Below are 57,671 nucleotides of genomic sequence, written 5' to 3'. Positions count from 1 at the left end.
GCCGCGCCTCGATTGATTAAAAAAAGCCAGCCCGAAGGCTGGCAAAAGCGGTCTTGGTGTGCTTTAGAAACCTCAACCTAACTTAAGGTCAAGCGCGATCATGCACAAAAAAAACCCAATCGACTTCAGTCGCCAAATGACCGTGGGCGAGGTGGCCCACCGGGCGGGCGTTCCCGTCTCCACAGTTCATTTTTACGAGTCCAAGGGGTTGATCGCGAGCGACCGTAGCCCGGGTAACCAACGCCGGTTCGACTCTGTGGTGCTCCGCTACATTGCCGTCATCAAAGTCGCGCAACGCGCAGGAATTTCGCTGGAGGAAATCCACGAAGTGCTGGGCCGCTTCCCGCCGGGCAGCAAACTCACCGCCGCACAATGGCGCGGACTGTCCTCTCATTGGCGCGCGAGTCTCGACGAACGCATCACCCGCTTGACCCGCCTGCGCGACGAGCTCGACCACTGCATCGGCTGCGGCTGCCTGTCTCTGGACGCATGTCCCCTGCACAACCCGCAGGACAAGCTGGGCGAAGAAGGCCCCGGCCCGCGCATCCTCGAACGACCGTAGCTGCCCCACGCAGGGCCAGACTGGGTCAAGATTGCAGCGGGCTTTGTACAACTTGAATGTCGCCCTTACTGAATATGAAAACAAACGCCGCGATGCAGCCCGCAATCTCACCTTGGCAAACCGGAAACGTGAGCGCGAAGAATGGGCAGCCGCCGCTGTAGAAACCAATATGAAACGCGCAGCTATAAATAGTATAACGAGTGACTACGATCGCAGCACGGCAATTTCCCGCGAAGCATCATAGATTTTATTCAAAGTCACAGCATGGGAAACGATCTATGCCTGGAGATCTTTCGCTCCTTTCGTTAATGCCCCGGCTTCGATGGCGTGGTTTGGGACCTCACCTTTCTCCGAAAAAATTAATAAATAATCCGGAATGCAAAAGTTTTAAGTAATGCATGGAGTCCCATCGACTTTCATGGGTGATGCCATTTCTACGAGTCTCACTTATGATGCAACACGATCTCTCCTGTTGGCCGTTGGTACTGTCTGTCTCTGCTGGCAAACCCAGTCTAACAGACTTGCACGACTATTCTGCAGCTTGGACAGCGTGGCTCGACCGTGGCGAACCCTTTGTCATGCTGCGCATCCTGCAAGACAGCGCGGCGAACAGCCATCCTCCTGGTGGTTCGCGCGAAGGCCAAAATTGGTTCAAAGCTGAGACTGAACGATTCTCATCCTTGACGCTAGCGCTGGCTGCCGCAGCGCCACCAGAAGTAGTGCTCAAAAAAAACAGGATAAAGGGCGGTATGCAGCGCGGAGTGCCAACCCGGGCATTTGAGCAGGTGGAAGACGCTTTGGACTGGCTGCTCCCCCATCTCCAAAAAAAGTATGAAAAGCTGGATATCGCCGCCCTCAAGATACGAGCACTGGACTGGTGTGCAGCCTACCCGATTTCACCAGATTAAGAGCGAGGTCCAACGAGGATTCTTCCCCTGCCGCGTTGAAGGCTCCCTCAGGGGTTGAACTACCGGCCTCTCCTCACCAAGTCGTGTTAACACCTGAGTAGAAGTGGACAGTTGTGGTTGTGGATTATGCTGGGCGGGGAGCAACTTTCCCGAATTGGGCGCCTGTTGTCGGATCAGCGTGGCAATGTCCGGATCTCCAACCTGCAATTGCTCAATGCGATTTTGTTTGTGGTGAGCAATGGCTGTAAGTGGCGCTCGCCACCAGTGAAGCGGTCTGTAACCGCAAGCCGCCAACGAGCCGCCAGTTGGCAGCTCGTCAGTTCACGCACAGTAGAGAAGAACACTTCGCCCGCATGCGAGGCGCAGGGCCGCTCGGGCACGGCGCAGAAATTTGCCCGTGAGAATTTGGCTGCTTTGCGCGGCCAGGTCACCCAGCCTCCCCGGCCTTCCCCACTCACCGCACATGAATATCCACGAGTATCAGGCCAAAGCCCTCTTCGCCCAATTTGGCGTCCCAGTCCCTGCGGGCGTACCCGCAACGTCCGAAGCGGAGTTCCCCGCCGCGCTGGCGCAGCTCCCCGAAGGCCCTGTCATGGTGAAATCGCAAATCCACGCGGGCGGGCGCGGCAAAGGCACTTTTACCGACGGCTTCCAGGGCGGCGTCAAATTTTGCAAGACCAGGACCGAGGCCGCCGAGCTCGCCGCCCGGATGCTCGGCAATACCCTCGTCACGCTCCAGACCGGCCCCGCTGGCCGCAAGGTGCAGACGATCTACTTCACCGCCGCCAGCGACATTAAAAAAGAGTACTACCTCGCCGTCCTGCTCGATCGCGCCAGCTCGCGCCCCGTCATCGTCGCCTCGACCGAGGGAGGCGTGGAGATCGAAAAAATCGCCCACGAGACACCGGAAAAAATCACCAAAGTCTTCGTCGACCCCGCCTACGGCCTCGCCGATTTCCAGGTCCGCGAACTCATCGCCGCGCTCGGCCTCAGCGGCAGCGAAGCCAAGAACGCCGCCAAGCTCCTTAAAAACCTCTACACCTGCTTCTGGGAAACCGACGCCTCGATGGTCGAGATCAACCCCTTGATCACCACGCCCACCGGCGAAGTCCTCGCCCTCGATGCCAAGGTCTCCTTCGACGACAACGCCCTGTACCGCCACCCCGAACTCGTCGCCCTGCGCGACCTCAACGAAGAAGACCCCAAGGAGATCGAAGCCTCCAGGTACGACCTCGCCTACATCGCGCTCGACGGAAACATCGCCTGCCTCGTCAACGGCGCCGGCCTCGCCATGAGCACAATGGACATCATCAAACACTACGGCGGCAACCCCGCCAACTTCCTCGATGTCGGCGGCGGCGCCTCGAAGGACAAAGTCGTCGCCGCCTTCAAAATCATCCTCGGTGACGCCAATGTGCGCGGCATCCTGGTCAACATCTTCGGCGGCATCATGGACTGCAACGTCATCGCCGAAGGGATCGTCGAAGCCGTCCGCGAAGTCGGGCTCACGCTCCCGCTCGTCGTCCGGCTGGAGGGCAACAACGCCGCCCAAGGCAAAGCCACCCTCGCCGCCTCCGGCCTCTCCCTCACCCCCGGCGACAGCATGGCCGACGCCGCACAGAAAATCGTCAAGCTCGTCGCCTAGCGCGCCACCGCGCCGCGCAAAATCGGGCCCGCGCGCGAGCTGACGCGACATCAACACACACCACGCACGCCGACCTCCCGCCCCTCTCCGCACACCGCGCCAGCCTCGCCCAAACCCGTCGCCGCCTCCGCCGCCTCGCCGCGGCTACCGCCCACAAACCAACCCGCCCTCCCTCGTCACTCACTCTCCATTTTTCCTCATGGCCATTCTCGTCACTCCCGAAACCAAAATCCTCGTCCAGGGCATCACCGGCGCCTTCGGTGCCAAGCACGCCCAACTCTCGCTCGACTACGGCTCCCAGGTCGTCGCCGGAGTCACCCCCGGCAAAGGCGGCCAGGTCTTCGAGCACGCCGGCCACCGCGTCCCCATCTTCAACTCTGTCGCCGAAGCCGCCGCCGCGACCGGCGCGACCGTTTCAGCGATCTTTGTCCCACCGCCCTTTGCGGCCGACGCCATCCTCGAATGCACCGCCGCCGAGCTCGACCTCGCCGTCGCCATCACCGAGGGCATTCCCGTTAAAGACATGGTCCGCGTGAAACGCGCCATGCAAGGCCGCAAGACCCGCCTCATCGGCCCAAACTGCCCCGGACTCGTCACGCCCGGCACAGGAGACGGCTCGCGCGGCGGCTGCCGGATCGGGATCGCCCCCGGCTACATCCACCGCAAAGGCCACGTCGGCATCGTCTCGCGCTCCGGCACCCTCACCTACGAAGCCGTCTACCAATTCACCACTCGCGGCATCGGCCAGTCGACCTGCGTCGGCATCGGCGGCGACCCCGTCAACGGCACCTCGCACCTCGACGTCATCAAACTGTTTAACGACGATCCGGACACCCACGCCATCATCATGATCGGCGAAATCGGCGGCAGCGCCGAAGTCGAAGCCGCCCGCTGGATCAAAGCCCACTGCCGGAAACCCGTCGCCGGCCTCATCGCCGGAGCCACCGCGCCCGCCGGACGCCGGATGGGCCACGCAGGCGCCATCGTTGGCGGAGCCGAAGACACCGCCGCGGCTAAAATCGCCGTCTTCAAGGAATGCGGGATCGAAGTCGCCGAAACCCCCAGCGACATGGCCGACGCCCTCATCCGCGCCGCCACCGCCCGGGGAATCACCCTGAGCTGAGGGGGGCTTCCCGCGGATCACGCGCTGCTCATTGGCACGGTCTCCGACCGATTCTTATTTGGCGAGGGCCTCCCCTGAGCGTCCGTAGCCTTTGCAGGTGCTGCGCAGGGTGCTCAGGAAGTTTTGCAGGATTTGGGATTCGATGCCTCGGCGCCACACGGCAAATACGTGTGCGGTCAGGTCTTCGCCCTCTTCTTTGATCGGGCGGTAGACGACGTTGTCGGTGCCGCGCGCGAGTGGCAGCAGGATCGAGACGCCGAGGCCGCTCTCGATCATCGCCATGAGCGACTCAAAGCTGCCTACCCGCCGCAAGGGTCGATGACGGATGCCGCGCGACGCGAAGATTTCGTGAAGGTATTGCTGGTGCCTCGCCTGCCTCCCGGGCTCGCCGACAGTCAAGAGCGACTCCATCGCCAGGTCGTCCAGCGAAATGGAGGGGTGGCTCGCGAGTGCATGCTCGCCATGCATCACAACACCGGGTCGCGTGCTCAACACCTCCACTGCCTCCAGAGCAGGGGGGAGTGCGAGGCGCCTCTCCGCCATGAAGCCCAGGTGGACCTTTCCGGACTGCAGGTTCTCGAGCTGGTCGTACACTCCTGTCTCGATCAGATTAACCTCGACCTGTGGATAGCGCTTCCGAAAGAGCGACAGGGCCTGCGGCAGGAAGCACGCGGTGATCGCGCCGAGGTTGCCGACGTTGAGCCGCCCTGCGCTGCCGCTCGCTGCGTCCTGCACCGCGGCCTCGGCCATTTCCACGCGCTCCAGAATATCGCGCGCCTCGTCGAGCATCACCGCGCCCGCGTCGGTGAGCCGCACACCGCCCGTATTGCGGTGCAGCAGCTTCACCCCGAGGCGGTCTTCCATTTGCTGGATCTGCTTGCTCAATGCGGGCTGAGCCACGTGGAGCCGCTCCGCCGCCCGCCTGAAGTTCAGTGCCTCTGCCACCGCCACGAAGTAACGCAAGTGCCGCAGTTCCATAAATGGGCCCTGATAACTTTTAGAGATCAGTCTGCAAGCAACAAAGTCATACAACGAGATCAATTTTCAGCTACTATCGGCGCCTTTTCCGCTCCATGCCTTCTACTGCGACTCACCAGCCTGCCCGTGAACTACTCTTCGAGGCAGCCCGCGCCGACACCACTGGCCAATCCGAGCGGCGTTGCAAGACGCTGTTCTCACTCGTGGACAGCGCGCAAGCGCTGGAGCGACGACTGAAGCGCGAGCTCGCGCTGTGCGAAGTCACCGAGCTGGGCTTCGTCCTCCTCGCCCAGGTTATTCGCCAAGAGCCTGATGCGCTGACACCTAGCGAAGCCGCGCACAAGCTCCACCTGCCCCGCCCCGCGATCTCGACGATTCTCGGGCGGCTCGAGGTCTCGGGCCTGATCCGGCGCGAACGCTCCTCGGACGACCGTCGCTCGCTCTCCATACGTATGACGGAGAAAGGCCGCCGCGTATTCGAGGGCGCCATCGCCCAGTGCCTGCAGATGGTCAACACCCTCATGTCGCACGTCGATTCGCGGGAGCTCTCCCAGCTCGACGATACCTGTTCACGTCTCAGACAACATTTTTTGGAAAACAAAAACTAACCTGATCACACACGCACACGAATCAAGTGACCCACAGTCCCTCCCTTAATATGTCGTCTCCTCAACATCCCCGCCCGAAGCGCTTCGCTCCTCGCAACCTCGCCCTGCTCGGGCTCGCCGCCCTCGCCTTGAGCGGTTGCGGCAAAAACCAGCAAGGCGGCGGCCCGGGAGGCCCGGGCGGTGGCTTCCCCATGCTGGAGTCTCACGTCCTGACGGTCGCCACGCAGCCGGTCACGCTCTCGCGCGAGCTCCCCGGGCGCACCAGTGCGTACCGCGTGGCCGAGGTGCGCGCCCGCATCACGGGCATCGTCCTCAAGCGCCACTTCACCGAAGGGGCGGATGTGCGTGCCGGCCAGCTCCTCTTTGAGATCGATCCGGAGCCTTACCAGGCGACGCTCGACAGCGCACGCGCCAACCTCGCGCGTGCCGAGGCCAGCCTCTTCTCGGCGCAGGCCCAGGCCCGCCGCTACAAGGACCTCGTGGGGACGGACGCCATCTCGCGCCAGACTTACGACAATGCCGAGGCCGACGCCAAGGCGCGCGCCGCGGATGTCGCGGCGGCACGCGCGGCTGTGCGCAGCGCCGAGATCAACCTGGGCTACACGCGCGTCGTCGCTCCGATCTCGGGCCGGATCGGCCGCGCCGAAGTCACCGAGGGCGCCTATGTGCAGCAGGCCCAGGCCACGCTTCTGGCCACCATCCAGCAGCTCGACCCGCTCTACGTGGACTTGAGCCAACCAGCCGAAGACGCACTCCAGCTCAAGACGGCTCTGGACAGTGGCCTGCTCAAAAAGAACGGATCGAGTACAGCCAAGCTCACGGTGCTTTTTAACAACGGCGAGACCTACGGGGAACGCGGCACGCTGGCGTTCTCCGACGTCACGGTGAGCCCGACTACTGGCACCGTCACGCTGCGCGGCACCGTGCCCAATCCGCATCTGAGCTTGCTGCCCGGGATGTTTGTCCACGCGCGTGTCGAAGAGGGCACCAAGCCCGACGCGATCCTCGTCCCGCAATCGGTCGTTACGCGCAATGCTCTCGGGCAGGCCACGGTACTGGTCATTGAGGAGGGCGGCCCCATCGGCACCGTTGCCGGACTTCGCGTGATCGAAGTCTCGCGCACGGTCGGGAGCGACTGGCTCGTGACTGGTGGGCTGCAGCCGGGCGACCGCGTCATCCTCGACAATCTGCAAAAGCTGCGGCCCGGCGTGCCGGTAAAGCCGCTCCCTCCGGCTGGCCCGAGCGCAGCTCCCGCAGCCCGGTAAGCCGCCCGCGCGGATTTATTAATCACAACGCACGAGCGACTCGTGGCTCTGCGCGGCGGCGACCCGACACCGCTATCCGCCCTCCCGCCCCGCACGCCCCTCCCGCCGCTTCGCCCGCCACAGCGCCGCCGCACCTACCAGCCCGCCGCCGTTCGCACTTAACTTCCCACACGTCCACTTAAACCCAGGCCGGATTCCGGCTCCTTAATTTCTAAAAAAACTCATGGCCCGTTTCTTCATCGACCGACCCGTCTTCGCGTGGGTCATCGCCATCGTCATCATGGTCGCGGGGGCTGTCTCGATTCTTGAGCTGCCCGTCGCCCAGTACCCGAGTATCGCGCCGCCGCAGATCGCCATCCAGGCGAGCTACCCCGGCGCCTCCGCCAAGACACTGGAGGACTCTGTGACGCAAGTCATTGAGCAGCGCCTGAACGGCATCGACCACCTGCGCTACATCGAGTCGACCAGCGACAACACGGGTAACGTCAGGATCAACATCACCTTCAACGCGGAGGCCGATCCCGACATCGCGCAGGTGCAGGTGCAGAACAAGCTCGCGCTGGCCATGCCGCTGCTCCCGCAGGAGGTGCAGCAGCTCGGGGTGCGCGTCACCAAGTCGGTGCGAAACTTCCTGATGGTCGTCGGCTTCGTCTCGACCGACGGCAGCATGCAGGCCTCCGACATCAGCGACTTCGTCATCAGCCGCGTGCAAGACCCGATCAGCCGCGTCCCGGGCGTCGGCGAGATCCAGGCCTTTGGCTCGGCCTATGCGATGCGCATCTGGCTGGATCCGGCGAAGCTGACGCATTTCTCGCTCATGCCTGGAGACGTGGCCGGTGCCATCCGCGCGCAAAACGTGCAGGTCTCCGCCGGAGCGCTCGGCGCGATGCCCGCCGCCAAAGGCCAGCTCATCAATGCCACCGTTAACGCGCAGGCGCGGCTCGAAACGCCCGAGCAATTCGAGAACATCCTGCTCAAGGTAAACTCCGACGGCTCTCAAGTGCGGCTGCGCGATGTCGCCCGCGTCGAGTTTGGCCCCGAGTCCTACGAAATCGCGGGCCGCTTCAAGCGCATGCCCGCAGCCGGTATGGCCGTGCGGCCCGCCACGGGAGCCAACGCGCTGGAGACGATTGCGGGCATCCGCGCCAAGCTCGCCGAGCTCCAGCCCTATTTCCCCGAAGGCATCGAGATCGTCTACCCGCTCGATACCTCGCCCTTCATCCGCATCTCCATCACCGAGGTCGTCCACACGCTCGTCGAGGCCGTCATCCTTGTGTTTTTGGTGATGTACCTGTTCCTGCAAAACTTCCGCGCGACGCTCATCCCCACCATCGCCGTGCCGGTCGTGCTGCTCGGCACCTTCGGCATCATGGCCGCCGCCGGTTTTTCCATCAACACGCTGACCATGTTTGGCATCGTGCTGGCGATCGGGCTGCTGGTGGACGACGCCATCGTCGTCGTCGAAAACGTCGAGCGCGTGATGACCGAGGAGGGGCTACCGCCGCGCGAAGCGACGCAAAAGTCGATGCAGCAGATCATCGGCGCCCTTGTCGGTATCGCGCTGGTGCTCTCCGCCGTGTTTGTGCCGATGGCGTTTTTCGGCGGCTCGACGGGGGCGATTTACCGGCAGTTCTCGATCACGATCGTCTCGGCGATGGGCCTCTCCGTCCTCGTCGCCATCGTGCTCACGCCCGCGCTGTGTGCGACGATCCTGAAGCCTATCGCCAAGGGTCACCACTACCACGACACGGGCTTCTTTGCCTGGTTTAACCGCATCTTTGATCGCGGCACCGACCACTACGTCAACAGCGTCGGCGGCATCATCCGCCGCAAGGGCCGCTTCATCGTCGTGTACCTGCTGATCGTCGGCGCGCTCGGTTGGGCCTTCAAGCACGTGCCCACCGGCTTCCTGCCCGACGAGGATCAGGGGCTCCTCTTCACCCAGGCGCAGCTCCCCTCCGGCTCGACCTACGAGCAAAGCCTCGCCGTCCTCAAGGACATCGAGGACCACTACCTCGAAGCGGAGTCCGAAAATGTGGAAGGCCTGTTCGGCGTCGTCGGCTTCAGCTTTTCGGGCTTTGGGCAAAACCAGATACTCTCCTTTGTGCGGCTCAAGGACTGGGACGAGCGCAAGCGCCCCGACCAGGCCGTGGCTGCAATACAGGGGCGTTTCCTGCAAAAATTCCTCCCGCGCAAAGACGCGATCGCGGTCGCCTTCATGCCGCCCGCCGTCATGGAGCTGGGCACGGCCAACGGGCTGGACTTTCGCCTCACGGACAACGCCGTCCTCGGGCACGATGCGCTCACCGCCGCGCGCAAACAGCTCATCGAGCTGGCCAACGCCGACCCGCATTTCATCAACGTGCGCTCCAACAGCATGGACGATACCGCGCAGTTCAAGATCGATATCGATCACGAAAAGGCAGCGGCACTGGGCATCTCGCTCAGCGACATCAGCAGCACGCTCGCCAGCGCATGGGGCTCCGCCTACATAAACGACTTCATCGACCGCGGGCGCACCAAGCGCGTGTACCTGCGCGGCGATACTCACTCGCGGATGCGGCCCGAGGATCTCGACCAATGGCACGTGCGCAACAACCGCGGCGAGATGGTGCCCTTTAGCGCCTTTGCGAGCAGCTCCTGGCAGCTCGGCCCCACGGCGCTGGAGCGCTTCAACGGCATCCCCTCCACCTCCGTGGCGGCGATTCCCGCGCCGGGGGTTTCCACAGGGGCCGCCATGCAGGCCATTACCAAGCTCGCCCAAAAACTGCCGGACGGCTTCGGCATCGAGTGGGTAGGCCTCTCTTACGAAGAGCGCAGCGCGGGCAGCCAGGCCCCCGCGCTCTACGCGATCTCGATCCTCGTCGTCTTCCTCTGCCTGGCGGCGCTTTACGAAAGCTGGTCGGTGCCTGCCGCCGTGATGATGATCGTGCCCCTGGGCGTCATCGGCACGCTCGCCGCCGCCATGCTGCGCGGCATGCCCAACGACGTGTACTTCCAGGTCGGGCTGCTGACGATCGTCGGCCTCTCCGCCAAGAACGCCATCCTCATCGTCGAGTTTGCCAAGGCGGGTTTCGACAGCGGCATGAGCCTGATCGACGCCACGCTGCAAGCGGCCCGACAGCGGCTGCGGCCCATCCTCATGACCTCGCTCGCCTTTGGCCTCGGCGTGCTCCCGCTCGCCATCTCCACCGGTGCAGGCGCGGGCTCGCGCAACGCCATCGGCACCGGTGTGTTCGGCGGCACGCTCACTGCCACCGCGCTGGGCATCTTCTTTGTCCCGCTCTTCTTCGTCGTCATCCTGCGCCTCTTCCGCGTCCAGCCCAACACCCTCACCGCCAAAAAGGAGGACTCCTGACAATGGCTCCCTCACACATGACTTCCCGCTCCCCCGCTTCACACACGAGCATGCCTGCCAAGCCGTCTAACGCGCGGGTGGGTGCCGCGCTCCTCGTCGCTGCCCTTCTCGGCAGCGCAGGCTGCTCACTCGCGCCCAAGTACCAGCGGCCCGCCGCACCTGTCGCGGAAAGCTATCCCGAAGCGACGGGCCCGATCTCCCCCGCAGTCGAGCTCAGTTGGCAGCAATTCTTCGGCGGCGACGCGCGCCTGCGCGCCATCATCGCACTCGCGCTTGAGAACAACCGCGACCTGCATGCCGCCGCGCTCAACGTCGAGCGCGTCCGCGCCCTCTACCGCATCCAGCGCGCCGCGACATTCCCCGACATCGCCGCAACCGGTGATGGCACGCGCCGCCAGACGCCCGCCAGCCTCTCGCCCACAGGCGAGCGCTCGATCGACTCGACCTACCAGGTCGGGCTCTCGATCCCCGCCTACGAGCTCGATTTCTTCGGCCGCGTGGCAAGCCTGCGCGACACCGCGCTGCAACAATACCTCGCCACCGAGCAGGCCCACCGCAGCGCACATATCGCGCTCATCTCCGCCGTTGCCCGCCAATACCTCAACCTGCTCGCCACCGAAGAGCGGCTCGACCTCGCGCAGCAAATCCTCGCGGCTGCCGAGCGCAGCTACGCGCTAAACCACCAGTCCTTCGAGGCGGGCATCGCCTCCGAGATCGACCTGCGCACCGCCGAGGCCCAGCGCGAAGCTGTCCGCGCCAGCGTGGCCGAGATCGAGCAAGCCCGCGACCTCGCGTACAACGCCCTCGTCCTGCTCGTCGGCGCGCCGCTGCCTGCGACGCTTCCCGCCGCCGGCACACTCGCCAGCCAGGAAGCCCTCATCGAAGACCTCCCCGCAGGGCTACCCTCCGAGCTGCTCACACGCCGCCCCGACATCCTCGCCGCCGAGCACAACCTGCGCGCGGCCAACGCCAATATCGGTGCCGCCCGCGCCGCCTTCTTCCCCTCGGTGCGCCTGACCGCCTTTGGCGGCAGCGCCAGCCCCGAGCTCTCCGACCTGTTTGAAGGCGGCACCAAGGCGTGGACCTTCGCGCCCTCGATCGCGCTGCCGATCTTTGCAGGCGGGCGAAACCGCGCGCAGCTCGACGTCGCCAAGCTCGCCCAGCGCATCGAAATCACCAACTACGAGAAAGCGATCCAGACCGCCTTTCGCGAAGTCGCCGATGCCCTCGCCGTGGCGAAAACCATCGGCACGCAGGTCGACGCGCAGGCCGCGCGGGTCACCGCCGCCACCCGCCGCTACGAACTCTCGCAGGCCCGCTACCGCGCCGGAGTCGATAGCTACCTCGCCGTGCTCCTGGCCCAGCAAGAGCTGTTCACCGCGCAGCAACAACTCGTCGCCGCCCGACTCGCCCGCCTGAGCAACCTCACCGGCCTCTACGCCGCGCTCGGCGGCGGCTGGGACGATAGCAGCGAGACGCCCGCGCAAACTGCGGCACGGCTGAGTGCCGCGCGTTAACTCCGGGCTCAAGCGCACCCAGCACAAAGCACAAGGCGGAGCCGCATTCCGGAGCGGGCTCCGCCTCTGCTCCGCTTCTTCCTCCTGCTTCGCCCAAAAGTCTCCGCCCGCCAACACGGCCCCGCCTTCTCCCCACTTCCCCCAAAACGACAATGGTCGTCGCAATGGTCATCATCCTGATCCTGATCACCGCACTGATCGCCACCGACTCGGTGGACAGCCGCTAGCGGAGCACTGAGGCAAATGCGTTGCTGAAACACCGGGGGGCCGCAGTCTCGCCGGTCTGCGTTGTTTTTCGCTATCGCGTGGGGCGGGCCACAGCGCAATGTCGCCTGCCACACAACAGGCAAAAACATGGCTCCCGAAAACGGCTCCCCACCACACGACTCTTCTCCGCAGCGCGGCACCACCCTGCCCCAGCACGACTCCTCCGCCCCGCTGCCAAGCCCCAGCCCGACTCCGGAGGCAAACGGCGCGAGCGATACCGTCTCCGCCGGCGCAGTGGCCGCAGCCACTCCGGTTAATCCCCAGGACGGGACAGCCCGTGCGGCGGATGCCGCCGAGCGGCGGCGCTGGTTCCTCTTGGGAAACCGGCTGCTGGCTTTTCTCGGCGTAGGGCTCGCCGCCGCAGGCGTGGTTTTCTTCTTCGCCTACAACTGGGCCGAGCTGCACCACTTCGCCAAGTTCGGGATCGCATTTGCGGTGCTGTGCGCCAGCGCGGGCTACGCGCTGTTTTCCCCAAACGCGCACCCGGGCTCGCTGTCCGCCGCAGCGCCCCGGCCACCGTCGATCGGCTGGCGGGCCGCGCTCTTCGGCACCGCGCTGCTGCTCGGTGCCGTGCTGGCGCTCATCGGCCAGGTTTACCAAACGGGGGCCAATCTCTGGGAGCTGTTCGCAATCTGGGCGGTGCTGATCATGCCCTTCGCGCTGCTGGCACGCGGGCCAGAAACGTGGGTGCTGTGGCTCGCCGTCGCCAATACCGGACTCTTTCTGTGGCTGGATGACCCGTGGTTCTTTGGCTCGGGCAGGGAACACACGGCGACTCAGTTTCTGTGCGCCATCGTCCTCAACGGCGGCTTCCTCGTGCTCGCCGAGCGTTTCGCGCACTCGCCGCTGTTTACGCCCTGCCGCGAGCTGCCGCGCCTCGCCGCACTCCTCACCCTCGGCCTGCTCGGTTTCGCGGCATGCCTCGGTGTCTGGGAGGCACCCTACTACGGCCGCTTCATCGCGCCGTTTATCGCCGCCGCCGTGCTCAGCCTCGCGCTCTACCGGCACTACCGCTTCGACCTCGTGATGCTCGGGCTCTCGGGCTTCAGCCTGATTGGTTTTCTGACGACTGCGCTCTTCCGGCTCACATGGGATCTCAAACTGGGTCTCGACGGGGGGATGCTCTATTTCGGCCCCATCTTCAACGGCGCCTTCCTGATCGGGGCCTCGGCGTTCTTCGGCCACTGGCTCTTAACACTCCACCGCGCCCGGCAGCACCCCGCAAAACCCAAGCCCACGGCTGCTGCCGAAACGGCTGCGCCCGCACTCGCGCTGGCCCCCGCCGCCGCACTCGCGCCCACCTCCAGCACTCACAGCGAGGCCGCAGACCGAGCCGACGGAGAAGGTACGCCCGAGCGCACGCACGCCGGCGCCGGTGAAACTCCCGCAAGCCCGCCGCCCCTCACACCCGTGCCCGAAACGGCGGGCACGCCGATGTGGCTCAACATCGTGCAGGGCATCGCTGCCTGGCTCGCCGCAGCGATGATCACCGCCCCCTTTTCCGTAGTCAGCTTCATCAGTCCGGCCCTCATGACTGTGAGCGGGGCGGGCTTCATCGCGCTCGCGTTCCTGCTGTTTTTCAAAAAGCGCGATACCCTGTTCTTCACCCAAGCCGCGCTCGCCCTCTCGATCACCGGGCAGATCTTCTTCGCGATCAGCCAAGCGCAGGGGGATATCACCAGCGACACAGTGCTGAAGCTCTCGCTCGCGCTCGCCCTGTTCCTCACGATCCCGCGCACCACGCTGCTGCACCGCACGATCTGCCTGTTCTGGGCGTTCTTCGCGCTGCTCCAGGTCATCGAGCCCAGCTACGAAATACACCTCCTCATCGGTCTGCCCGTATCCGTGGCAGCGTGTGCGCTCTGGCTCACGCGCCCGCGCTGGACCACGCACAAGCACAGCGAGTATTTCCACGCCCTCGCCCACAGCAGCAGCCTCTACGTCCTGATCTTTCTTTGGACACGTAGTAACTACAGATCGTTCTACCTTTTCACCCGCAGCTTCATCAAAACGGGCGAGCCGAGCCAACTCTCGGCCCTGCACAGCACGGGGGCCGCCATACTCCTGATCGTCGTCGTCGCCTACCTGACGCGCAAATTCCTCAAGGGCGACGACTCGCGCGACCAGCGGCTCTCCATCGCCCTGCTCGTCGCCGCGGGCCTCCTCGCGCTGCTCGCTTACCACGACGCCAGCCTCGTCCTCTGCACGGCGTTGCTGCTCGTCACCTTTGCCACGCACCAAGCCTCCTGGTTTCGCGCAATGCTCGTCGCGCTGCCCATCGTAGTCGGGCAGATGTACTACAACCTGGAGCAAACACTGCTCGCGCGCTCGCTCACCCTCATGGGCTCCGGCGCGCTCCTCCTCGCGCTGCGCTGGGGCCTGAACTGGCTGCTCGCGCCGGACAGCCAGCCGCATGCCGCCAACACGCAAAAAGTGGAGCACAGCCCGAACCAGGCACCAGTGTTCGCACCGTTCGCGGCACTCCCCGCACACGCACGCCAGATCAAGCTCGCCGCGCTGAGCCCTGCCCTCGCACTCGCCGTCCTGCTCTGCCTCTCGGGCATCTGGGGGAACGAGCGCACCATCGCACAGGGTCAGCCCGTGTTCGTCCGGCTCGCCCCCGTCGATCCGCGCTCGCTCATGCAAGGCGACTTCATGGCACTGCGCTTCGCGCTTGATAACGAAGTGCTCAAAAAACTGCCCCCTCGAAACGCGCGCCTCAGAAAGGATCCTCGCCCCACGATGCTGCGCCCGCGCTACGCCTACCTCGCCCTCGACGACGAAGGCCGCGCTACCGCCCTGCACTCCATCGGCGCGCGGGCCGATGCGCTGCCCGACGGCACCCGCGTCGCCATAAAACTGCGCGGCACGACAGGCAGCCCCAGCATCGGTCCCAACGCCTTCTTCTTCCAGGAAGGCCACGCCGCGCACTACGAACAGGCACGCTGGGCCGAGCTGCGCGTCGCGCGCAGCGGCAAGGCCCTGCTGCTGAATCTGCGCGACGAAAACCTCGAAGTCCTGGGCGAAACCAGACGCTGATCCCTCCCAGCCCTTTTTCACCGCCGCCATCCACTGTGACCGAGCTACAACAGGCCTTGATCGCCGACCTGAACCTGATCGAAAACGCGCAAGAGCGGCTCGCGATCATCGTCGAGCGCGCGCGCCGCAGCAGCGCGGGCGAGGGCGGCGGCCAACTCGCTGCGCACGAGCGCCACGACAGCCAGCTCGTCGCAGGCTGCATCTCCCAAGTCTGGCTCAGCGCTGAGCTCGGCCCTGATGGGCGCTGCCGCTTCCGCTGCGCCGCCGACAGCCCGTTGGTTAACGGCCTCGTCTCCCTGCTCTGCGAATTTTTCAGCGGCTGCACGCCTGCCGAAATCCTCGCTTGCGAGACGGAAGGCTGCGACCCGCTCGCAGAGCTCGGCCTGCTGCATGGCCTCTCGCCCACGCGCCGCAACGGCCTCGCCGCCGTCCGCGCGCGGATTTTTCATTTCGCGCAGGCGCAAGAGCGCCACGCCTGAGCTTCTGCGGCCTCAGGCCGCTTTTTTTCATTTCGCACAAGAAAACGCCCCAGCCCGTGACTTTCTACGATGCGCATACGCACCGCCCCACGGCAGATTGCGCGCTCGCAGTCCTGAACAGCGCCGAGCCGGGCGACTGGGCCCGAGTCGCCGCGCAGGCCGCGAGCGACCCGCGGCTCATCCCGAGCTACGGGCTGCACCCGTGGTACTGCGCTGATGCGCCTGCCGGTTGGCTGGCGCAACTCAGGGCACACTTGCTCGAAAACCCGCGCGCCCAGGTCGGCGAAATCGGGCTCGACCGCCACATGCCGCGACACCTGCCGCCCACGCCGATTGAGCAGCAACTCGCCGCCTTCACCCCGCAGCTCGCGCTCGCCGCCGAGCTGGGCCGCGTCGCCACGATTCACTGCACGCGAGCGCACGGGCTGCTGCTCGATGTTTTGCGCGCGACGAAACCGCTGCCCCGCCTGCTGCTCCACGCCTACTCCGGCTCGGCCGAGCTGGTTAAGGACTTCGCAAGCCTGGGCGCCTGCTTCTCCTTTGGCGCGGGCCAACTCGCCCCACAACGCACACGCGCCCGGGCTGCCGCGCGCGCCGTCCCGCCCGAGCGGCTTCTTGTCGAGACCGACATGCCCAAGGAAACCGCTGCCGATGCTCCCAACGCGCCGCAGCAACTGGAAACGCCCCGGCCCGACCTTGCACAAGGCTACCGCACACTGGCCGAGCTGCGCGACGAGCCTTTCGCGCTCTTTGCCGAACGCATCGGCATCAACTTCCGCCAGCTTTTCCCACAATAGCGCGCACCGCATCCGCCGCCGCAGCCAGCCCGAACGAGCCCGTTACAAAGGCCGCCGCGCCAAGCCCGCTCTCGCAGTCGAGCCTGAGGCTGCCTCTCGCCTCACCCTCCCGCCCCTCCCGCTCCTCCTCGGGCTCGTGGCGGCAAGTGCCATCGGCCCAGGGGAAAATCCGCGGCTCGCTCGACCACACGCAGCGCACGCCGAAGTGCATCCGCCCTTTGGGCATGCCTGCGGAAAACCCATGCTCGCGCCGCAGTTTCCGGCGGAGCTGCCGCAGTAATTCATCGCCCCAAGCCTCGCCCAAGTCGCCGAGCCGGATCTGCGTCGGGTCGCTGCGCCCGCCCGCTCCGCCGACCGTCACCACAGGCAAGCCGCGCGCGGCGCAGGCAGCCACGAGCCGCGCCTTGTTGCCCACATCGTCAATCGCATCGACCACGCAGTCGAAGCGCGGGCGGCGGCCCTCTGCGCCTGCGCCGAGGTCGCCGCTCGTGCGCTCGACCCAGCCCTCGCTTGCTGCGTTCGCGCTCGCTGCCCCCGGGCGCCCACTGGTCGCCGCTCCCAAAATCCGCTCCGCGCTCTGCTCGGTAAAAAACTCGGTTAACGCCACAACGCGGCAACACGGGTTTATCAATTTGACGCGCTCCGCGAGCACCACCGCCTTTGGCCGGCCAATCGTGCCGTCGAGCGCGGGCAGCTGGCGGTTCACATTGGTCACGCACAGGTCGTCGAGATCGACGAGCGTCAGTGCACCGATGCCGCTGCGGGCCAGTCCCTCGACCGTCCACGAGCCCACACCGCCGAGGCCCACCACGCACACATGTGCCGCGTGCAAGCGGGCGAGCCCCGCGCGCCCATAGAGCCGCACGAGCCCGCCAAAGCGTTGCAGGTAAGCCTCCGTCATTTCGCGTCGCGCGGCTCCAGCTCGGCCTCGCTGTCCGCGCGCAAGGTCGCCCCGGCGCGTGGGCCGCCGAGCACTTCGCTCCGCTGCGCTGCCGCATGCAGCGCCGCCGCGCGCGGCGAGGCGATCCGCTCCGCACTCCCGCCGCTGCTGCTGCCACCACCGACCAATTGGCGCACGGCGGATTGCAGGTCGCCGCCGGAGGGCTGCTGGAAGACGCTGAGCTGGAACTGGTCGATCACCGCGAGCAGGTGGTCAAAGATGTCGGCCTGGATGTCTTCGTAGACGGCCCAGCGCGTGTCGTTGGTGAAGACGTAGAGCTCCAGCGGGATGCCGTGCTCGCCCGGGGAGAGCTGGCGCACGAGCATCGTCATGCCCTGGTTGATCCGCGGGTGCTGGCGCAGGTAGGCGACACAGTAGGCGCGGAAGGTGCCGAAGTTTGTGATCCGCCGCCCGTTGCCGAGGATCGTCAGGTCGGTGCCGCGCTGGCTGTTGTCGCGGTCGATCTCGGCCTGCTTTTCGTCGAGGTAGCCTTTCAGCAGGTCGATCCGCCGCCACTGCTCGATCATTGCCTCGTCGGCAAAGCGTACCGAGTGCATGTCGATGTACAGCGCGCGTTTGATCCGCCGGCCGCCCGACTCGAACATCCCGCGCCAGTTTTTAAACGAGCCGGAGATCAGATCGTAGGAGGGGATCGTGGTGATCGTCTTGTCCCAATTTTGCACTTTTACGGTGGTGAGCGATACGTCGATCACGTCGCCATCGGCACCCGCCTTGGGCATCTCGATCCAGTCGCCCATGCGCACCATCTCGTTTACCGAGATCATGATCCCCGCCACGAAGCCCAATATCGCGTCCTTGAAAACGAGGAGCAGCACAGCGGTCAGCGCGCCCATGCCACCGAGGATGTAGACCGGTGATTTGTTTAAAATCGTGGCGAGCACGAGGATCAGCGCGACCACGGCAGCGACCAGCTTGAAGGCCTGGACGAAGCCCTTGATCGGCGTGCGGTCGGCGCGGCCCGAGCGCCGCGCCAGCAGGTGCAGCCCATCGAGAAACGCGAAGAACACGATGACCCAGATCACCGTCAGGTAGATGTTCACCACCGCGTTTACGACTGCGAGCACCTCGGGCGTGGCGCCGAGAACTTGGGAGCCGAAGGCATTGATCACCATCGCGGGGGCGAGGTGCGAGAGCCGCGAGAAGAAGTGCGCCTCCAGCAGCGCGTCGTCCCACTTCACGGGAGTGCGGCGCACGGTCGCAGCGACGCCGCGCAGGATCAACTGCTTGGCGATAAAGTTGGCCACAAAGGCCAGCACCAGCAGCACGCCGAGGTTTACCGCCAGCGAGGCCAGCTCCACTCGCTCCGCCGACAGGCCGAGCCCACTGATCCATGCGTGAAGGCCATTGAGCCAAGTTTCCATAAGCCGCGCAGGCTGGGGGAAAACCGCGTACATAGGCAAGACGGGCGCGACGCGCGTAACGCCGTTTTTACAAAAGTGCGTCGATCGCCGCGACCGCCCGCCGCTGCCGCTCCGGCCACTCCCCGCAAATATCCACAAAGGGCAGCCCGCGCGAAACGAGGGTCTCGCGCCAAAGCGCCTGCCACTGCGCGCGACGCGCGGGATCGGAGACGCCGCGCATCCGGTCCGGTACGAAGGGGATATCGATGCCGCACAGCAGGTACAACGCGTAGCGGCGGCTGCGCTGCTCCGCCTCGGCGCGCAGCCACTCGGGGCAGTGCCCGGGGAAGAGCAGGTCGTCGTAGAGCTGGTTGGTCAGCAGCTCGGTGTCGCAGATGATCAGCGGCGCTCGCAGCGGCGGGCTTGGGGCGACGGGGGGCGGGCTCTCCGAGGCCAGCGCGCGCTGCGCCCTCCCGCCCCTCCCGCCCCACCGGGCCAGTGCCGCAGCGGCGGCAGCGTCCTCGGCGGCCATTTGCCCGCGCGCGATTTCGCCCAGATCGCTCGCGCCGATCTGGCCGTCGTGCGCATCCCAAAACGCGCGCACAAACTCCGGCGCGACAGGCGCGCCGTAGTGCCGCCCGAGAAACTCGGCCAGGGTGCTCTTGCCCGTCGACTCGATCCCGAAGACGGCCACCCGCTTCAGCGTTTGATCAGGGGGCAATCGCATACCTCCTCTTTCGATACGACTTCATCCACTCGACATGCCCGCTCACCGCCAGCAGGAGGAAGAAAAAGTACAGCACGCCAAACCAGTACAGGCCCGCGGCAAAATAGGTCGCACTCGCCACGCCGTTTACGACGACCCAGCCCGCCCAGTTTTCGATTTTTTTGCGCACCTGAAGAAACGACAGCAGGACGCTGAAGGAGGTGATAAACGCATCGCGGTAGGGCGCCGCCGCATCCGTCGCCCGCGCCATGTAGCCGCCCCACAGCAGGGTCGCCGCTACGCCTACGACGAGGTAGCCCACGCGCCACGCGAGGCTCAGCCGCGTAACGGGCAGTACGGGCTCCTCCGCATCTGGCTCAACGGGCTGAGCCGGGCGGCCGGACCTCGCGCCCCGTCCCTCCCGCCCCTTGCCCAGCCAGTGCGCCCAGCCGTAGCACAGCATCACAAAGTAGAGTGCCTGTAGCTTCACCTCCCCGTAGAACCGCGCGTTGTAAAAGATGATGCCCGAGAGCACCACCTGCACCAGCCCGATGGGGAAGTTCCAGACGCTCTGGCGAATCATCAGCCCTATCGCGACCACACCGAGCACCGTCGCCACGGGCTCGATCCACGCCGCCGAGAAAAACTCGCTCATCGGTAGTAGGTCGCCTCCGGCTCGATTTCCTGCGCGGCCTCAAACGCCTCCTGCACATCGCCCAACCCGAAGAGCAGCAGGGTGACCCCGACCACCGTCAATACGACCGGTGCCCAACGCGCCAGAAGCACGCACCGATCCAGTTGATCCGCGCTCAGCCGGCTGTTCTTGAAGCCGTTCTCCAGCCGCTCAAGCAGCCGCACCTGCATCAGTTGCAAGGCGAGCGACAGCCCGACCAGCAAGATGCCGACGAGCAGCAGGGGATTATGTAAACTTTGTAAAAGCATCACAGGACGAGGGCGGAATGTGTGTCACTGGGGGATCCGAAGTTCCATCCCGACGGCTAGGGAATTCTCGTTAGGGAGTACGTCGCGGTTCGCATTGTAGATCTCCCGCCAGCGCGTGCGGTCGTTGTAGTATCGCTGCGCGAGCCCGAAGAGCGTGTCGCCGCGCGCCACCACGTGCCGGCGAGTCGCCACGGGGGCGCCCTCCGCAGCCGCCACGCGGCGCGCAGCATTGGCGTTCGCTGTCGCGGCTGCCCCCGGGCGTGTCGGTGCACGCACGACCGGCGCGGCGGATGCCTGCGCTGATTGCACGGGCGCTAGGCTCAGCGGCGAGGGCTCGCGCGTATTTACCGCGACGACCTGCGGCTGGCGCGCAGTACCACGCACTTGCTGCTGCGAGGGCGGCGGAGGCGACTCGCGCAGACGGTCGCGCTCTGCATCGCGCGAGGGCACCAGCAGCACGCCATTGGTCGGCACGCGCACCTGGGTCAGCGCAGGCGGCTGCGTCGCCGCGTGACGCGCCGCGCTCAGCAGCTCCGCCTTCAGCTGGTCATTCTCGCGCTGCAAACGGCTGATCTGCTCCACCATGTCGAGCCGCTCGCTCTGGTTTTCCAGCGGGTTGGCGGGCAGCGTGCGGGCGAACTCACGCTTCGCGCCCTCCACCAGCCCGCGCACTTGCGGGGCCTGCGGCGAGTTCGGGTTTCGCTCCAGGTATTTTCTAAAATGATAAATCGCCGCGATAGGGTCTTTGATCTGCTGCAAGTAGATGATCCCCACTTCGAGGTGCGACTCCGGCGCAGCCTCCCCGCGCGCGGCGATCACGCGCAAGTAGGCGGCCAGTGCCTCCTGGCTGCGGCCCTGCTTCACCAGCCGCTGGCCGAGACGGTAGTTGGGGTCATCAATCTCTGCCCCCTGCGGCCCCTTGTCGCGCGGATCGCAGGCCGAAAAAATCACGCAGGACAACAGCGCAAGCCACCCCCACCTCCGCAGAGCGAAGCAGCGCGCCAGGTAAGTTCTGCAAGGTACCATGATAGCGGTGTCGGCGTGGGCGGCGTGTTGAAAGGGATTGAACGAAACGACTCTCGGCCTAGAGAGTCCGCAAACTCCCCGAATAGGAGACAAACCCTAAATGGCACTGACCCCGAAAACCATCCTCAGCCGCGCGCGAAACTGCCTCCAGATCGAGACCGAAGCGCTGCAAGAGACGGCCAAAAAACTGGGGGCCGAGTTTGTGAAAACCGCCCGCGCCGTCGAAGCCACGCTCCAGGCGGGCGGCAAACTCATCTTCAGCGGCGTGGGCAAGTCCGCGCACATCGCCCAAAAACTCGTCGCCACCTTCAACAGCACCGGCGCGACCTCCGCGTTTCTGGACGCCACCCAGGCCCTGCACGGCGACCTCGGCCTGTGCCGCCCGGGCGACCTCGCGCTGCTGCTCAGCAACAGCGGCCAGACGGAAGTCCTGCGCCTCGTGCCCCTGCTGCGCCGCGCGGGCGTGAGCCTGGTCGCCTTTACCTCGCGCGCCGACTCCGACCTCGCGCGCCACGCCGACCACCTGCTCCTCTACCACGTACCGCGCGAGGCCTGCCCGCTCGCGCTCGCGCCCACCGCCAGCACCACCGCCGCACTCGCGCTCGGCGACGCCCTCGCCATGGTGCTCCTGCAAGCCCGCGGCTTCACGCGCGACGACTTCGCGCGCAACCACCCCGGCGGCAACATCGGCGCCCTGCTCGTCCGCGTGCGCGACCTCATGCGCACCGGCGCGCGCGCACCGCAGCTCCCCGACACCGCCACGCTCCAGGACGCCATCCTCGCCATGACCAAGGCCAAGAGCGGCTGCATCGCCCTCGTGCACCCGCGCAGTGGCCGCCTCAGCGGTATTCTGACCGATGGCGACTTCCGCCGCAGCGCGCTCAGCGGCACCGATTTTTTGACCAAACCCGTGAACCAATTCATGACCCCTACCCCTAAAACCATCCGCGACGACGCGATGGGCATCGACGCCCTGAACCTTTTTGAAAAACACCAGATTGATGATTTGATAGTCCTCGACGCCAAAGGAAAACCAGTCGGCATCGTCGACGGTCAGGACCTCCCCAGGCTCAAGCTGCTATGAGCGCCTCGCCACCACGCCCCACGCGAATCGGCATCATCGGTATGGGCGGCTTCGCCGCTGCCCACCACCACACCGTCGCACAGCTTGAGGCCGAGGGCCACGCCAAGCTCATCTGCACCTGCGACCCGCAGGCCGAGGCCTTTAGCCCGCAGCAGCACGCCTGGCACTTCGCCGAGCGCGGCGTGCGCGTCTTCACCCACTACGAGCAGATGATCGACGCCTGCCGCGAGTCGCTCGACATGGTCGTCGTCTCCACGCCCATCAACCTGCACGCGCAGATGCACCGCGCCGCCGCTCAAGCGGGCCTGCCTGTCTATCTGGAAAAACCCGCCACGCTCGACCACGCCGAGCTGGAGGAGATGATCGCCCACGACGCGCAGGTGCCGCGCGCCGCACTCGTCGCCTTTAACTTCATCATCGAGCCCGCGCGCCGCGCGCTCAAGCAGCGGCTCCTCGACGGCGAGTTTGGCGCCCTCATCGAAGCCAGCCTCTTGGCCCGCTGGCCACGCCCCGCCGACTACTTTTACCGCACCGACTGGGCGGGCCGCCTCATGCTCGACGGCCGCCTCGTCCTCGACTCCTGCTTCGGCAACGCCAACGCGCACCTCGTCCACAACATGCTCTTCTGGCTCGGCCAGGACACACTCTCCACCTGGGCGGAGATCGCCAGCGTGCGCGCCGAGCTCTACCGCGCCCATGCAATCGAGAGCGCCGACACCTTCTTCGTCCAGACCGTGACCAGTAACGGGCAGACCCTGCGCTGCGCCCTCACCCACGCCTGCGCGGGCGAGACCCGCCACTGCGAGACGCTGCGCTGCGAGAAGGCGGAGATCCGCTACACCGTCGGCAGCCATGCCGAGATTCGCTGGCTCGACGGACGGGGCGACGAACGGATCGAGGTCAACGGCTTCGACGCCGTCCGCGAAAACCACCTCGCCTACTACCGCTACCTGCGCGGCGAAGAGCCGCGCCCCGCTACCAGCCTCGCCGACTCGCGCCCCTTTGTTCACCTGAACGACCTCGCCTACATCTCGAGCGGACAGATCACCGCGATCCCCGCCACGCTTATCTCGCCCCACCGCGACCCAAGGGAGCAGAAGGACTACCTCGATGTCGAAGGCATGGACGCCGCGATGGAAGACTTCCTCCGCAGCGCGACCTGGCCCGGCAGCCAGTGGGGCCGCAACGCCCCCGGCACCCTTGTAACGCCCGCCGCCCTCCCCCGCCTCCACGACACCATCCGCACCCTGCACGCCGCACTGACACCGGCGGGTTGAGAGGGCGCACGCGTGGGAGAGTGAGAAAAGCGGCCGAGGGCGAAACGGATGCTTTTTTGGGGGCCACATAACGGCCCCCTTGCGTTTAACCCGTACGACACTCGAGTCTGCCGCTCCAACTCCCACCGCACATGTTCCGACTATGCGTTAATAAAAGAGGGCAGGTCACACTCCCGAAAATGCTTCGGGACTGGATGAAGGTGAAAGAAGGCGGGGACCTGGCAGTCTACTTCGTGGACGGGCAGTTCGTCTTGCAGCAGCTCGATAGCGGGGCTGGATCATTGGATGTTTCCAATCGAGGGCAGGCGGCGCACGGGCTAAGCGCAGAAGAGGCCATCGGCCAATATCTGGGAGCACTCGATGAGCAAACGAAGAAAAGCGCGTAGGCTAATCTTCCTTGATGCCAATAAATCCGGACAGCCGGTGAGCACCTTTGATCGCGATTTCAGGAAATTCAGAGATGTAACTGCTCTCTCTCCAGTCGCCGCCTTGAATTGGCTGGAGACCTAGAGAGAGACTTTCCTGACTTGAACAACTAGAGCCAAGTGACGGGAAAACGCGGCTCTCCCACACCACAAACGAAAGGCCAAGGCGACTGAATACCCGGCCAATAGGTACCAAAAGGCTAGCGCTACTGCTCGGCGCCTCTGCGTCCCTGCAAGCCGGAGACCAACGCCCCCGATTCGCAGGGCATGCGCGATGCACAGGCTAGTCGCCCGAGGGCCTGGTCATGGCGAGGGGTTCGAGGGCGCGTTCGAGAGTTTCGGCGTCCATCAGCTGGCGGGCGAGGACGACTTCGCGCAGCGACTTACCTTCGGCGAGTGCTTCTTTGGCCACGCTCGCAGCGGCATCGTAGCCGATGTAGGGATTGAGCGCGGTCACGAGCATGAGCGAGCGCTCCATCAGCTCGCGGCAGCGCGCTTCGTCGGCCTCCAGCCCTTCGACGCATTTTTCGCTGAACACGCGTGCGCCATTCGCCAGGCAGCGCACGGATTCGTGCAGACAGTGCGCGATCAGGGGGATCGTGACGTTGAGCTCGAAATGGCCATCGCGCCCACAGGCGGCGACCGTCTGCGAGAGGCCCTGCACGTAGAGGCCGACTTGCACGAGCATCTCGCTCATCACGGGGTTCACCTTGCCGGGCATGATTGAGGAGCCGGGCTGGGTGGCGGGGAGACGCAGCTCGGCCAGCCCCGCGCGCGGGCCCGAGCTGAGCAGGCGGATGTCGTTGGCCACCTTTGTCAGGCTGGCGGCCACGGTGGCGAGCAGTCCGGCGACCTCGACCGCATCGTCGCGCGCGGCCTGCGCCTCGAAGTGGTTGTCCGCCTCGCGAAAGGCGATCCCCGTTTTTTCCGCCAGGATTGCGCAAACCTTCGGGGCAAACTGCGGGTGCGAGTTGATCCCGGTGCCGACGGCCGTCCCGCCAATCGCCAGCTCGCGCAGCACCTCAATCGCGCGCTCCACACGCGATTCGGATTTTTTCACCTGCGCAGCGTAGCCGGAAAACTCCTGGCCGAGCGTCAGCGGGGTCGCATCCATCAGGTGCGTGCGCCCGATCTTCACGATCTGCGCGAAGGCCGCGCTCTTTTTCTCCAGAGCCCCGCGCAACTGCGCGAGCGCGGGCAGCAGATCGTTTTTCAGCGCGAGCGCGACGCTCAGGTGCAGGACGGTGGGGATGATGTCGTTGGACGACTGCCCCATGTTGACGTCGTCATTGGGGTGCAGGGCGCCGGGCTTGCCCGCGAGCTGCGAGCCGCGGCGCGCGATCACTTCGTTAACGTTCATGTTGCTCGAAGTGCCCGAGCCGGTCTGGAAAACGTCTACGGGGAAATGCGCTGTGAGCTTGCCCTCAATGATCTCCTGCGCGGCGCGGCGGATGAGCTCGCTCTTCTCCGCGCTGAGCCGCCCGAGCGATTCGTTTACCAGCGCGGCGGCCTCCTTGATCAGCCCGAGTCCGCGGACAAAGCCTTCTGGCATGGGCCGCCCGCTGATCGGAAAATTCAGGACGGCTCGCTGGGTCGAGGCCCCCCACAGAGCGTCATCTGGCACGGACATTTCCCCCATCGAATCTTTTTCGGTGCGCATAGCGAGCAGGCCATGAAAGCGCAGGCCCCGTGTCAACACACGGGGCCCACACACTCGCAAAGCAGAAGGGCGGCCGCGCCCAGCACGCTTAAAATTTAATAGCCATGCGCTCGCTCAGGCCGCCGCTGCGGCGCATCGAGTCATAGAGCCGCTCTTCGGAGATCGACCGATTAAGCCGCAGTGCCGAGCGGGTGACTGCGCCGGCAGCGACTGCCGTCTCCTCCGACGCGACGGCGGGCAAGGCACTGGCAAGCAGGCGGCTGGAGCGGCGCTGCGCGACCACTGCCCCGCTCTGCGCGAGCGGCTCGACCCGCTCGCCATCGGCAGCATAGGAGGCAGCCGACTGCGCGGACACGATTTGCAGGCCGGAGACATGATGCAGGCCAAGCGGCAGAAGCTCTGGCTCGCTGTTCTGCACCACTTCCAGATTGGTAGCCACCATCCGCGAAGCGATGGAGTCAGCGGCGCGAGCTTCCGCTCGCGTCTCGGCGGCTCCACCGAGCAGGGCACCCGCGCCGAGGCTGCTGCTGCTCTGCATATCGGAGTCCTCCTTGCTCGCCAAAACCTGTACCGGAGCCTGCTCCCGCTCCCGCAACGGCACAGCCGCCGCAGGGCCAGCAGCCGCTATCTCGCCTCTCGGCTCCACTGCGGCCAAGGTCGCCCCGCCACCCGCCTGCTCGGCGGGCTGGGTGCGCACAGGCTCAATCGCCCCGGGTGGCGGCGCCTCGTACTGGCGCACGGTCAGCAAGGTAAGCGCCACAACCGCGGTTGCGCCGATGGGCACCTGGTAGCGCGCCAGCCTGCTGCCGACGCGGATAAAGGGCGCCCACCACGGGCGCGGCTCGATGATCGCAGCCAGCTGCTTCTCACGCAGGTCGCGATCAAACTGCGCCCAGAATTCGGGCGCGGGCCGCTCCGCACGCTTCACGCGGAGGAGCTGCTCCAGAGTCACCTTCGGCTGATCGTTATCGGGGGTCATCATGTGCGCAGGAAAACTTGCAACTCGGATTGTAACTGCTGCTTGGCGTAGTGTAGCCGCGAGCGGACCGTGCCCACCGAGCAGTTCATGATTTCGGCAATCTGCTGATGGCTAAGGCCATCTATCTCGAATAAAGTCACCACGGTTCTGTGCTTGATAGAGAGTTTTTGCATCGCCTCGTTCAATCTTTCCTGAAGTTCCCTCACGAGGGTGCCGCGCTCAGCGCCCGAATTATCGGTGAGCGCCTCTATCACTTCGGCGGACTGGCGGTCGTTTTCGTCGACTTTTTCCAGGCTGAAAAAGCTGCGCAGCCGGTTCTTGCGCAGGTGGGTGAGCGTCGTATTGACCGCGATCCGGTACAGCCAGGTGAAAAAAGAGGACTGCCCCTGGAAGCGGTTGATCGACCGGAAGGCCTTGATGAAGGCGTCTTGGGTCAGATCGGCGGCATCCTCGCGGTTGGAGGTCATGTTGTAGACCATCCCGTAAACGCGGCCACGGTAGCGCGTAATAAGCTCGTCAAAGGCGGCGACCTCGCCCGCCTGCACGCGCTGCACCACGAGCCAGTCCGCATCGGCCTCCTGTTGCCGCTCGTGGGTCGCTGCTAGCGTTCGGCTAAAGGTCCTGACCGCTTCCATCGTGGGGCCGACGAAATGCCAAGCGCACAGGTAGCGCAAATGGTTTTTTGAGCACGGGCGCGCCGCGATGCCACGCCGGCAGAGCCGATTATATGACAAACTGCTGCGGAAAAACACCTGCCCGCCGCAGCTCCGCGCCAAGGCTGCCTAGCTGTGGCGCAGTCCGGCGACTTGGGCGCGCAGCACACCGCAGAGCCCGCCGAGCAGCGGTGTCGCGGCGGCTTGCGGCCAAGGTGCGAGTGCCCGCTCGGCCGCCTCTATCTCCGCCTGCACCTCGGCAGCGACTTTCTCAAAAACCCTCAACTCCTGCATTTGCTCCAAGCGCCGCGCCATCTGCACAGGCCGCTGGCCGTTGATCTCAGCCAAAAGCGCGGCCCGCTCATCCGCCGCGAGGCTTTCAATCAACACGAGCAGCGGCAGCGTGAGTTTCCCGCTCGCGAAGTCCGTCCCCAGCGTTTTGCCGATCCGCGACTCGTCGCCAAAAAAATCCACGAGGTCGTCGTAGATCTGGTAAGCGATGCCGAGGTGCCGCCCAAACTCTGCCGACGCCTGCACATGGGCAGCGGGCGCGCCCGAAAGCCGCGCCCCCAGAAAACAGGAAACGCGGAACAGTTCGGCCGTTTTCAGGTCGATGATCCGCCAGTAATCCTCGCGGCTGATCCGCGCCGAGCGGCGACGCATCGTCTGCACGATCTCGCCCGCGCACACGCGGCGCGTCGATTCGGACACGTGCGCGCAAACCTCCGTCGTCGGAAACTGCGCAGCGAGGGACAGCGCTTGCGCGAAAAGCGCGTCGCCCAGCAGCACCGCCGTGACTGGCCCGAACTTGCGCGCCGCCGTTTCGCGACTGCGGCGCAGCTCCGCCTCGTCCATAATGTCGTCGTGCACCAGCGTGGCCAGGTGCACGAGCTCGACCACCGCCGCAGCACGCACCAGCTCTGCCGGCACCTCGCCCTCCCCCTGCCAACCGCTTAGGAAAACCAGCGCAGGCCGGATTCGCTTGCCCGACGTATCGATACAGTAATCGGCCATCTCGCGAATCTCGGGCTCAAAAGCCGCCACCTGCTCCCGCAAAAACGCATCCAGCGCCGCCATGTGAGGCTTGAGGCGCGCAAAGACCGCCGCAAAAGAGGACGCGGTTGGCACGGGATCGGCAAGCGGCTCAACAGGAAGGGCGCGGTTCATAAAAAAATTCGGACTGTAGGTGAGACCGCCCACTTGGCTAATCAATACTCGCTGCCAAAATCATGAGTAACAACCCGCTACTGCTTCTCACCCTGACTGGCTTCGCCCTCTACCTCGCAAAGCTGTGGTGGGCCGATGTGATGAGGGAGACGAAAGGGCACGGCGCAGCGGGCAACGCCGCCGCCGAGACTGCCGAAGCCGCTGGCACTGCTGAGCAAGCGGCGTGCAAGAGCCGCGCCGCGCAAGCAACGCGTGACGCAGCACTAGCGGGCAGCACGCGGCCAACGAGACGCGTGCAAACTGACAGGGGACAAGGTCCCCCGCCGCCCGACACACTACCGGCGCCGCTGCCCGGCGCGAGCCTCGCTCCCCCGCGCGCGCTCGCGGTCGCGGCCCTCGGCAGCCTCGCGCTCCTCGCCGCCGAAACGCTCGGCGAATACCAGCTCGGCATCGTCGGCGAGCAGAGCACGATCACCGCACTCTTCGCACTCTACACACTGGCCGCCGCCTTTATCGAAGAACTCATCTTTCGCGGCTACCTCGTCGTCAACGGGCGCGGCACAGCCGCCCGCACAGCAGGCATCGTAGCAGCCTCCGCGCTCTTCGCGCTGCTGCATCCGTTTTTATGGCAGTGGCAGGACGCGGGTTTCCGGCTCACACTCACGCTCAAGGGCGCCTTCAGCACCGCCGTCGTGTTCACCGCCTCGCTGTGGTTTTATTACCTGAGGTTTTCGCGCCTCAACCCGCGCCACTCGCTGCTGCCCTGCATCGTCGCCCACGCGACAAAAAACCTCGGCGTCATCGCCATCAAAGCCACCCAAGGTTTCGCCACCGATTGGTATTAAGCAGTGCCCCACCGCACATAGCGCGTAGAACTCCTCCCCACTACGCGTGAGGCGGCCCTAGGCGGGCGGCGGCAGGCGGTGCCTGCACCCGTTTACTATGCGGTTTGTGTGTCGGGCCTTTGGCCCGACACACAAACCGCATAGTAAGAGCTTCCCGACCTGAGGTCGGGTCGGAAATGTAACCCGTCAACTTTTTCGCCGCGCCCAAATGGGTAGCCGCTCCATCCGCATTTGATGTCTTCTTCCCAGTCGCAACGCGACTGGGGGGATGGTCCGTTAAATTTGCGATTTTGCTTGGGCGCGCAGCGCACGGGCAAAATCGCAAATTCAATGGGAGTGGCGACACGCCACCGCCCCACGCGCAGTGAGTAGAAGGGTCACAGACCCTTTTTTACTTAGACGGCGCACTCGTTGAGGCGCCGTCCTCTGCCAGCGAAAATGGAGGTGTCACCGGTGTCTCTTCACTCGGTGCGGGAGCGGGCGTCGGCTTCGATTTTTTCGCTCAATTCGGCGAGGGTCGCGCGGGTCTCGGCCTTCACGCGCGGAAGCTCGGCGGCACTGGCGACTGGCTCGCTGGCGAAGAGGTAGAACTTCATCTTCGGCTCGGTACCGCTGCCGCGCGCGGCGAAGCGATAGCCGTTGGAGAGCGTGACGAAGTACAGGTCCTGCTTGGGGATCCGCTCGCCATCGGCATCGTAAAAATCCTGGCGGCCGAAGTCCTCGAATTCGGTGACGCGCCACTCGCCGAAGTTCTTGGGCGGGCTCGCGCGATAGCTTGCGAGGATGCGGTCGATCTTCGCCTTACCGCTGGCGCCTTCATAGTAGAGGTTGATCGTGCCTTCGAGGTAGAAGCCGTGCCGGAGGTAGAGCTCGTCGAGTGCCTCGCCCGCCGTGAGCCCGCGCGCCTTGAGGGCGGCGCAGAGCTCGGCAAACATCAGGCAAGCGGTGTTCCCGTCTTTGTCGCGCACCAGGTCGTTGGGCATGTAGCCGTAGCTTTCTTCGGAGCCGAGGACGAGGAAGGCCGAGTGCGTTTGCAGGGCGCGCACCCGCTCGGGCCAGCCCAGCGAATCGAGGCGGGGCGCGGCTTCACCCGAGTTCGGCGAGCCCGCCGAGCTGGTGGCCTCGGCGAGCGCGCGCGCGGCCTGTTCTTCGTAGCGGCGCAGTTTTGCCGAGATCCACTTAAAGCCCGTCAGCGTGTTGACGACCTTCACGCCATGCGCCGCACCGATCGCGTCCTGGAGGCCCGTCGTCACAAAGGTTTTCAGCAGGCAAGCACGCTCGCTGCCTGCGGCGGGGATCAGCCCCTGAGCCTTGTATTGGGAGAGCCGGTAGTCAGCCAAAAGCGCGCCAATCTGGTTTCCCGTCAAAAGCTCCATCTGCCCGCTGCGGTTGCGCACGGCGACGCCCATCCGGTCGCAGTCCGGATCGGTCGCCATCACAACGTCGGCGCCGCGCGCCTCGGCCAGTGCCACGCCCAGGCTCAGCGCTTCGGCGTTTTCGGGGTTGGGAGATTTCACGCTCGGGAAGCGCGCGTCGAAGGCGAGTTGCTCGGGCACGGTGAGCACCTCGCAGCCCGCGTCTTCGAGCAAGGGCACCGACGCGATTGCACCCGTCCCGTGGATATTGGTGAACACGACGCGCAGCTTTGTGCGGCGCAGCACTTCGGGGTCGATGAGGGCCGAGCGCGCAGCGCGGCGGTAGCCGGCATCGGCCTCCGCGCCGAGGGTCACGACCTCGGAAAGGTCTTTGACCAAATACACGGCGAGCTCTGCGAGCGGCACCGCGCCCACCTCGGCCACAACCGCGCTGTCATGCGGCGGCACGATCTGCGCGCCGTCGTCGAAGTAGGCTTTAAATCCGTTATCGTGCGGCGGGTTGTGGCTGGCGGTGATGACGATCCCCGCGTGCGCCCGCTGCGCGCGCAGCGTGTAGCTGAGCTGGGGCGTCGAGCGCGGCCCGTCAAAAATCAGCGCTTCGCCGCCAAGCTTTACCCAAGTCGAGGCCGCCAGTTCGCAAAAATGCCGCGAGAAGTGCCGCACATCATGCGCCACCACCAGGCGCGGACGCGGCGGCGCATGTGAAGCTCCCGCAGCAGTGGCGTGCAGCGTGGACGCGGGGGCCGCAGCCGGCGCCGAGGCGCCCTCCGCGAGGTAGCGCTGCGTGTAGCGGTACAGGCCGATCACCGCGCGCAGGAGCGTGAAGTCGTTGAGCAGGTTACTGCCAATCGCCGCGTGATCCGCGCCCGTCTCGCCGCGCTCGGCGGCGGTCGAGACTTTGCCAATAGTGCGCCCGCGCATACCGCCCGTGCCGAAGGAGATGAAGGCATAAAAGCGGTCGTTAAGCTCAGCCCATTGGCCTGCATCCACGAGCTCGCCGATGCTTTCCTGCGCCCAGGCAGGCAGCCCCGCCGCGAGGAATTTTTTCAGGTTTTCCAGCGCAGTCGGGAGGAGCTTTTGCTCCGCCGCTGCGGTTTCGAGTTTTTCAAGAAGCGTCATTTTTTTAAAAATCGGGAAAAGGAGAAGCGGAGCCGAGGGCAGAGCGGGAAGGTAATGAAAAAAACGGGAAACCGTTTAGCGCGGCCAAGCGGGATGCCACTCAAAGATCGGGCCAAGCGACTACTCCAGGTAGAGCCCATCGGCAATCGGTGGTGGCGGCGAGAGTTTGGCCCAGCTTTCGGCAAACGATGCGGCGTCTTCGGCAAAAAGCGGCGACACCTCGAGGCCGATCTGCGGCAGCCCGCTCGCGTCGAGAGCGAGGGGCGCGAGTTGCCCGGCGGGCAGCCCCGCCGCCGCAAACCAGCGCGCGTATTGGCGGAGTTGATCGGCGCGACAGCTCTGCGGTGAGTCTGCACCGGTCGCATTTTTAACCGGCGAAAACTCGTCTGCGCGGGAGGTCTCGATCACGACCGGATTTCGCGCAAAGGGCAGCGCGTCGAAGACGAATAGCTCAAACTTCACGCCATTGGGCGCAGGCGGGCTCAGCGGCTGCCCGGTCTCGTCGAGCGTGGGGATTTTCTTGTCCGCGCGATGAAAGCCCAGCGACTCCGCGCCGCCCGCACTCATCCGCCGGACAAACTCGCGGTTGAGGAGGTGGATCGCGATGCTGCCCGCGTTGAAGCGCAGCTCCCCGGTCGCTGCGGCGCGCTCCTCCTGCATGGCTTGCGGCAAGTCCGAGTACTCGACGACAACGAGCCGTCCGCGCTGCATGCAAAAGTGCCCGAGCTTCTCCGCCGCGTGCGCCTTGGGCAGCATCTTGCTGCTCATCTCCGAGCCGCGCAGCAAGTGCCAGCCGATGAAGGCCGGATCGATGCAGCGCACCATCGGGTTATCGACCTGGAAGTAGCTCAGCGTGTCGATGCCCTCGCGCGCCATCAGGTCGAGCGCGCCACTGCGGGACAGCGCGCGCAGCGAGCCGCCGTGCCCGTCCGGGCTCATCGCGATGCGGTCGGGCGCTTCCAGCAAAATGCGCCCCTCAAAATCCACGGCAGGCATCCGCCCTTGGCGAAACAGGTGGACGCGCTCCGGCGCCAAACCGAAGTACGCGTGTTCGGCGAAAAACTGCGCGGTCGCTTCATGGTTTTGGGTACTGGTCATGATAAACCAGTGCAGCGGGCGACCATAGCGGCGCTGCGCAGCCAACAGCTTTTCGGCAAACACCTGAAAAAGCGATTTCGCGCGCAGCGGCGTCACGGGGAAAGTGCCCTTCGGCCCATCGAAGCCGAGCCGCGTCCCCTGCCCACCCGCCACGGTAAAGGCCGCCACGCGGCCCGCGCGCAGGGCCGCCTCGCCGGCGCTGCGCGCCGCTGCCCACTCTGCCGCGTCGCCGCCGTGCTCCGGCAGCGGCTCGTAAGGCGCAGGCTCCAGATCGCTCAAATCAACGCCCGCACCACCCGCCGCGCCGCCTCCCACACGGCCCTCACCCGCCGCGCTGCACTCCCCCAGCAAGGTCGCCTTCAGCCGCGCCAGCTCGCCCAAGTCGATCTCGGCCGCTTGCGCGAGCAGGCGGTCGCGGCCCGCCTCGTCCAGCTTGTCGAAAAACCTGAAAACTTGCCCCTGCCCGGCGGCGCGGAAGGCATCGATTAACGCGTGAGTTGGCATGAATTTTTAAAAAAAACGCTAAAGAGTCGTCGCCCTACCGGAGGGCGCCTGGGCGCGGAGCCGCGCGGAGCGGCGGCGGGGAGCAAGGCCGCAATTGCGAGGGACGCGCGCGAGCGCATGCGCGGGCCGCCGCACGCAGCGGACGGACGGGGATGGCGGGAGGGCTCACTCGCGAATCCGCACAATGTATTCATCGGGCTTCGCATAGCCAAGCCGCTGCCGGATCACCCGCTCCACGTAGGCAGGGTCGTTTTGCAGCCGCTCCAGGGTACGCTCCTGCTCGCTCAAGTTTCGCTGCGCCTCGACCAGCTTGGCCTGAGTCTGCTGCTCATTCGCGCGCAAGGCCGCGTACTCCTGCTGCGCCTGCCAGAAAAAGACGCCTGCCGCCACGACGCCCGCCCCAAAAAGCGTCAAGTAAAGCGTGATCACGAAACGGCGGACATTCATGGGGCAGCGTACGTAAGCCGGCTCGGCGCGTGCTTCGAGCATTTATTTGGCAACACTATTCGTGTTCGTTTTTTGCGCACCGCGCATTTCCCCCACAGTATCTGCACACGCTCGCAATCAGAAATCCCCACGCCCATGAAATCCGCCCTCTCTCGCCTCTGCCTTTTACTGATCGCCATGACTGCCACGCCCACTGCCCTGCTCGCCAAAACGCAAACGCTCGTCCTCGGCGGCGGCTGTTTCTGGTGCACCGAAGCCGCCTACAAACTGCTGCCCGGCGTGCACTCCGTCACCAGCGGCTACGCGGGCGGCTCCACGCCACGCCCCAGCTACGAAGCCGTCTGCACCGGCGAGACCGGCCACGCCGAGGTGATCCGCATCCGCTACAATCCCGAAAAAATCAGCCTCGCGCAGCTACTCGATTTTTTCTGGGAAGCACACGACCCCACCACGCCCAATCGCCAAGGCGCCGACGTCGGCACGCAATACCGCTCGATCATCCTGTATCAGGACGCCGAGCAAAAAGCCGCCGCCGAAACTGCAATCGCCCGCGCACAGGAAAACTTCGCCCGCCCGATCGTGACCGAGCTCGTGCCCCTCGAAAAATTCTGGCCCGCCGAGGATTACCATCAGGACTATTTTGCGAAAAACCCGCACGCCGGTTACTGCCGCGTCGTCATCGCCCCAAAGGTCAGCAAACTGAAAAAGGCGCGGGCGGGCCAATAACGCGACGCGGGCGGCAAATCACCGATGCGCCTCAACAGGAGACGTAAACGAAACGGCCTTGACGCTCCTTATGCGGGGCGCAAGCTCCCGCCCCTCTTTGCCAGACGACCGTAATGCCTGGTGGTGTAATGGCAGCACAGGCGACTTTGACTCGCCTAGTCATGGTTCGAATCCATGCCGGGCAGCGGGGCCAAAGGCCCGTTTATTTTGCGAGCCGCTCGTTGGCGGCTCGTCAGAGCGATGCGCAGGACGGCCTTAGCCGCCGAGCCGCACTGTTGGGAATGCCCGACCTTTGGTCGGGCCGGAGATTTACCCCTTACTAAAAAAATTCGCCCACGCGGAGTTTCCACTCATTCGTGCTAAAGGCATCTTTCCTGTCGCAAAGCGACAGGGAGACAAATCGGGAAATCGAGCTTTGTCGCGTAGCGACGAGGCCGATTCCCCGATTACATGGAGGTGGCGACCCACCACCGCCCCACGCGCAGTGGCGGTCGTTGACCGGTTTAGTTTGGCGTGGAGCGCGTGAACTGCGCATCGGTAATTTTAAGGCTGCGGGGCCACTCGCCTTTCAGGGCGAAGGGTTTGAAGAAGCCGGTCTGCGCGAGCGGGATTTGTGCGCGCACGTAAATGCCTGTTTCTTCGTCGTGCACCTGGGCCTGCACGTGGCCGATGGCGTGCAGGCGCGCGATTACATCGTAGCGTTCGTGCGGCACGAGCAGCTCGGCCGTGCCTTGCGTGTTGGCGATGAGCTCCAGGCAATGCGCTTCGAGCGTGTCGAGGCCTTCGCCCGTGTGCGCGCTGATGAAGAGCGCGTCGGGCACGAGCTGGCGCGCGCGCTGCCGGTCGGCCTCCGTCGCCAGATCGATTTTGTTAAAAACCGTGAGGATCGGTTTCCCGGCGGCGCCAAGTTCTTCGAGCACGCCGAGCGTAGTCGCGTAGTGCTCCTCGAAGTTAGGATTCGCGAGGTCGAGCGTGTGGATCAAAAAATCCGCGACGATGGTTTCCTCCAAGGTCGCCTTGAAGGCCTCGACCAAGCGATGCGGCAGCCGCCGGATGAAGCCCACCGTATCCGTCACCAGCAGTTTCTGGTTTCCGCGCAGCAGGAGCTGGCGTGTGGTCGGATCCAGGGTCGCGAAGAGCTTGTCCGCAGCGAGCACCTCGGCGCCCGTCAGCGCGTTGATGAGTGAGGATTTTCCGGCGTTGGTGTAGCCCACGATCGAGGCCGTCGGCACCGGCACGCGCAGCCGCTTGCTGCGCTGCACTGCGCGCTGCTTTTGCACAAGGGCCAGCTCGGCACGCAGGCGCGTGATCCGGTCGCGCACCAGCCGCCGGTCTTGCTCCAGCTGCGTCTCGCCCTCGCCGCCCAGCTTCCCCTTACCGCGCTGCCGCGAAAGGTGAGTCCACGCGCGGGCCAACCTCGGCAGCGAGTACTCCATCCGCGCCAGCGCGATTTGCAGCACCGCTTCGCGCGTCTGCGCCCGATCCGCAAAAATATCCAGGATCACCTCCTCGCGATCAATGACCGCGATGCCCGAGAGTTTTTCCCAATTGCGCTGCTGAGCGGGGCTCAGCGACTCGTCGATCACGATCAAATCGCAGTCCAGATGCTTCGCCAAAGTGATGATCTGCTCGGTGCGCCCGCTGCCCAGCAGGGTGGCCGGTGTCGGCTGCCCGCGCAGCGTGACCTGCTCGCGATGCACGACCGAGATCTGCAAGTTCTCGACCAGCTCCCGCAACTCATCGAGCAGTTCCTCAGCCTCGCCCGTGCGCATGGCTGGCGTCTGCACTCCGACCAGCAGCGCGCGCTCGCAGCGCCTGGAGTCCGACTTGGGCGTATTGTCTAAAAAATCAGCCATACAAAAAAAGGAGGGGGAAAAAGGAGCTCCGAGATGAGGGACGGAAACGAAAGGCGAACGCGAGCCGGAAGCACAACCGGCCTTGCGCCGCAGCGAGCGCCCCGGGAATCGCCGCTGTGTTCCCTTTTTCACCACGCATCCACGATTCTACAAGCTGGGCCCACCGAGCCGCCGCAGCCGCGCTAATAGCGCGCGGGCGGGGCGCGATTTTGCTGGTGGGGCGGGCGGGTGCCGCGCTTTGTTCTGAGTCCAAATGAACGGCATTCCCACTACCGAAGAGTTAAGCCGCATCGGGTTACGCGCTGCCCCCACCGAGCCCCAGGATGAGCCATTGCTGCCTCTCTATATTAACCTGAGACTGCGTTACCTCGGCTTGCCGACTTTTCCGCTCAAGGAAGGCCCGGCAGCGCTCGACGCGCTCACCAGCGGGCTCGTCGCCCTCAGTCGCGAGAAGGATCGGCTGCTCTCGCACGTGCTCTGCCCCGCCGACCGCCGCATCCAGAACTACCTCGACTCGCTCCTCGGCGAGGCCGCCCCGCAGCTTCCGGCTACGACCTTCGTCCTCGATCGGCACGGGCTGGCGCGCACGCTCTCGCTGCCGCCAGATCGCGACCACTTCGAGTCGCCGATCGTCAGCTCCTACCGCGTCCGCCAGGGCGTCCTGCACAACCCGCGCAGCGACCGCCGCACGACTGAGGGGCTTTTCCACATCGCCGAGAGTGGGCTCCCGATTCCGGACGACAAGAAGGCCGTGCCGGTCGATGTCTTTGGACAACTGCTCGCGCACGCACTGCGGCCGCCCGCCGAGCTGGCCGAGCTCCCCTTTCTCTCAACACTCGCGCAGCAATCTGGCGCGAACGCCACGGAAACGACGCGGCCCACGGGCTGCTTTTTATCGCTGCTGCTGCGGCCCGTCATTTGCCCGAGCGTCGCGGGTGTCTCTGCCGAAAAGTCGATGGAGATCCGCTTCTTCGCGCCGGGAAATCTGGTCTGCAACCTGGACTTCGTGGAGAGCATTTTCGGCAATGCGGGCGACCCGCGCTTGCCCGAAAACGATGCGGCACTCGACCCCGAGCACTGGAGCGGGCACACGGGCTGCGTCATCCTCGCGCCGCATCTCACGCGGCTGACCAAGCGCGAGCTCGGGCTCCCGCACAGGGACGAGGCGAGCCCGCGCCAGCAGCGCGACGGCATGTGCTGGCGCGAGCCGGACGAGCTCTACAACGACGGCAAAGCCTTCAAGGTGACCGCACGCGATGCCTCCGGCGTCATCGTGACGCTCCTCTCCGACAACTACTTCGGCTACTGCAAGAAGGAGGTTAAGACCCAGATCAGCTACGCGACGAACCTGTACGGCCTCGCCGAAGAGGAGCACGCGGGCGGGGCGCTCTTGTTCACGCGCTACGACCTGTCGGAAGATTTTGAGGCCACACGCGTGTTTAAAAAATACCCGCACCGGCTGGAGGATGCGCTCGCGCTGCTCGGCGAGCACGCGCTGCCCCAGCCCGACGGCAGCGCACTCGACCGCGAGTACCCGGGGATCGTCTACGTGCCCGCCGATGCACGCTTCACCCTGACCGAGGGCGCGAACGTCACCTGGCAACACGCGGGCCGCACGGTCACGCATCCGCTGCGGGTCGGCCACGTGTACATCCTGCCCTCGGGATACAAGGTGCACCTCGAAAAACCGCGCGACAGCCGCACCTGGCGACTCGTCGGCACCAACGCCGAGGGCATGCTCGCGCACAAGCCCTGCACCGTCTCCGGCGGCGGCAAGTCCGAGATCTCCAAGAGCCTCTCCGACGCGACCCACGGTGGGCCGGTCTTTGTGATGGATTTTGAAAACGACTTCGCGCAAGTCGCCGAGCTGCTCGCACACGACTACAGCCAGCGCTTCGCCGACGCGGCGCGGCGCGGCAGCGACCAGCGCCCCATCCTGAGCGACCAGCGCTCGCTCGGCTCGGTCATCAAGCTGCTGACGCCCTCGCGCGCCGAGTTTTCCCCCGAGTACAACGCGTGGCTCCAGACCATCCCGCAGCACATCAAGGAGCTGGTCTTCACCGTAAAACGCTTTTACCGCCCCGAGTGGGGCGCGGACTGGCGCACGCGCTTCGGCGTGGACATCGTCAACGGCACCGCAGCCAATGAGCTGCGCTTCGAGGGGCACCGCATCGATGCGAATTTCCTGCGCGTCGGCTTTCGCCCCGATGGCGGTTGGCGCACCTTTGGGCTGCGGATGGACTTCCAGCCCGCGCTGAAAATCCAGGTCGAGGACGACATCACCAGCTCCGTCGTCGTGCCCCGCGCCGCGCTCGGCCAGGGGCTCGCCAGCGCGACTGCCGAGCCATCGCTCAAGTTTGTCCACAACTGCGAGTACCGGCTCTTCCAGCGGCCCGACGAAGCGATCCGCCGCGGCTACGACCACCAGACCGAGAGCGACTTCGCCCAAGAGGATAACTTCTTCTCCAACTACGAAGCACTCACCACGGCGGATGCGCGCGCGCTCGTCGAAGACGCGCTGCGGCTCGATCAGTTTACACCGCCCATGCAGGCCCTCATCCGCCGCGCCTGCGAGGGCTCGCCCGAGTACTTCGTCTCCTCCGCGCATCCACGGCTCGTTGAGGGCCGCCCGTCGAAAAACCCGCGCTACCTGCAAGTCCGCTCCAACCTGCGCGCCCCGCGCGAGACCTACGTCGCCCAAGTCGGGCTGCACCTCGCGCGCAAAGTCCCGCTGGGCCAGCCCGTGTACACGCCGGTCAACGCCGTCCTCGCCGGCCGCCGCAACAACCCCGCCGCGCCAAAGGCGGGCATCCGCTCGCTCGCCGTTTACGGGCCACTGCACTACATGGAGCTGCCCGAGCTGTTCATGGAGTTTATTTGCAGCCTGACCGGGAAATCGCCCTCGACGACCGGCGCGGGCTCCGAGGGCGCGCTGACCAAAGGCCCGTTCAACGCGCTGCCGCCGATCTACGATCTCAACGCGACGCTGGTCTCCTACGCGGTCACCGGCTACGCGGGCTTTCTCTCGTCGGCGGGCTGCGTGGGGCCCAAGGCCCGCGTCGATCACGACATCAGCCTGCTCATCCCCGAAGTCTGGTGCCGCATGGGTACCGAGGAGCGCCGGCCCGAGTCGCTGATCGCGGGCGGCTACCTCGAGCGCTGCGAAGACTTCGAGCACGCAGGCCGCCCCGTGCTCGCCAGCCGGCTCGGCTACCGGATCACGCGCCGCTTCGTGTCCCACTTTTGCGGGCGCGTGTTTAACCATCCGCACGTCGTCTTCAGCGAGGAAATGCTGCGCCCCGAGAAGCAGTCCCTCGACGAATTTGCCGACGGGATGGACAACATCGTCTCCACTCAGCGCGCAGTCGCCGAACACTACTTCGCCGATGGCAGCATCGCGCTCGCCTGCCCGCCGCTGCGCGCACTGCTACACCTCATGCGCGACGGTCACTACGAGGGCCAGACGCTCGCCGACGCCGCCTTCCGCGCGCTCTTCGACACGGCGGCCATCCGCCAGAGCGACTGGTATCGCAAGCGGCTCGACGCCAAACAGCGAATCGACTGCGCGCAATGGCAGCGGCACTGCGACTACCTCGAAAGCTTCCTCCAGCGCGAGAGCTACGCGAGCGAAGCCCAGCGGCTCGGCATCGCCGAGCGGCTACGCGCCGCGCGGGAACGCCTCGCCCACGTGCAGTCCCCCGCCTACCTCGCCGAGCTTCACGGCACAATCGGTGCCGAGCCCTCCCTCGCGCCTATACCCACTTCGTAAACACAGCCCGAAACGCATGAGCACGGTGAACCCTCCCAAATCCGAAACGACCGCAGCCGCTCCGACTTCAACGACCACACGCGCGGCTGGCGCAAATCCTCAAAACGAAGTGACAGGCGAGTCGGCGGACGCGCGGGCAACGAACGCGCGCCCAGAAAATGAGTCGAAGACTCCTCCTCCTCCGCCGCCGCGGCGGATCTATGTCGGCACCTACACCGGCAAAGGCTCCCAAGGCATCTACACGCTCTTGATCGACCGGCCCAGCGGGGCGCTATCCACGCCCGAGCTCGTCGCCACAACCGACAATCCGACCTGGCTCAGCCTCTCGCCTGACAAAAGCCGGCTCTACGCCGTGAGCGGCAGCGAGGCCCTCGCCAGCACCTTCGCCATCGATCCGGCAAGCGGCAGGCTCTCGCCTGAACACGATTCGAGCGGCGCCGGAGGCAAGCCTCCCTGCCACCTCGCAGTTGACCCCAGCGCGCGCGTCGTCATCGCCTCCCACTATCACAAAGGCCTCGTCGCCAGCCTGCCGATTCGCGCAGATGGCAGCCTCGGCCCTGTGCAAAGCCGGATTGATCACAACCAACCCGGCATCCCCACAGGCCCACACCCCAGCCGCCAGGACGCCGCCCACGTTCACAGCGCGACGCTCTCGCCCGACGGTCGCTACGCCTACGTCTGCGATCTCGGGCTCGACCGCATCTATGCTTACGCGCTTGCCCCCGAGCAGGCCACGCTCAGCCCCGCGCCTGCGCCCTTCACCGCTGCCGCTCCCGGCGCGGGCCCGCGACACGCCGCTTTTAGCCGCGATGGAAGGCATCTCCTCGTCGTTAACGAACTCGACAACAGCCTCTGCAGCTACGCCTACGATGCCGAGACCGCCGCACTGACGCTCATCGACACGCAGCCCACGCTCCCTGCCGATTTCTCGGGCGAAAACACTGCCGCCGAAGTGCGCGTCCACCCCAACGGACGCTGGGTCTACACCTCCAATCGCGGACACGACAGCATCGCCACCTTCGCGCTCGATGCTGCGAGCGGACGCCTCAGCCCGCTGGGCCACACGCCCTCCGGCGGCCGCAACCCGCGCCACTTTTCCGTTTGCCCCTGCGGACGCTGGCTCGTCACCGCCAATCAGGATACGGGCACCATTTGCAGTTTCCTGATCGACCAGGAAACCGGCCTCCCCGCCACCGCGCCCAGCAGCACCGCCACCATCCCCAGTGCCGTCTGCATCACCTTCGCCGGATAGCTGCGCCCAAATAAAGCAGCCCGCTCCGCGCCTCACCGGGCACCGTTGGGTAGATCGCAGATGGGCACGCCCCGCACCTGCGCGCCTGCTGCGCGGTGGTTAGCGCAGGAGAGCGTTTGCCTGGAGAGCGGTGCCGAGGCCGGCGGGGCTCAGCGTCGTGGAGCGGCCCGTCTCGGTGTCGAGCAGGCACAGGCGGCTGGTCTGGCGATCGCGCGCGGTGTATATCAGGTGCCGCCCGTCGGCCAGCCAGCAGGGCTCGATTGCGTCGAAAGGCGCGCGGGAGACCTGGCGCGCGGGCTCGCGTTTGGAGAAGTCGTAAACGGCGATCTGGAAGCCGCTGCCAATCCGCATGGTGAAGGCAATTTTGTTGGCATCGGCGCGGCTCCAGTCGGGCTCCGAGCAGTAGCCGCTGATGTTGGTCGGCACACGCCGCGCAGCGCCCGCGCCCGCCGCCACGGGCATCACGTAGAGCTGCGGGCCGCCCGCCGCATCGGAGGTGTAGATGAGCCGCGAGCCATCGGGCGAGAAGCAGGGCGAGGCTTCCACGGCATCGGTGCGGGTGAGCCGCCGGATCTGGCGCCCCTGCGCATCGCTCACGTAGATTTCGGCATTGCCTTCGCCGCTGAGCACCATGGCGACCAGCCGCCCATCTGGGCTGAAGCGCGCGCCGCTGTTGGTGCCCTTGAAGCTCACGAAGTTGCTGCGCTGGTAGTTGCGCAGGTCGATCTGGAAGATGTCGGGAAAGCCGGAGCGGAAGTAGCTGGTGTAGATGATCCGCGAACCATCGGGCGACCAGCGCGGGGTGAGCGCCTGCGAATTATCACGGGTGAGCTGGCGGACTTCGCCAAAAAACAGATCGGAGGTGTAGACTTCCTTTCGGCCCGTGCGCTCGCTGATGAAGGTGAGCTTTGAGGCGAAGAAGCCGCGCAGGCCCTGCTCGTTGGTGCGCTCGACGGCGACGTCGGCGGCGCGCAGCAGCGCATGCCGCAGGCTGTCGCCCGAGAGCGTCTGCGAGTGCAGATGGCCGCCGCTGGCGTTGGTGATGTCGACTCGCACCTGGTTGGCGCCTGCCTGCACGAAGCGGATGTCGTAGCGGTAGCCGCTCGCCGTGACCCGGTAGCGGCCATGTGCGCCGAAAGCCTGTTGGGCGAGCGCGTTCAGCTCCGGCGTGGTCGACGACACGCGCACGGGCACGACCTGCACATCGGAAGCGATGACGACGTCGCCCACATTGCGCTGCGCCTGCGCCACAAAAGGCAGAGCAGCCGTGAGGCACAGCAGTGAGAATAACCAGGAGAGCGAAAGTTTCATGATAGCCTTAAAAATCGGTAAAATTGAGGGATTTTGGGATTTCGCCCAAGCAGGCATGCGAGAGCTTGTGAGCGAAGCCTCTGCCCCGAAGGGCCATTTCTATTTGCAGGGCGCCGAGGCATAACAACTTAATTCCCGCGCATTTTTCCGTGACTGCCGACGACATCAAAACCCAGCTCGCCCAAGTAAAGTACCCCGGCTTTAGCCGCGACATCGTGTCCTTCGGGCTCGTGCGCTCGGTGGCCTTTGTCGAGGAAAGCGGGACGGCCAAGGTCTCGCTTGCGCTGACGACCAGCGACCCGCAGGTGCCCTTGCAAATCAAGACCGCCGTCGAGCAGCGGCTGCGCGAGCTGCCCGGAGTGCGCGAGACGATTGTCGATCTGGCGGTCACTTCGGTAAAGCCGCCCGCACAGGCTGGCGGCAGCAGCGGCGCAGCGGGCGGCAATCTCGCGGGCGGGGCCCAGCTCCCCGGCGGCATGGCGCACGCCGTGGCAATCGCCTCCGGCAAGGGCGGCGTGGGCAAGAGCACCGTAGCCGTCAACCTCGCGTGCGCCGCTGCGCAAGTCCTCGCCGCCCGCCAAGGTCGCGCGTGGGGCGGGCAAAACTCGCCGCGCGTCGGCCTCATGGACTGCGACATTTACGGGCCCAGCATACCGCTGATGATGGGGCTGAGCGGCCGCCCCGAGATCAAGGGCGAGGGCGCAGGCGCGATGATCATCCCGATGGCGCACCACGGCGTGAAGGTCATGAGCATGGGCTTCCTCGTGGACGACAATACGCCCGTCGTCTGGCGCGGGCCCATGATCATGAAGACCGTCCAGCAGTTTATCCAGAACGTGGACTGGGGAGAGCTCGACCTGCTCTTGATCGACCTGCCCCCGGGGACTGGCGACGCGCAGCTCTCGCTCGTGCAGACGATCCCGCTCGACGGCGCGATCCTCGTCACCACGCCGCAAGTGGCCGCCACTCAGGTCGCGCGCAAAGGCGGCCTCATGTTTCAAAAAGTAAACGTGCCCTTGCTCGGCGTGACCGAAAACATGAGCGACTTCGTCGATTCCTCGGGCCAGCACCACGCGCTCTTTGGCAGCGGCGGCGGCGCGGTCACCGCCGAGCAGCTAGGCACCGTGTTGCTGGGCAAAGTACCGCTGCTCTCCGCGATCCGCGAAGGCGGCGACATCGGTCAGCCAATCGTCGTACGCGAGCCGGACGGCGAAGTCGCCCGACTTTTCCGCGACATGGCGGAGGGCCTCCTCGACGGGCTGAAAAAGCCCCGGGCCGCGGGGAATCCGGCTTGAGCTCAATCAATTGGCTGGCAGTGAGTTGGCCGGCCGGCTGCCGTAAAAGCATACTCAGCCAACGCGGCGGCGGCAGTCATCCGTGCATTCACATGCAACCCGTGAGCCGCTCATAATACAAAAGGCAGTTATGCCATTAGTTATATTGAGGTGACACACACTCAGTATTCCAAGCGTTGACAGTGCCTCGCGAGCAACCCGGAATCTCGCCCCGACCTAACCTGCTCGGAATGACACAAGCTCCACCTAAGACCGAACCTGCCCAATCCAGAGAATTTGTAAAAAAATCCAGCCTCTACCAAGAGTTTCTCGCCGAGCGCGAAGAGATCTTGAAGCACAAGTGGCTGGAGTCGGAACGGCTCGGTTACGACATCGGCTTCGAGCGCGCCCTGCTCGACTGGATCCGCAAACACCGCGAAAGCTGGCGCGCCACCCGCCGCAAATCCTGAGCCCAGCCGACTGGCAGGAAGACGGGGGAAGGTGGAGAGCGCAGCCTGCGACGTTCTCTTTAAAAATGTGTACACGCACCATCAGGTGCCTCGCCCATCACAGCTCCAGGTGTGCTCGTATCGCCTCTTCCACCGCTTTGAGCTCGGGCGGCGATAGCCAACCGATCCGATCTCTTACGCGAGTTTTGTCCACCGTTGCTATTTGATCGGCCACCGCCTTGCTCATTTTTCCCGAGAGGTGTACAATCGCCTCGCCGATAAATACATTGGCGATGCTCTGAGTAAAAGGAACCACCGTCACTCGTCCCACGTTTCGGTTAGACGCGTCCCGGCTTACAATCACTGCCGGGCGTGTTTTTTGGATTTCGCTGCCTATGGAAGGATCAAAGGCAACCCAGTAAACTTCGCCGCGTTTCATAATTGCCTCCCATCAATCATCCGACGGGATGTCGCCAATCACCGCTTCGCACCACTCTTGAGCTTCTGCCTCCCGCTCCCGATCTGCCGCCATGGCACGATAGCTCGCTTCTATTTCTGCCGGTCCCAGCTCTGTACGAACAAGCGGCATCCCCTCTCGCCAAGCCCACGTGTTTTCAGGCACGGCAGCGACCTCGGCTTCCCAAGAATCCTCGGCAGTGCGGGTGGGCTTTCGCATTTGGGGTTGTGACAGATTTCGGCTCAGCAAATCGACCAAGTACTCGCCAAGCCTGTGTTCGGGGATCTTGGCCAGCAGGCCAGCGTAGGCTGAGTCATCCAGCGTAATAGTCAGTTGTTTGGCCATGAGTCATGAGGGTATCTCCGCGAAGGCACTCCTCAAGTCCCTTTAGTCTAAACTGGAGGGCAAAACAGCCGGAATGTTTCCCCAAAAAAGCCGGACTTTCCAAAAGTCCGGCGGCGCGGCAGCCTCATATTTTCGAGGTACTTTCGCGGGCGCGGCGCAGTGTCCACACATACACCGCCCAATACACACCGCGTGTACAAAGCGTGGGTTGTCCGAAGACCGCTGTGTAGCACTTGCGCAGCCCTACCGCCCCTCCCGCCGCGCACGCCCCTCCCGCCTTACTTGATCTCTTTGTGCAGCGTGTGGCGCTTGAGGTGCGGGTTGTACTTCTTCTTCTCGATACGCTCGGTCACGGTCTTCTTGTTGCGCGTGCTGAGGTAGCGGGACACCGGTTTACCTTCTTTGCGGGCTTCGGTGCATTCGAGGATGATTTGGTCTTGCATGGTTTTCTAAAAATTTGACGTGGGAGAGAGGCTGGCGAGAAAAGCCCGCGCCGCCCTCAGGGCAAGGTCGATTATTTGGCACGCCCTACAAAACCGTCCGGCCAGTCTCAACCTGCGCCCGCCGCGGGTAGGCCGCTCAGCAGGCCTGCGCCTGCCCCCAAACGAGCGCGCGACTTTGCGCAAGCCGCGCCCTCCACGCATTTCCGGCATGTACGCTTGTCCTGCGCGCGCGCTAGCCGCGCACCTGACTCATTCTTGCTCACTGTGCACGGCGATCCATCAGCGGGAGCATGACGCCGCGGCGAAACAAGGTCACCTGGCCGGAGCTCGATACGACGATGGCGATGCACTGCGCCTTCAGGCTGATCGCGGCCGCAGCCGCATGCCGGCTGCCCAGCCCGCCGGGGAGAGAGTGATCGGTATCGACCGCCTGGATCAGGCTGCCTGCGGATTCGAGCACGCCGTCGCCACCGATCAAGAAGGCTCCGTCGATTGACGAAAACTCCTTCACCGTCTCATCCATAAAGGGATTCAGGATGTTGCGGTCTTCTTCTTTGTAGCCGTAGAAGGGGTTGAGGACGAGTGGCTTGGAGAGCTTTTCGACTTTGTGGATGTCGCCCACGACGAAGAGCGAGCCGACGGGTTTTCCCTCGCGGCCTTCGATGGCCAGCTCTGTGGCCACGGCGATCACGCGCTCCAGCACTTCGGGTTTTACGTCAAGCGGCAGCAGGTCGTTGCGGCCGGTGAGCAGGGTCTGAAACTCGCGCTCGATCTCGACTACGGTGAGCGTGTCGAACTGGTTACTGCCCGCCACGCCGCCGATGCAGCAGATGCGGTCGGTGAAGTTTAGCGCGCCGTGCGTCAGCGCCATCAGGATCGCGCTGCGGAGCTGCGACATGCGCTGGTTGGAAAACGCGCGGACCTGGAGGGTGATATTAAAGTCTTCCTTGTCCTCGCTGGCGGGCTGCTCGACGGAGTTTCGCGAGACGAGGATCGTCTTGATTTTCGAGCGTAAAATCCCCGCCGGGATGCCGCCGATAAAGGTGTCGCCGAAGACCATGATAGCGCTGCATGCGGCGCCGCTCGCCACGCGCTGCGCTTCGCGAAAGAGAAGCCGGTTGGTGCGGTTTTGCTGCGCCTGGACGGGGCGGATGCCATCGAAGCCGCCGACGAGCCGCTCATAGAGCGTGTCGAGATCGGGCGCGGTGGTGAGGTTTTGGACGAGCTCGGGCTCGCGGACCTGGCGCGCGATGGAGGCGAGGACTTGCAGGTAGTTGGGCGCGCGGTCGCCCGCCAGCAGCATGAAGATGAGGTTCACGCGCTCCTCGTCCTTTACGCCCTCGTGGCGGATGCCGGTGCGGCTGCGCCCGATCGCGAGGATGTAGCGGCGCTTCATCTTCACGCGCACGTGCGGCAGCGACACGCCGTGGCCCAGGTACGTGGTCATCGTGCTCTCGCGCGCGAGCAGGCCGCGCAGGAGCGACTCTGGCTTCAGGTCGTCAAACTTTTCGGCGCAGACGCTGAGCAGCTCTTCAAGTGCGCCGCGCAGCGTCACGCTGTGCAGGTCGATGATGCGGCTGCGTGCGATGATTTTTTCGAGCCGCATGGTGCGTCAGTCGCCCTGGGTGTGTGGCCTGGAGGAGGCTTGGGTTTCCTGGCGTGTGCGCCGCGTGCAGCTCACTTCTCCCATTCGAGCGCGCCCTTCTTGAGCTCGTAGAAGAGCCCCAGCACGAGCACGCCGATGAAGAACATCACCGGCGCGAAGATCGTGATGTGGTTTGCCAGAAACTCGCGGTACACGAAGCACAGCGGGATGAGGAACACGACCTCGATGTCGAAGAGGATGAAGAGCATCACGGTGACGTAAAACTTCACCGAAAAGCGCGAGTGCGGCGCGCCCTCGGAGGCGACGCCACATTCGTAGGCCGAGTCCTTGATCTTGTTTTTCGCCGCGCGCTGGCCGAGCAGGTGGGTCGCCACAATCAGCACCACGGCGATTGCTGCCGCCAAGGCAGCCTGGATGAAAAACGGCAGGTACGGGGTGATCATCTTGCGGCAAAACTCGCCAGCGCGCGCGGGGCTGACAAGCGGTTTATTGCGAGAGCTTAATGATATTGGCCGCGGCGGTATCGGTAGAGCCTACGCCGAGCAGCTCGGCAAATTCGAGCGTGCGGATCTCTTCGGAGATCGGGGCAAAGCCCGAGCGCTTCCGCCACTGGTTGATCCGCTCCAGCATCAGCGAGTCGAGCATCACCGGATCGCGCGAGAGCCACAGCAGCGGCTCCGAGACGCTGTACAGCGAGTTGAAAAAAGGCCCGCCGATGAACTGGTAGTGCTGCAAGCTGACGAGCGTGAAGGCCCAGGTCTCGCGCAGCTCGGGGATGGCGCTCATCTCGGCCACGGCGGCGGGCGCATTGGCCGGACTGCGGAAAAAGCGCGCGGTGTTCGAGGCGTTCCACAGCGTGGCGTTTACCAGCGCGCCGTTTACGCCGAGGGTCGAGTGGTCGGTGTAGACGGGCAGGTTTATCCAGAAGTCCGCATCGAGAAAGAGTGGCGTGGCGAGGAAGCTCTTGCGGTCTTCATCGGGCGTCGTGTTGGCGGGGATGTTGCGCGTCTGCGACTCGACGAAGATCGGGTCAAAACGCTGCGGCAGCGGGCTGTCGTAAAACCACACCGGATCGTAGAAGCGGCCCGACTCCAGCACGTACACCTTGTGCCCGGGAAAGGCGGACTCGCCGCTCGCCAACGAGGGCAGGTAGCCCGTCATCCGCAGCCGGAGCTGGTTCAGCCCGACGAGAAAAATATCCTCCTTGGCAAAACCGCGCCGCTCCAGTGCGGCGATTACAGAGCGCACCAGCGGGATCGGGGTCGCCATGCCCGGCCCCGAATCGGCGTAGATCTTTAGCCCGACTTTTTTCTTCTCGCCCGGCTGCAAACGCCAGCCGCTCTGCGCCTCAAACTCGGCGATCTCGCGCTCCACCGCGCGGTCGTAGCTGGCTTGGCTGAAGTCGCCCAACTGCACTTCCCAAATCGGCAGCGGCGCTGCCGCAGCGGCCTTTGATTCGGAGTCCGCGGGCGGGCGACCGGAGCCTCCCCCATCTCCCCCCGCAGCCGTGGCCGCGCGCCCTGCTTCTTCTTGCGCACGGAGCGCAGGCGGAAGGCCAAACCCAATCAGTAAAAACGCGGCAAAAACAAATAAACGCATGGGCAAGAAGAGGGCAGAAAGCAGGCAACAGTTCCTCGCTGGGGCGCAACCCTTGACAGGGCCACTGCCCCCTTGAAAGTGCATTCTTCCTCGCGCCCGCGCCAGGCCAGCCCGCCCGAGTCGGCTGCCCAAGCTTTTCGAAAATCCGCCGCGCCGCGCATCCGCCCCCTTCCGCCTTCTCCCACCTCTCTTCCGCCATTTCCGCCGCCATTAAATGCCCGCCATCAAGCCAAGCTGCGTGCGCGACCTGAAGTTGCGCGTCAACATCGCCGACGTCGTTTCCCGAGTCGTCACGCTGCGCGGCGCAGGGGCAGCGCGGCTCAAGGGGCTGTGCCCCTTTCACAACGAGAAGACGCCGTCCTTTCACGTCGATACAAACAGGGGCCTCTACAAGTGCTTCGGCTGCGGCGTCTCCGGCGACATCATCAGCTTCGTCCGCGAGACCGAGCAGCTCAACTTCACTGAAGCGGTCGAGACGCTCGGCCAGCGCTTCAGCATCGAGATCGAGTACGAGGCGGGCGCAGGCCCCAGCCGCGAAGAGCGCTCGCTGCGCAGCGAGCTCTTCGAGCTCCACGACCTGGCAGCCGCGCACTACCACGACTGCTTTCGCGCAGCCGATGCGACTGGCCAGTTCATGCGCCGCTACTGGAGCGAGGCGCGCCGCTTCGCCCCCGAGCTCGCCGACGAGTTCAAGATCGGCGCCGCCGCGCCCCAGCATTCGCCGCAAGACGCCTCAAGCCTCGCCGCCGTGCTTCTAAAAAAAGGGTTTGGCGAAGACGCGCTGCGCCGCTGCGGCCTCTTCTTCATCGGCGAGCACACGCCGATCTCGGCGGCCACGCTGCGCCCCCGATTTCGCGGGCGGCTCATGATTCCCATCCGCGACAACCAGGGCCGCGTCGTCGCCTTCACCGCACGCCAGACCGAGCTCACGCCGCCCGACGATCCCGCGCGCGAGGCCAAGTACATCAACTCGCCGGAGACCCCCATTTTCACCAAAGGCCAGCTCCTCTTTAACCTCGACCGCGCGCGCACAGCCGTCGGCCCGGAGCATCCCTTCGTCCTCGTCGAGGGCCAGCTCGATGCGATCCGCTGCTGGAGCGTCGGCCTGAAAACCGCCGTCGCGCCCCAAGGCACCGCCATCACGGATACGCAGCTCACGCTGCTGCGCCGCTACCACGCGCAAGTGGAGTGCTTCTTCGATAGCGACGCGGCGGGCCAAAAAGCCGCCCTGCGTTTCCTCCCGCTCGCGCTGCGCGCGGGGCTCGAAGCCCGCTTCCTCACCCGCCCCGACGCCCGCAGCACGCTCGACCCCGACGGCCTCTTTCTGGAGCGCGGTCTTGAGGCCTACGAGGCCCTGCACCGCGATGCACTCAGCGCCATGCACTACGCCTGCCGCGCGCTCCTGCCCGAACCCGCCACGGCGACCGCCGAAGAAAAATCCCGCGCGGCTCGCGAGGTCATGGAGATCGTCGCCGCTGCGGATTCCCAAATCGTCCAAAGCGAATTTATCTCCGAAGCGGCCAAGCACCTCCACATCGCCTCGGCGGCGATGCAGCGCGATTTCCAAAATTTCCGGCTCAAACAGCGCCGCTACGCTGCCCCTGCTGCCGCCGCCTCTCCCAATTCGCTTACCCATCCGGGCGTTTCGCCAGAAACCACGGGTGCGGCGACCACCGGAGCCAAAACGGCGGCAATGCCAGAAAAGCTGGGGGGGCCTGCGGATCTGCGACCAACGGGAGCAGCCCCGGTAAACCGGTCAAAGACCGCAGCTCGCCCCGAAGAACACCTCCTCCTCATCTGCCTGCACTTCGAGCAGCTCGGCGCACTGCTGGCGCGCACCCTCCCGCACGACTGGATTGATACGCGGCATACCGCAGGCGTGCTGCTCAACCGCTTCCTGGCCGAGTTTGAAAACGAAAACTGGCCCGGCCGCGATCACCTCGCCCCGCTCCTCGAAACGCCGGAAGAAGAAGCACTCGTCGCCTCGCTGCTCTTTGATTCGCCCACTTTTGACGACCCGCAAAAAATCGCCACCGAAGCCCTGCGGCTCCTGCGCGCCCGCTTCTACGAGCCACGCCTCCAGCAAATCGCTCTTGATTTAGCTCGACACGATGCGGACAGTCCCGCCCCCCCCGATCCCGGGGCCCTCCTGCAAGAACAGCTAGAACTCAAACGCCAGCTCCTGCGACCGCTTGTCCTCCCGACGGCGGTCTGATTTTTCCATATCACTTATGCCTCGCAAGACCAAGTCCTCCAAGTCTGCCAAAGCTGCCGCCTCCACGCACGCCGACGCCGTCGAGTCCGTCATCGAGCAGAGCGGCGACACCGCAGCCAGCGTGAGTGCCGACCTCGCGGCCACCGGCATTAACGAGAAAATCCGCCAGCTCATCCGCCTGTCCAAAGAGCAAGGCTACCTCACCTTCGACGACATCAACGAAGCGCTCCCCGAGTCCGTCGAAAATCAGGAGGAGATCGATAACATCCTCTCCATCCTCCAGAATCTTGAGATCGAGATCCTCGAACCCGACCAGGTCGATGAGTACAAACAGCGCATGGAGGAGGCCGAGGAGGAGGAAAGCCGCTCCTCGCAAAACGACATCCTCGACGACCCGGTGCGCATGTACCTCAAGCAGATGGGCCAGGTCCCGCTGCTGACGCGCGAGCAGGAAGTCGAGATCTCCAAGCGCATCGAAACCGCCGAGCTCAAAGCCCAGGAAGCCCTCTTCCAGGCCAGTGCCGTCGGCGCACACATCGCCCACCTCGGCCAGCGCCTCCTCAACCGCGAAGAGCGCTTCGACCGGCTCGTCATCGATAAAAAAATCGAGAGCCGCGACGCCTATTTCAAGACCCTGCCGAAACTCGTAGAAGCCACCGAGAAAGGCGAAAAAGGCGTCGCTGCTGCCTGGGACGAATACCTCAAAGCCCGTAGCGAAGCCGACCGCAAACGCATCCTCACCAAGTTCCGCAAGCGCGAGGCCCTCCTGCGCCCCTACTTCAGCAAATTCTTCTTCAAACTCAAAGTTTACGAAGAGTACCTGGAACAACTGAACCCCGTCATCGAAAAGATCGAGCACCTGCTCGCCCAGCTCGAACGCGCCCAGAAACCCAAGACCAAGAAAGACGCCGCGATCGACACCAAGGCGATCAAGACCCAGCTCAAGCAAATCGGTGCCGCCCAGCGCATTGAGCCCGAGGAGCTCCTCAAGGTCATCGCGCAGACCCGCGTACACGTCCGCGAAGCCCACCAGGCCAAGACCGAAATGGTCGAGGCCAACCTGCGCCTCGTCATCTCGATCGCCAAGAAATACACCAACCGCGGCCTCTCCTTCCTCGACCTCATCCAGGAAGGAAACATGGGCCTCATGAAGGCCGTCGAAAAATTCGAGTACCGCCGCGGCTACAAATTCTCCACCTACGCGACCTGGTGGATCCGCCAGGCGATCACCCGCTCCATCGCCGACCAGGCCCGCACCATCCGCATCCCGGTCCACATGATCGAGACCCTTAACAAGGTCATGCAGGTGCAAAAACAACTCCTCCAGGAATTTGGCCAGGAGCCCACTCCCGAGGAAGTCGCCGACGAGATGAACCTGCCCGTCGAGCGCGTGCAGCAAATCATGAAGATGGCCCGCCAGCCCATCTCGCTTCAATCCCCCGTCGGCGATGGCGACGACACCAGCTTTGGCGACTTCATCGAAGACAAATCCGCCGAAAACCCCTACGACATGACCGCCTTCTCGCTCCTGCGCGAAAAGATCGTCGATGTCCTCGACTCGCTCACCGAGCGCGAACGCCGCGTCCTCTCCCTGCGCTTCGGCCTCGCCGATGGCTACAGCCGCACCCTCGAAGAAGTCGGCAAACAATTTAAAGTCACCCGCGAGCGCATCCGCCAAATCGAAGCCAAAGCCCTGCGCAAAATGCGCCACCCCACCCGCATCCGGCAGCTCCACGGCTTCTTCGACGCGGAGCAAATCGACAACGCGCAAAACCTCATGAAAGTCGCCGCCGGTGCCAACGCCCTGCGCTCGGGAGCCTCCCCGCTGCTCCCGCGTCGCTGAGCCAGCGGACGAAGCCGACGAGGTCGACCGCTCTCCAGCAGCGCACCAACGAGAGTGCGCTGCCCATGGAATCAGCCGAAGACTGCGGCCAATGAGCGCGTCGCGATAAAGAGGCAGGGACAACGCGGGGGCGCTTCGCCGTAATGACGGGCGGCCAACGAGCCGCCCGCAGAAGGGATACCGATCGAAGACCGCTCGCAGCGAAAAGGAGTCGTCGGCCCGCGCGCGTGACGGCAGTTACGGCAGGCTCCTTCGCCCGAGCGTGGCCGACAGTTGGCGCGCAGCGGCGGCAGGGCTAAAAAGAATCGAATACTCCCCTTTACAGAGGAAGTGAAGCGCCTAGCCTTCACCTCCTTATGGAAACGCTCACCACAGTGCCCCAGCTCGCAGTTTTTGGAATCGGAGTGCCCGAGCTACTCCTCATCTTCGGCGTCCTCATCCTTCTTTTTGGCGCGACCAAGCTCCCCTCACTCGCCAAAGGCCTCGGCCAATCCATCAAGGAATTCAAAAAAGCCAGCCAGGAGACCTCTGAGGACGAGGCACCCAAGCCCACTGCCGCTGCTCCGAAAGACAGCAACAGCCCATCCGCTTAGCCCCACCGTTTCCCCTGCAATCAGGGGAAAACTCGTCCTGCGCGATAGGGAACCCTTGGGAGGCGAAAGCAGGGCGCGCTCCCGGGGCATGCCAGAAACACCAGTCGGCCCCGCCTTGTGGGCGCAGCCTTTGCAAGCGGTGAATCTCTCGTGCCTTCGTAATGAGGCAAAAAAAGCAGGCCGCTTGGAGAAAGCGGCCTGCTGGCAGGATCAAGAGTAGCTCTGAGCAAGCCCTGTACTCTAGAATTTAAAGGTCGTTGTTAACCGGATATTACGAGGCGGAGTCATCGCGATAGAGCTACGCCCACCGCTCCGCTCCGGCTTCATCACATCCGTCAGGTTATCGATATTAAGCTGAAAACTGATAGCACCCAACGTATAACTTGCCCCTGCGTTATAAACCGTCTGCGCGGGCAGATAAAAACTGGCTGTCTCTATGGCACCAAGTGCTGTCGGGGCAGAAGACCGATTTTCACCCGGTGAGCCCTCAGAATGGGTGAATCCCAAGTGCAGTTTTAGGTTTTTCAGCCTTTCTTGAGAAAATTTGTACATCACCAGTCCATTAAACATGGTATCAGGGACGTTTGCCTGCCTACGGCCAAGTGGATCTCTCATCTTCTGTTGAGTAAAGCTCCCGAGGATGCTGAGGTTGGTTGTTAATTGGCCGGATATATCCACCTCAAAACCTTCGTTGGTAATATCCAGCAGAATATCGGGGTAGATAGGGTCTGCCCCCACGGGGAGCTCTGCGTTTCGAGAATCCTGCTGAGGTTGGTTGCCCTTCTTGATTTCAAAGTACGAGGTTGTAACAGAAAGCCTCCGGTCGAAAAAGTCGAATTTCAACCCAAGCTCTTCCTGCTTTCCATCTTGAGACGTTGACAGCGTACCCAAATCTTGACCAGCAAACCATTCCCCTCGGCCAGAGTTCACCGCATGGGCCGCGTAAATGGAAATATTCGATCTCGCTTTGAAGAGTACAGCGTAGGAGGGGACGCTCTTGGTATGCTCCCAGTCATCACGAAGGGCTCCCCTAAAATGGTCCATATATTTATTCTCGACCTTATGGTAAGATACCCCTCCAGACCAGATGACACGCCCCTTGAATGTATCGATTTGAGTATTGATGTAGTACTGTGTATCGATCCACCCGATAAGCTCCCCATGATTTCCGCCCTCTCTAGGCTCATCAAATCCTCTCCGTATCCATGCCACTGATGACGGGCGGGTAGGATTATCCAGGAAGGGCAGCGAGGGATCGTAAGCGTCTGTTATATTCTCACCCGGAACATCCCAATTCCTAAACCGATTCTTTTGCTTACTACGTGCAACTCCAGTAAGAATATTGAGCGTAACTAGAGGCTCATCCGGGTAGCCGCCAAAATCAAATTTACCGGCCAGATCTGCTTGGTAGTGAGCCTCTTCCACCCAGTAGTGTGCTTGGCCTTCGGTTAACCACACGTCTGTAATCGTGGCGGGGGCGAGGGGGTCTACCGGAGTGGATACATAAGGGTTGGACTGTTCGTGCCAAGGTTGCGTCGGGTCTTGCAAGTCCCACCTTAGCGTTTCGGTCCATTTTCCTGTCATCGGATTTACACGATTGCCTAAATCGTCCCTAAAGATGCGCAGGCCACCACCCAAGCTTTGATAGTGAACGTAATGTTTGTATCCAGCTAATCTCAGATTTAGATGGTTCCCCAAAGCCGTAGTGAGCTCTGCCATGGCACGCCTGACTTTCTCATCGCGGTAGGCCCACAGAGGAGCCCCATTGCCCCCGAAGGGAACATAGCCGGGACGATAGTCTTTAGGGGAACTAGAAACGGTTCCATCAATAGGGAAATCATCCGCCAAGTACATATTCGCTCCTGCGCCTCGGTGCTCCCAATTATTGAAAAACCCTTTAAACTTGAACTGGGTTTTCTCCGTAATCGCCCAAGTCAGCATCGGATTTATACTCTTATTGGAAATATGACCGGGATCATACGAGCGCGCGTCTCTATAGGTCCCAATCATGCGATAGGCTAAATTTTCAGTACCGGGTATGCGTCCTGTGGCATCTATGGTGCCTTTATTGGCAAAATACTGGTCAGACATTTCCGCCTTGATCATGTACTCGGGGTCACCAAACTTGGGCGACTTGGTCAGGATATTCCACACGCCCCCTGGGGGGCCGCTGGGGGCGAGGATGCCGTGAGGGCCTTTAATCACCTCCGCCCGGTCCACCACTGCCGGATCGAAGCTGCTGTCATTGGCTCCCGCACCGAAATTATCGACAGTCACGCCCGCAATGCCGAAGCCACGGATGGTTAAGCGATCTCCAGCCCCAGTCATACCGCTCCCCGTAGAAGCGCTGATGCCAGAAAGGTATCGGGTCGCATCAAAAAGGGAGGCTGCACCAATATCGTCGATAAACTCGCTGGTGATCACCTGAATTGAGATTGGTGTATTGATCAACTCGCGCCGGATGCGCGAAGCTGCCGAGTCGGTCACCGTATAGCCAGTGACGCGCTCCGAAGAAACTTCAAAGGGCGAGAGAGAAACCGTTTCCTCTTCGTCGACTTGGTCGGCAAGGAAGCCGCGAGGGCCCGTGCTCTGGGCATACCCGATAAGAGGCACACCGAAAGCGAACAGTGCAGGCAAAAGCCAAGCTTTCACTTTCATGGGGTTTGGGGGGTTGGGGGTTTTGGGGTTGTACAGGAACCGCGCCACAGGAGCAGAGCGGACAGGGAAACTCTCGAAAAGTGAGCTGAATTTATTAACAAAAAGATAAATTTTAAAAGTAAAAATTTAAACTTTTTGATATTTATTTTTAAGTCGTGAGTCAGTAGCAACTTGCTAATTTTTTTGGGGTGAAGACCGTTGGGGAAATTCGCCTGGAAAACCTCGTAATGCTGCGCTCTGAGTTCCGTTTTCAGAACGAGTTCGCGGCTCATATCGACAAAGCCCCCGCCCAGATAACCCAGTGGCTCTCCGGAGTCCGCTTGATCGGCCACAAGGCCGCCCGCGAGATAGAAACCGCATGCGGCAAGCCTGCCGGGTGGCTCGACAATGATCACTCGATTGCCGCCACCAACGCTGTCGCGAACGCCTTGGGCATTCGCTCCGCCCTCAGCCCCCTTCCGCTTTCAGCCGAGGAGGCCGAGCTCACCCGCCATTATCGCCACTGTACTGCGGAAGCCCGCCCCCTCCTGCTTGCCGCTACGCGAGCAATCGCGCAGGCCTCCCGCAAATCCCTCCCTCCTGCGCCAACTGCTGTAGCCAAAAGTGGAGTGAAAGAGGCGTAAGTGATCAGGAAAGGGCAAGGGCGAGCTTGGCCCGCCCTTTTCGCCTCCTGAAAGCGGCCAAGCTTAAGGCAGAAACCGCAAAAATGGCTCCGCAGGTGGACGCTTCTGGGACGGGTGTCCAAGGCTCATAGGTATGATGTATTTCATAATACCCATTCCCCTCGGAGCGCTCGACGCGGAGCTTCACATACTTTCCATTTAGTTTATACTTCAAATGACGGACCAAATCATATATATCTCCATTATGATCTAACAGACTCAGATGTCCTCCGCCGTAACGATCATCAGTTATCCCAAGAGACGCACTTCCAGTAAAAACAATTTCATTAATTGTAAGGTAAACATTTGACACACTGTCATCAAAGTGAATGACACCAGACCTATCGACAACAACTCTGTCAATTATCAAGTGAGTACCACTTGGAATCTCTAAATATTTATTCCCACCAAAAAATCTAACCTCTTCTATACGCATCTGTGCTAGTCGCCCCCAGCCC

The 57,671-nt window shown here is 64.1% G+C and carries 49 protein-coding genes and 1 tRNA gene; 26 read left to right on the top strand and 24 right to left on the bottom strand.

All coding sequences use genetic code 11. The annotated features are described in order from the left end of the window. The first annotated feature begins 100 nt into the window (after positions 1–100). The 5 genes from soxR to sucD all read left to right on the top strand — a co-directional run bounded on the left by soxR (position 101) and on the right by sucD (position 4,238). Positions 101–562, top strand: a complete 462-nt coding sequence (soxR, locus tag AXK11_RS01905) for a redox-sensitive transcriptional activator SoxR (RefSeq protein WP_068628785.1) — start codon at positions 101–103, stop codon at positions 560–562. Between the two features lie 52 nt (positions 563–614). Continuing rightward, the gene (locus tag AXK11_RS09610) at positions 615–806 is read left to right on the top strand and encodes a hypothetical protein (protein WP_156469139.1); all 192 of its coding nucleotides are present in this window, start codon (positions 615–617) and stop codon (positions 804–806) included. A 205-nt stretch (positions 807–1,011) separates the two neighbouring features. After that, positions 1,012–1,470, top strand: coding sequence for a hypothetical protein (locus AXK11_RS09605; RefSeq protein WP_156469138.1), 459 nt, complete (start codon positions 1,012–1,014; stop codon positions 1,468–1,470). A 463-nt stretch (positions 1,471–1,933) separates the two neighbouring features. Further along, complete coding sequence (gene sucC, locus AXK11_RS01900) at positions 1,934–3,115, top strand: ADP-forming succinate--CoA ligase subunit beta (RefSeq protein WP_068628783.1); 1,182 nt, start codon at positions 1,934–1,936, stop codon at positions 3,113–3,115. Positions 3,116–3,314: 199 nt separating this feature from the next. Then, on the top strand, positions 3,315–4,238 hold the full coding sequence (sucD, locus tag AXK11_RS01895) for a succinate--CoA ligase subunit alpha (RefSeq protein ID WP_068628781.1): 924 nt from the start codon (positions 3,315–3,317) through the stop codon (positions 4,236–4,238). 54 nt (positions 4,239–4,292) lie between these two features. On the opposite strand, the gene AXK11_RS01890 is transcribed toward sucD, so the two are convergent. After that, positions 4,293–5,216: a LysR family transcriptional regulator gene (locus AXK11_RS01890; RefSeq protein WP_068628779.1), complete on the bottom strand. Its 924-nt coding sequence runs from the start codon at positions 5,214–5,216 to the stop codon at positions 4,293–4,295. A 95-nt stretch (positions 5,217–5,311) separates the two neighbouring features. Between AXK11_RS01890 and AXK11_RS01885 the strand changes: the two genes are divergently transcribed. From AXK11_RS01885 to AXK11_RS01855, 7 genes are all read left to right on the top strand, one after another. Continuing rightward, a complete protein-coding gene (locus tag AXK11_RS01885; RefSeq protein WP_082780754.1) occupies positions 5,312–5,824 on the top strand; it encodes a MarR family winged helix-turn-helix transcriptional regulator in 513 nt (170 codons plus the stop codon). A 50-nt stretch (positions 5,825–5,874) separates the two neighbouring features. Continuing rightward, complete coding sequence (locus AXK11_RS01880) at positions 5,875–7,089, top strand: efflux RND transporter periplasmic adaptor subunit (RefSeq protein WP_068628775.1); 1,215 nt, start codon at positions 5,875–5,877, stop codon at positions 7,087–7,089. Positions 7,090–7,312: 223 nt separating this feature from the next. Further along, complete coding sequence (locus AXK11_RS01875) at positions 7,313–10,447, top strand: efflux RND transporter permease subunit (protein WP_068628774.1); 3,135 nt, start codon at positions 7,313–7,315, stop codon at positions 10,445–10,447. Positions 10,448–10,464: 17 nt separating this feature from the next. After that, positions 10,465–11,964: an efflux transporter outer membrane subunit gene (locus AXK11_RS01870; protein WP_269446589.1), complete on the top strand. Its 1,500-nt coding sequence runs from the start codon at positions 10,465–10,467 to the stop codon at positions 11,962–11,964. A gap of 354 nt (positions 11,965–12,318) precedes the next feature. After that, positions 12,319–15,270: a GDYXXLXY domain-containing protein gene (locus AXK11_RS01865; RefSeq protein WP_068628769.1), complete on the top strand. Its 2,952-nt coding sequence runs from the start codon at positions 12,319–12,321 to the stop codon at positions 15,268–15,270. 35 nt (positions 15,271–15,305) lie between these two features. Continuing rightward, positions 15,306–15,749: a SufE family protein gene (locus AXK11_RS01860; protein WP_068628768.1), complete on the top strand. Its 444-nt coding sequence runs from the start codon at positions 15,306–15,308 to the stop codon at positions 15,747–15,749. A 56-nt stretch (positions 15,750–15,805) separates the two neighbouring features. After that, positions 15,806–16,546, top strand: coding sequence for a TatD family hydrolase (locus AXK11_RS01855; RefSeq protein ID WP_068628766.1), 741 nt, complete (start codon positions 15,806–15,808; stop codon positions 16,544–16,546). On the opposite strand, the gene AXK11_RS01850 is transcribed toward AXK11_RS01855, so the two are convergent. The 6 genes from AXK11_RS01850 to AXK11_RS01825 form a co-directional block, all read right to left on the bottom strand. Continuing rightward, positions 16,518–17,447, bottom strand: a complete 930-nt coding sequence (locus tag AXK11_RS01850) for a tRNA threonylcarbamoyladenosine dehydratase (RefSeq protein WP_068628764.1) — start codon at positions 17,445–17,447, stop codon at positions 16,518–16,520. The genes AXK11_RS01855 and AXK11_RS01850 overlap by 29 nt on opposite strands. Then, positions 17,444–18,868 carry a mechanosensitive ion channel family protein gene (locus tag AXK11_RS01845; protein WP_082780757.1) on the bottom strand — a complete coding sequence of 475 codons (1,425 nt, stop codon included), beginning with the start codon at positions 18,866–18,868 and terminating at the stop codon, positions 17,444–17,446. Before AXK11_RS01845 ends, AXK11_RS01850 begins: the two co-directional genes overlap by 4 nt. 67 nt (positions 18,869–18,935) lie before the next feature. Beyond that, entirely contained in the window at positions 18,936–19,568 is a 633-nt protein-coding gene (locus tag AXK11_RS01840; RefSeq protein ID WP_197456755.1) for an AAA family ATPase, read from the bottom strand. Further along, positions 19,558–20,208, bottom strand: coding sequence for a nicotinamide riboside transporter PnuC (pnuC, locus tag AXK11_RS01835; protein ID WP_068628758.1), 651 nt, complete (start codon positions 20,206–20,208; stop codon positions 19,558–19,560). Before pnuC ends, AXK11_RS01840 begins: the two co-directional genes overlap by 11 nt. Then, positions 20,205–20,498 carry a hypothetical protein gene (locus tag AXK11_RS01830; protein WP_156469137.1) on the bottom strand — a complete coding sequence of 98 codons (294 nt, stop codon included), beginning with the start codon at positions 20,496–20,498 and terminating at the stop codon, positions 20,205–20,207. Before AXK11_RS01830 ends, pnuC begins: the two co-directional genes overlap by 4 nt. A 21-nt stretch (positions 20,499–20,519) precedes the next feature. Beyond that, entirely contained in the window at positions 20,520–21,446 is a 927-nt protein-coding gene (locus AXK11_RS01825; protein WP_197456754.1) for a Cell division protein CpoB, read from the bottom strand. Positions 21,447–21,621: 175 nt separating this feature from the next. On the opposite strand from AXK11_RS01825, the gene AXK11_RS01820 reads away from it, so the two are divergent. From AXK11_RS01820 to AXK11_RS01810, 3 genes are all read left to right on the top strand, one after another. Further along, entirely contained in the window at positions 21,622–22,605 is a 984-nt protein-coding gene (locus AXK11_RS01820; protein ID WP_068628753.1) for a KpsF/GutQ family sugar-phosphate isomerase, read from the top strand. After that, a complete protein-coding gene (locus tag AXK11_RS01815) occupies positions 22,602–23,882 on the top strand; it encodes a Gfo/Idh/MocA family protein (RefSeq protein ID WP_068628751.1) in 1,281 nt (426 codons plus the stop codon). The genes AXK11_RS01820 and AXK11_RS01815 overlap by 4 nt, the downstream gene beginning before the upstream one ends. A 194-nt stretch (positions 23,883–24,076) precedes the next feature. Next, a complete protein-coding gene (locus AXK11_RS01810) occupies positions 24,077–24,268 on the top strand; it encodes a hypothetical protein (RefSeq protein ID WP_197456753.1) in 192 nt (63 codons plus the stop codon). 322 nt (positions 24,269–24,590) lie between these two features. Here the strand turns inward: AXK11_RS01810 and AXK11_RS01805 are convergent, their stop codons facing one another. The 4 genes from AXK11_RS01805 to AXK11_RS01790 all read right to left on the bottom strand — a co-directional run bounded on the left by AXK11_RS01805 (position 24,591) and on the right by AXK11_RS01790 (position 28,766). Next, positions 24,591–25,967, bottom strand: a complete 1,377-nt coding sequence (locus tag AXK11_RS01805) for a class II fumarate hydratase (RefSeq protein ID WP_068628746.1) — start codon at positions 25,965–25,967, stop codon at positions 24,591–24,593. 88 nt (positions 25,968–26,055) lie between these two features. After that, positions 26,056–26,949 (bottom strand): hypothetical protein, encoded by an 894-nt coding sequence (locus AXK11_RS01800; RefSeq protein ID WP_197456752.1) that lies wholly within the window; start codon positions 26,947–26,949, stop codon positions 26,056–26,058. Beyond that, complete coding sequence (locus tag AXK11_RS01795) at positions 26,946–27,581, bottom strand: sigma-70 family RNA polymerase sigma factor (protein ID WP_068628801.1); 636 nt, start codon at positions 27,579–27,581, stop codon at positions 26,946–26,948. Before AXK11_RS01795 ends, AXK11_RS01800 begins: the two co-directional genes overlap by 4 nt. A 147-nt stretch (positions 27,582–27,728) precedes the next feature. Further along, the gene (locus AXK11_RS01790; RefSeq protein WP_068628742.1) at positions 27,729–28,766 is read right to left on the bottom strand and encodes a polyprenyl synthetase family protein; all 1,038 of its coding nucleotides are present in this window, start codon (positions 28,764–28,766) and stop codon (positions 27,729–27,731) included. A gap of 62 nt (positions 28,767–28,828) precedes the next feature. Here AXK11_RS01790 and AXK11_RS01785 point away from each other — a divergent pair, with 62 nt between their 5' ends. After that, a complete protein-coding gene (locus tag AXK11_RS01785) occupies positions 28,829–29,611 on the top strand; it encodes a CPBP family intramembrane glutamic endopeptidase (RefSeq protein ID WP_068628741.1) in 783 nt (260 codons plus the stop codon). A gap of 461 nt (positions 29,612–30,072) precedes the next feature. On the opposite strand, the gene AXK11_RS01780 is transcribed toward AXK11_RS01785, so the two are convergent. The 3 genes from AXK11_RS01780 to AXK11_RS01770 form a co-directional block, all read right to left on the bottom strand. After that, positions 30,073–32,106, bottom strand: coding sequence for a phospho-sugar mutase (locus AXK11_RS01780; protein WP_068628739.1), 2,034 nt, complete (start codon positions 32,104–32,106; stop codon positions 30,073–30,075). A gap of 120 nt (positions 32,107–32,226) precedes the next feature. Then, entirely contained in the window at positions 32,227–33,708 is a 1,482-nt protein-coding gene (locus AXK11_RS01775) for a UTP--glucose-1-phosphate uridylyltransferase (protein ID WP_068628737.1), read from the bottom strand. A 165-nt stretch (positions 33,709–33,873) separates the two neighbouring features. Further along, the gene (locus AXK11_RS01770) at positions 33,874–34,155 is read right to left on the bottom strand and encodes an FtsB family cell division protein (RefSeq protein ID WP_068628799.1); all 282 of its coding nucleotides are present in this window, start codon (positions 34,153–34,155) and stop codon (positions 33,874–33,876) included. A 177-nt stretch (positions 34,156–34,332) separates the two neighbouring features. On the opposite strand from AXK11_RS01770, the gene msrA reads away from it, so the two are divergent. Continuing rightward, positions 34,333–34,881, top strand: coding sequence for a peptide-methionine (S)-S-oxide reductase MsrA (gene msrA, locus AXK11_RS01765; protein ID WP_068628797.1), 549 nt, complete (start codon positions 34,333–34,335; stop codon positions 34,879–34,881). Positions 34,882–34,995: 114 nt separating this feature from the next. Then, positions 34,996–35,066, top strand: a tRNA-Gln gene (locus tag AXK11_RS01760). 318 nt (positions 35,067–35,384) lie between these two features. Here AXK11_RS01760 and hflX read toward each other — a convergent pair. After that, entirely contained in the window at positions 35,385–36,737 is a 1,353-nt protein-coding gene (gene hflX, locus AXK11_RS01755; protein ID WP_068628735.1) for a GTPase HflX, read from the bottom strand. Positions 36,738–36,990: 253 nt separating this feature from the next. Here hflX and AXK11_RS01750 point away from each other — a divergent pair, with 253 nt between their 5' ends. Then, positions 36,991–40,506 (top strand): PPi-type phosphoenolpyruvate carboxykinase family protein, encoded by a 3,516-nt coding sequence (locus tag AXK11_RS01750; protein WP_068628733.1) that lies wholly within the window; start codon positions 36,991–36,993, stop codon positions 40,504–40,506. Between the two features lie 16 nt (positions 40,507–40,522). Continuing rightward, positions 40,523–41,758 carry a lactonase family protein gene (locus tag AXK11_RS01745; protein WP_068628731.1) on the top strand — a complete coding sequence of 412 codons (1,236 nt, stop codon included), beginning with the start codon at positions 40,523–40,525 and terminating at the stop codon, positions 41,756–41,758. Positions 41,759–41,857: 99 nt separating this feature from the next. Here the strand turns inward: AXK11_RS01745 and AXK11_RS01740 are convergent, their stop codons facing one another. Further along, positions 41,858–43,069: a PD40 domain-containing protein gene (locus AXK11_RS01740; RefSeq protein WP_082780750.1), complete on the bottom strand. Its 1,212-nt coding sequence runs from the start codon at positions 43,067–43,069 to the stop codon at positions 41,858–41,860. A gap of 149 nt (positions 43,070–43,218) precedes the next feature. Here AXK11_RS01740 and AXK11_RS01735 point away from each other — a divergent pair, with 149 nt between their 5' ends. Beyond that, complete coding sequence (locus AXK11_RS01735) at positions 43,219–44,364, top strand: Mrp/NBP35 family ATP-binding protein (RefSeq protein WP_068628727.1); 1,146 nt, start codon at positions 43,219–43,221, stop codon at positions 44,362–44,364. Between the two features lie 230 nt (positions 44,365–44,594). Then, positions 44,595–44,813 carry a DUF4032 domain-containing protein gene (locus AXK11_RS01730; RefSeq protein WP_068628725.1) on the top strand — a complete coding sequence of 73 codons (219 nt, stop codon included), beginning with the start codon at positions 44,595–44,597 and terminating at the stop codon, positions 44,811–44,813. Between the two features lie 97 nt (positions 44,814–44,910). Here the strand turns inward: AXK11_RS01730 and AXK11_RS01725 are convergent, their stop codons facing one another. From AXK11_RS01725 to AXK11_RS01700, 6 genes are all read right to left on the bottom strand, one after another. Then, positions 44,911–45,231 (bottom strand): type II toxin-antitoxin system PemK/MazF family toxin, encoded by a 321-nt coding sequence (locus AXK11_RS01725; RefSeq protein WP_068628724.1) that lies wholly within the window; start codon positions 45,229–45,231, stop codon positions 44,911–44,913. A gap of 12 nt (positions 45,232–45,243) precedes the next feature. Beyond that, positions 45,244–45,594, bottom strand: a complete 351-nt coding sequence (locus tag AXK11_RS01720) for a hypothetical protein (RefSeq protein ID WP_068628721.1) — start codon at positions 45,592–45,594, stop codon at positions 45,244–45,246. 278 nt (positions 45,595–45,872) lie between these two features. Continuing rightward, positions 45,873–46,037 carry a 50S ribosomal protein L33 gene (gene rpmG / locus AXK11_RS01715; RefSeq protein ID WP_068628719.1) on the bottom strand — a complete coding sequence of 55 codons (165 nt, stop codon included), beginning with the start codon at positions 46,035–46,037 and terminating at the stop codon, positions 45,873–45,875. Positions 46,038–46,296: 259 nt separating this feature from the next. After that, on the bottom strand, positions 46,297–47,643 hold the full coding sequence (locus AXK11_RS01710) for a PTS sugar transporter subunit IIA (RefSeq protein ID WP_068628717.1): 1,347 nt from the start codon (positions 47,641–47,643) through the stop codon (positions 46,297–46,299). A 71-nt stretch (positions 47,644–47,714) separates the two neighbouring features. Further along, the gene (locus AXK11_RS01705; protein WP_068628715.1) at positions 47,715–48,086 is read right to left on the bottom strand and encodes an NADH-quinone oxidoreductase subunit A; all 372 of its coding nucleotides are present in this window, start codon (positions 48,084–48,086) and stop codon (positions 47,715–47,717) included. A gap of 43 nt (positions 48,087–48,129) precedes the next feature. Continuing rightward, positions 48,130–49,242, bottom strand: a complete 1,113-nt coding sequence (locus AXK11_RS01700) for a DUF362 domain-containing protein (RefSeq protein WP_156469136.1) — start codon at positions 49,240–49,242, stop codon at positions 48,130–48,132. Positions 49,243–49,456: 214 nt separating this feature from the next. Between AXK11_RS01700 and dnaG the strand changes: the two genes are divergently transcribed. The 3 genes from dnaG (at position 49,457) to AXK11_RS01685 (ending at position 53,893) form a co-directional block, all read left to right on the top strand. Further along, entirely contained in the window at positions 49,457–51,457 is a 2,001-nt protein-coding gene (dnaG, locus tag AXK11_RS01695) for a DNA primase (RefSeq protein ID WP_068628713.1), read from the top strand. A gap of 16 nt (positions 51,458–51,473) precedes the next feature. Beyond that, positions 51,474–53,300, top strand: coding sequence for an RNA polymerase sigma factor RpoD (rpoD, locus tag AXK11_RS10320; RefSeq protein WP_068628711.1), 1,827 nt, complete (start codon positions 51,474–51,476; stop codon positions 53,298–53,300). A gap of 356 nt (positions 53,301–53,656) precedes the next feature. Then, the gene (locus AXK11_RS01685) at positions 53,657–53,893 is read left to right on the top strand and encodes a twin-arginine translocase TatA/TatE family subunit (RefSeq protein WP_068628708.1); all 237 of its coding nucleotides are present in this window, start codon (positions 53,657–53,659) and stop codon (positions 53,891–53,893) included. A gap of 240 nt (positions 53,894–54,133) precedes the next feature. Here AXK11_RS01685 and AXK11_RS01680 read toward each other — a convergent pair whose 3' ends face one another. Beyond that, the gene (locus AXK11_RS01680; protein ID WP_068628707.1) at positions 54,134–56,551 is read right to left on the bottom strand and encodes a TonB-dependent siderophore receptor; all 2,418 of its coding nucleotides are present in this window, start codon (positions 56,549–56,551) and stop codon (positions 54,134–54,136) included. 188 nt (positions 56,552–56,739) lie between these two features. Between AXK11_RS01680 and AXK11_RS01675 the strand changes: the two genes are divergently transcribed. Then, complete coding sequence (locus tag AXK11_RS01675; RefSeq protein WP_156469135.1) at positions 56,740–57,174, top strand: hypothetical protein; 435 nt, start codon at positions 56,740–56,742, stop codon at positions 57,172–57,174. Positions 57,175–57,178: 4 nt separating this feature from the next. Here the strand turns inward: AXK11_RS01675 and AXK11_RS09955 are convergent. Then, the coding region (locus AXK11_RS09955) for a hypothetical protein (protein ID WP_231865716.1) at positions 57,179–57,671 on the bottom strand (493 nt) is incomplete at its 5' end.

It is taken from the genome of Cephaloticoccus primus (assembly GCF_001580015.1).
Lineage (GTDB): Bacteria > Verrucomicrobiota > Verrucomicrobiia > Opitutales > Opitutaceae > Cephaloticoccus > Cephaloticoccus primus.
Note: the sequence above shows the minus strand (reverse complement) of the source record. Positions and strands in the feature narration are given on the sequence as shown.

Coding starts and splice junctions, on each gene's coding strand:
- soxR (WP_068628785.1), top strand. CDS start 101: ATGCACAAAAAAAACCCAATCGACTTCAGTCGCCAAATGACCGTGGGC.
- AXK11_RS09605 (WP_156469138.1), top strand. CDS start 1,012: ATGATGCAACACGATCTCTCCTGTTGGCCGTTGGTACTGTCTGTCTCT.
- sucC (WP_068628783.1), top strand. CDS start 1,934: ATGAATATCCACGAGTATCAGGCCAAAGCCCTCTTCGCCCAATTTGGC.
- sucD (WP_068628781.1), top strand. CDS start 3,315: ATGGCCATTCTCGTCACTCCCGAAACCAAAATCCTCGTCCAGGGCATC.
- AXK11_RS01890 (WP_068628779.1), bottom strand. CDS start 5,216: ATGGAACTGCGGCACTTGCGTTACTTCGTGGCGGTGGCAGAGGCACTG.
- AXK11_RS01885 (WP_082780754.1), top strand. CDS start 5,312: ATGCCTTCTACTGCGACTCACCAGCCTGCCCGTGAACTACTCTTCGAG.
- AXK11_RS01880 (WP_068628775.1), top strand. CDS start 5,875: ATGTCGTCTCCTCAACATCCCCGCCCGAAGCGCTTCGCTCCTCGCAAC.
- AXK11_RS01875 (WP_068628774.1), top strand. CDS start 7,313: ATGGCCCGTTTCTTCATCGACCGACCCGTCTTCGCGTGGGTCATCGCC.
- AXK11_RS01870 (WP_269446589.1), top strand. CDS start 10,465: ATGACTTCCCGCTCCCCCGCTTCACACACGAGCATGCCTGCCAAGCCG.
- AXK11_RS01865 (WP_068628769.1), top strand. CDS start 12,319: ATGGCTCCCGAAAACGGCTCCCCACCACACGACTCTTCTCCGCAGCGC.
- AXK11_RS01850 (WP_068628764.1), bottom strand. CDS start 17,447: ATGACGGAGGCTTACCTGCAACGCTTTGGCGGGCTCGTGCGGCTCTAT.
- AXK11_RS01845 (WP_082780757.1), bottom strand. CDS start 18,868: ATGGAAACTTGGCTCAATGGCCTTCACGCATGGATCAGTGGGCTCGGC.
- pnuC (WP_068628758.1), bottom strand. CDS start 20,208: ATGAGCGAGTTTTTCTCGGCGGCGTGGATCGAGCCCGTGGCGACGGTG.
- AXK11_RS01820 (WP_068628753.1), top strand. CDS start 21,622: ATGGCACTGACCCCGAAAACCATCCTCAGCCGCGCGCGAAACTGCCTC.
- AXK11_RS01815 (WP_068628751.1), top strand. CDS start 22,602: ATGAGCGCCTCGCCACCACGCCCCACGCGAATCGGCATCATCGGTATG.
- AXK11_RS01810 (WP_197456753.1), top strand. CDS start 24,077: ATGAAGGTGAAAGAAGGCGGGGACCTGGCAGTCTACTTCGTGGACGGG.
- AXK11_RS01805 (WP_068628746.1), bottom strand. CDS start 25,967: ATGCGCACCGAAAAAGATTCGATGGGGGAAATGTCCGTGCCAGATGAC.
- AXK11_RS01800 (WP_197456752.1), bottom strand. CDS start 26,949: ATGATGACCCCCGATAACGATCAGCCGAAGGTGACTCTGGAGCAGCTC.
- AXK11_RS01795 (WP_068628801.1), bottom strand. CDS start 27,581: ATGGAAGCGGTCAGGACCTTTAGCCGAACGCTAGCAGCGACCCACGAG.
- AXK11_RS01790 (WP_068628742.1), bottom strand. CDS start 28,766: ATGAACCGCGCCCTTCCTGTTGAGCCGCTTGCCGATCCCGTGCCAACC.
- AXK11_RS01785 (WP_068628741.1), top strand. CDS start 28,829: ATGAGTAACAACCCGCTACTGCTTCTCACCCTGACTGGCTTCGCCCTC.
- AXK11_RS01780 (WP_068628739.1), bottom strand. CDS start 32,106: ATGACGCTTCTTGAAAAACTCGAAACCGCAGCGGCGGAGCAAAAGCTC.
- AXK11_RS01775 (WP_068628737.1), bottom strand. CDS start 33,708: ATGCCAACTCACGCGTTAATCGATGCCTTCCGCGCCGCCGGGCAGGGG.
- AXK11_RS01770 (WP_068628799.1), bottom strand. CDS start 34,155: ATGAATGTCCGCCGTTTCGTGATCACGCTTTACTTGACGCTTTTTGGG.
- msrA (WP_068628797.1), top strand. CDS start 34,333: ATGACTGCCACGCCCACTGCCCTGCTCGCCAAAACGCAAACGCTCGTC.
- hflX (WP_068628735.1), bottom strand. CDS start 36,737: ATGGCTGATTTTTTAGACAATACGCCCAAGTCGGACTCCAGGCGCTGC.
- AXK11_RS01750 (WP_068628733.1), top strand. CDS start 36,991: ATGAACGGCATTCCCACTACCGAAGAGTTAAGCCGCATCGGGTTACGC.
- AXK11_RS01745 (WP_068628731.1), top strand. CDS start 40,523: ATGAGCACGGTGAACCCTCCCAAATCCGAAACGACCGCAGCCGCTCCG.
- AXK11_RS01740 (WP_082780750.1), bottom strand. CDS start 43,069: ATGAAACTTTCGCTCTCCTGGTTATTCTCACTGCTGTGCCTCACGGCT.
- AXK11_RS01730 (WP_068628725.1), top strand. CDS start 44,595: ATGACACAAGCTCCACCTAAGACCGAACCTGCCCAATCCAGAGAATTT.
- AXK11_RS01725 (WP_068628724.1), bottom strand. CDS start 45,231: ATGAAACGCGGCGAAGTTTACTGGGTTGCCTTTGATCCTTCCATAGGC.
- AXK11_RS01720 (WP_068628721.1), bottom strand. CDS start 45,594: ATGGCCAAACAACTGACTATTACGCTGGATGACTCAGCCTACGCTGGC.
- rpmG (WP_068628719.1), bottom strand. CDS start 46,037: ATGCAAGACCAAATCATCCTCGAATGCACCGAAGCCCGCAAAGAAGGT.
- AXK11_RS01710 (WP_068628717.1), bottom strand. CDS start 47,643: ATGCGGCTCGAAAAAATCATCGCACGCAGCCGCATCATCGACCTGCAC.
- AXK11_RS01705 (WP_068628715.1), bottom strand. CDS start 48,086: ATGATCACCCCGTACCTGCCGTTTTTCATCCAGGCTGCCTTGGCGGCA.
- AXK11_RS01700 (WP_156469136.1), bottom strand. CDS start 49,242: ATGCGTTTATTTGTTTTTGCCGCGTTTTTACTGATTGGGTTTGGCCTT.
- dnaG (WP_068628713.1), top strand. CDS start 49,457: ATGCCCGCCATCAAGCCAAGCTGCGTGCGCGACCTGAAGTTGCGCGTC.
- rpoD (WP_068628711.1), top strand. CDS start 51,474: ATGCCTCGCAAGACCAAGTCCTCCAAGTCTGCCAAAGCTGCCGCCTCC.
- AXK11_RS01685 (WP_068628708.1), top strand. CDS start 53,657: ATGGAAACGCTCACCACAGTGCCCCAGCTCGCAGTTTTTGGAATCGGA.
- AXK11_RS01680 (WP_068628707.1), bottom strand. CDS start 56,551: ATGAAAGTGAAAGCTTGGCTTTTGCCTGCACTGTTCGCTTTCGGTGTG.